This window comes from Kitasatospora sp. NPDC017646, from assembly GCF_044329365.1.
Classification (GTDB): domain Bacteria; phylum Actinomycetota; class Actinomycetes; order Streptomycetales; family Streptomycetaceae; genus Kitasatospora.
The window spans coordinates 1-57671 of record NZ_JBIRJC010000011.1 but is presented as its reverse complement, the minus strand read 5'-3'; the positions used below and the strand labels follow the sequence as shown (position 1 = coordinate 57671).

The 57671-nt window shown below is 68.1% G+C and carries 32 protein-coding genes; 15 read left to right on the top strand and 17 right to left on the bottom strand.

The window, feature by feature from the left end; all coding sequences use genetic code 11:
- Nucleotides 1-17: 17 nt before the first annotated feature.
- Nucleotides 18-1199 (bottom strand): NlpC/P60 family protein, encoded by a 1182-nt coding sequence (locus ACH4J0_RS19045; RefSeq protein WP_360260322.1) that lies wholly within the window; start codon nucleotides 1197-1199, stop codon nucleotides 18-20.
- Nucleotides 1200-1916: 717 nt separating this feature from the next.
- Nucleotides 1917-3131 (bottom strand): IS110 family transposase, encoded by a 1215-nt coding sequence (locus tag ACH4J0_RS19040; protein WP_396241488.1) that lies wholly within the window; start codon nucleotides 3129-3131, stop codon nucleotides 1917-1919.
- A gap of 206 nt (nucleotides 3132-3337) precedes the next feature.
- On the opposite strand from ACH4J0_RS19040, the gene ACH4J0_RS19035 reads away from it, so the two are divergent.
- From ACH4J0_RS19035 to ACH4J0_RS19025, 3 genes are all read left to right on the top strand, one after another.
- A complete protein-coding gene (locus ACH4J0_RS19035) occupies nucleotides 3338-4108 on the top strand; it encodes a site-specific DNA-methyltransferase (protein ID WP_360330421.1) in 771 nt (256 codons plus the stop codon).
- Between the two features lie 284 nt (nucleotides 4109-4392).
- Entirely contained in the window at nucleotides 4393-5061 is a 669-nt protein-coding gene (locus tag ACH4J0_RS19030) for a hypothetical protein (protein ID WP_396241486.1), read from the top strand.
- Complete coding sequence (locus ACH4J0_RS19025; RefSeq protein WP_396241824.1) at nucleotides 5058-7256, top strand: DUF317 domain-containing protein; 2199 nt, start codon at nucleotides 5058-5060, stop codon at nucleotides 7254-7256. Before ACH4J0_RS19030 ends, ACH4J0_RS19025 begins: the two co-directional genes overlap by 4 nt.
- Before the next feature lie 118 nt (nucleotides 7257-7374).
- On the opposite strand, the gene ACH4J0_RS19020 is transcribed toward ACH4J0_RS19025, so the two are convergent.
- The 5 genes from ACH4J0_RS19020 to ACH4J0_RS19000 form a co-directional block, all read right to left on the bottom strand.
- A complete protein-coding gene (locus tag ACH4J0_RS19020; protein WP_396241484.1) occupies nucleotides 7375-7782 on the bottom strand; it encodes a hypothetical protein in 408 nt (135 codons plus the stop codon).
- Between the two features lie 101 nt (nucleotides 7783-7883).
- Nucleotides 7884-8795, bottom strand: coding sequence for a hypothetical protein (locus ACH4J0_RS19015; protein WP_360330315.1), 912 nt, complete (start codon nucleotides 8793-8795; stop codon nucleotides 7884-7886).
- Complete coding sequence (locus ACH4J0_RS19010; protein ID WP_360330318.1) at nucleotides 8795-10300, bottom strand: AAA family ATPase; 1506 nt, start codon at nucleotides 10298-10300, stop codon at nucleotides 8795-8797. Before ACH4J0_RS19010 ends, ACH4J0_RS19015 begins: the two co-directional genes overlap by 1 nt.
- A gap of 309 nt (nucleotides 10301-10609) precedes the next feature.
- Complete coding sequence (locus ACH4J0_RS19005) at nucleotides 10610-11518, bottom strand: DUF5655 domain-containing protein (RefSeq protein ID WP_396241482.1); 909 nt, start codon at nucleotides 11516-11518, stop codon at nucleotides 10610-10612.
- 563 nt (nucleotides 11519-12081) lie between these two features.
- Complete coding sequence (locus tag ACH4J0_RS19000; RefSeq protein WP_396241480.1) at nucleotides 12082-12894, bottom strand: SGNH/GDSL hydrolase family protein; 813 nt, start codon at nucleotides 12892-12894, stop codon at nucleotides 12082-12084.
- A gap of 294 nt (nucleotides 12895-13188) precedes the next feature.
- Here ACH4J0_RS19000 and ACH4J0_RS18995 point away from each other — a divergent pair, with 294 nt between their 5' ends.
- From ACH4J0_RS18995 to ACH4J0_RS18985, 3 genes are all read left to right on the top strand, one after another.
- Nucleotides 13189-13947, top strand: coding sequence for a methyltransferase domain-containing protein (locus ACH4J0_RS18995; RefSeq protein WP_396241478.1), 759 nt, complete (start codon nucleotides 13189-13191; stop codon nucleotides 13945-13947).
- Nucleotides 13948-14274: 327 nt separating this feature from the next.
- Nucleotides 14275-15981: a proline--tRNA ligase gene (locus ACH4J0_RS18990; protein ID WP_360330330.1), complete on the top strand. Its 1707-nt coding sequence runs from the start codon at nucleotides 14275-14277 to the stop codon at nucleotides 15979-15981.
- 57 nt (nucleotides 15982-16038) lie between these two features.
- Nucleotides 16039-16905, top strand: a complete 867-nt coding sequence (locus ACH4J0_RS18985; RefSeq protein ID WP_396241476.1) for an HpcH/HpaI aldolase/citrate lyase family protein — start codon at nucleotides 16039-16041, stop codon at nucleotides 16903-16905.
- On the opposite strand, the gene ACH4J0_RS18980 is transcribed toward ACH4J0_RS18985, so the two are convergent.
- From ACH4J0_RS18980 to ACH4J0_RS18960, 5 genes are read right to left on the bottom strand one after another with little or no spacing between them, the layout of a single operon-like run.
- Nucleotides 16896-18311: a phenylacetate--CoA ligase family protein gene (locus ACH4J0_RS18980; protein WP_396241474.1), complete on the bottom strand. Its 1416-nt coding sequence runs from the start codon at nucleotides 18309-18311 to the stop codon at nucleotides 16896-16898. The two genes, ACH4J0_RS18985 and ACH4J0_RS18980, sit on opposite strands and share 10 nt — an antisense overlap.
- Nucleotides 18308-19351, bottom strand: coding sequence for an Ldh family oxidoreductase (locus tag ACH4J0_RS18975; RefSeq protein WP_396241472.1), 1044 nt, complete (start codon nucleotides 19349-19351; stop codon nucleotides 18308-18310). The genes ACH4J0_RS18980 and ACH4J0_RS18975 overlap by 4 nt, the downstream gene beginning before the upstream one ends.
- 4 nt (nucleotides 19352-19355) lie before the next feature.
- Entirely contained in the window at nucleotides 19356-20915 is a 1560-nt protein-coding gene (locus ACH4J0_RS18970) for a hypothetical protein (protein WP_396241470.1), read from the bottom strand.
- Nucleotides 20912-21601, bottom strand: a complete 690-nt coding sequence (locus tag ACH4J0_RS18965; protein ID WP_360330345.1) for a hypothetical protein — start codon at nucleotides 21599-21601, stop codon at nucleotides 20912-20914. Before ACH4J0_RS18965 ends, ACH4J0_RS18970 begins: the two co-directional genes overlap by 4 nt.
- A 12-nt stretch (nucleotides 21602-21613) precedes the next feature.
- On the bottom strand, nucleotides 21614-22075 hold the full coding sequence (locus tag ACH4J0_RS18960; protein ID WP_360330348.1) for a cupin domain-containing protein: 462 nt from the start codon (nucleotides 22073-22075) through the stop codon (nucleotides 21614-21616).
- 324 nt (nucleotides 22076-22399) lie between these two features.
- On the opposite strand from ACH4J0_RS18960, the gene ACH4J0_RS18955 reads away from it, so the two are divergent.
- A complete protein-coding gene (locus ACH4J0_RS18955) occupies nucleotides 22400-22783 on the top strand; it encodes a DUF4440 domain-containing protein (RefSeq protein WP_396241468.1) in 384 nt (127 codons plus the stop codon).
- A gap of 155 nt (nucleotides 22784-22938) precedes the next feature.
- Nucleotides 22939-24699, top strand: coding sequence for an arginine--tRNA ligase (gene argS, locus ACH4J0_RS18950; RefSeq protein WP_396241466.1), 1761 nt, complete (start codon nucleotides 22939-22941; stop codon nucleotides 24697-24699).
- Nucleotides 24700-24881: 182 nt separating this feature from the next.
- On the opposite strand, the gene ACH4J0_RS18945 is transcribed toward argS, so the two are convergent.
- Nucleotides 24882-27200: a DUF262 domain-containing protein gene (locus ACH4J0_RS18945; protein ID WP_396241464.1), complete on the bottom strand. Its 2319-nt coding sequence runs from the start codon at nucleotides 27198-27200 to the stop codon at nucleotides 24882-24884.
- 551 nt (nucleotides 27201-27751) lie between these two features.
- On the opposite strand from ACH4J0_RS18945, the gene ACH4J0_RS18940 reads away from it, so the two are divergent.
- The 5 genes from ACH4J0_RS18940 (at nucleotide 27752) to ACH4J0_RS18920 (ending at nucleotide 35250) form a co-directional block, all read left to right on the top strand.
- Nucleotides 27752-28930 carry a cysteine desulfurase family protein gene (locus tag ACH4J0_RS18940; protein WP_396241462.1) on the top strand — a complete coding sequence of 393 codons (1179 nt, stop codon included), beginning with the start codon at nucleotides 27752-27754 and terminating at the stop codon, nucleotides 28928-28930.
- Nucleotides 28931-28966: 36 nt separating this feature from the next.
- Nucleotides 28967-30097 (top strand): DUF4007 family protein, encoded by a 1131-nt coding sequence (locus ACH4J0_RS18935; RefSeq protein WP_396241460.1) that lies wholly within the window; start codon nucleotides 28967-28969, stop codon nucleotides 30095-30097.
- A 2-nt stretch (nucleotides 30098-30099) separates the two neighbouring features.
- Complete coding sequence (locus ACH4J0_RS18930; RefSeq protein WP_396241458.1) at nucleotides 30100-33711, top strand: ATP-binding protein; 3612 nt, start codon at nucleotides 30100-30102, stop codon at nucleotides 33709-33711.
- Nucleotides 33708-34541: a phosphoadenosine phosphosulfate reductase family protein gene (locus ACH4J0_RS18925; protein WP_396241456.1), complete on the top strand. Its 834-nt coding sequence runs from the start codon at nucleotides 33708-33710 to the stop codon at nucleotides 34539-34541. The genes ACH4J0_RS18930 and ACH4J0_RS18925 overlap by 4 nt, the downstream gene beginning before the upstream one ends.
- A 190-nt stretch (nucleotides 34542-34731) precedes the next feature.
- Nucleotides 34732-35250 carry a hypothetical protein gene (locus ACH4J0_RS18920; protein WP_396241454.1) on the top strand — a complete coding sequence of 173 codons (519 nt, stop codon included), beginning with the start codon at nucleotides 34732-34734 and terminating at the stop codon, nucleotides 35248-35250.
- A 37-nt stretch (nucleotides 35251-35287) separates the two neighbouring features.
- On the opposite strand, the gene ACH4J0_RS18915 is transcribed toward ACH4J0_RS18920, so the two are convergent.
- From ACH4J0_RS18915 to ACH4J0_RS18905, 3 genes are all read right to left on the bottom strand, one after another.
- On the bottom strand, nucleotides 35288-36082 hold the full coding sequence (locus tag ACH4J0_RS18915) for a phosphoadenosine phosphosulfate reductase (RefSeq protein WP_396241822.1): 795 nt from the start codon (nucleotides 36080-36082) through the stop codon (nucleotides 35288-35290).
- 475 nt (nucleotides 36083-36557) lie between these two features.
- On the bottom strand, nucleotides 36558-37385 hold the full coding sequence (locus ACH4J0_RS18910; protein ID WP_396241452.1) for a helix-turn-helix domain-containing protein: 828 nt from the start codon (nucleotides 37383-37385) through the stop codon (nucleotides 36558-36560).
- A gap of 10 nt (nucleotides 37386-37395) precedes the next feature.
- Nucleotides 37396-37641, bottom strand: a complete 246-nt coding sequence (locus ACH4J0_RS18905; protein ID WP_396241450.1) for a hypothetical protein — start codon at nucleotides 37639-37641, stop codon at nucleotides 37396-37398.
- 968 nt (nucleotides 37642-38609) lie between these two features.
- Here ACH4J0_RS18905 and ACH4J0_RS18900 point away from each other — a divergent pair.
- Complete coding sequence (locus tag ACH4J0_RS18900) at nucleotides 38610-43940, top strand: sacsin N-terminal ATP-binding-like domain-containing protein (RefSeq protein ID WP_396241448.1); 5331 nt, start codon at nucleotides 38610-38612, stop codon at nucleotides 43938-43940.
- 1511 nt (nucleotides 43941-45451) lie between these two features.
- Here ACH4J0_RS18900 and ACH4J0_RS18895 read toward each other — a convergent pair.
- The gene (locus ACH4J0_RS18895) at nucleotides 45452-49111 is read right to left on the bottom strand and encodes a ricin-type beta-trefoil lectin domain protein (protein ID WP_396241446.1); all 3660 of its coding nucleotides are present in this window, start codon (nucleotides 49109-49111) and stop codon (nucleotides 45452-45454) included.
- A 453-nt stretch (nucleotides 49112-49564) separates the two neighbouring features.
- Between ACH4J0_RS18895 and ACH4J0_RS18890 the strand changes: the two genes are divergently transcribed.
- Nucleotides 49565-56809, top strand: coding sequence for a polymorphic toxin type 28 domain-containing protein (locus ACH4J0_RS18890; RefSeq protein ID WP_396241444.1), 7245 nt, complete (start codon nucleotides 49565-49567; stop codon nucleotides 56807-56809).
- Nucleotides 56810-57671 lie beyond the last annotated feature (862 nt).

Genomic DNA, 57671 nt, shown 5'->3' with positions numbered 1-57671 from the left:
AATGGCCGCAGTTGACGTCAGTGGACGATGCGGCGGGCGGCGATGATGCCGGATTTCCAGGAGGCGAGCGTGCTGATCTTGACGACGTCTCCCGTGTGCGGCGCGTGCACGATCAGGCCCTGCCCGATGTACATGCCGACGTGACCGGGGCCCTCGGAGCCCGGCTCCGTGAACAGCAGGTCGCCCGGCTGCAGGGCGTCCACGGACACCGCGATGCCCTCGGTCACCTGCGTGTAGGTGGTGCGGGTCAGGGAGATGCCGGCCGCCTTGTACGACTGCTGCATCAGGCTGCTGCAGTCGCACCGGCCCATCGGGTCGGGCCCATGCGGTGCGGCGCACGACCCGCCCCACTGGTAGGCCGTGCCCAGCTGACCGAGGGCCCACTTGATCGCGGACTGCACCGGGACTGGCGCGGTGGTGGGGATCGCGTACCCGTCCGGCAGGGCGCCGGCGGGGATGGTGCCCCAGTCCGTTCCGCTGCCCGAGTCCGTCCCGCAGGAGCCGGACGGCGAGGCGGTCGGCGACGGCGAGCCGGACGGAGCCGGGCCCGGGGACGGGGTGGTGGGCGAAGTGCCGCCGAGCGCCTGGGCGATGGCCTGCTGAAGTGTGGTGGCCAGCGGTTCCCACTTGGCGTAGGCGTCCGGGAAGCCGCTCTTCTGGACCGCCTGCGCGGCCTGGGTGAGCGGCAGCTGCTGCCACCCCTTGACCTCCAGCAGCGCCTTGTAGAACTGGGTGGAGGCGTAGACGGGATCCTGGATCTGGGCCGGGGTGCCCCAGCCCTGCGACGGCCGTTGCTGGAACAGTCCGAGACTGTCCCGGTCGCCGTCCGGGAGGTTGCGAAGTCCGGACTCCTGCAGCGCGGTCGCCACCGCGATCACCTGTCCGCGAGCGGGGACGTTCATCGAGCGGCCGGTGGCGACGATCGCCTTCGCGTTGGGGATCTGGAGGCTCGGCGAATCGAGCCCCGAGACCGGGGCGGCCGGACCGGCGGAACCCGAGAGGATCAGCCGGACCTGGGCCGCGACGGCCGCACTGTCCACAGGCTGTGCATTCGTCCCGTTGTTGGTGCAGGACGTCGCGTCCTTGGCGGCCTTGGTCGCCTCGTCGTTCGCGGTGACCGCGAGCGCGGGGAAGCCGATGAAGAAGGGGACGAGCAGGATCCCGGCGGCACCGGCGCCCGTCACCTTCCTCCAGCTCATCGCGTCCTCGTCGGGTCGCCTCCAGCAGCCCGGCAGCGCGAATTCGGCGGACGGCAGAGGGGCACGGGAGCCCGGCAGGTGAGGGAGCGGATGGCGAAGCCTCCGATCAGATCAGGCGGCCGAGAACACACGGCCGACACCGGGCCCCGGCCGCGCACGGCGGCCGGGGCGGAGCAGACGGAAAGCGGCAGCAAGCCGCCCTCGTAATCTCGAAAAAGGCATGGGGTGCCCTTCATGGGATGGGTGGAATTCGCCGAATGGCGTTTACGACGGTAGAGAACCAGCGGCCGAAAACCTAAAACGGCTGAACCGGCGTACCGGCGGCACAGGTGCGCCCAACAGCTCGAACCCGCTCCGGCCATGAGCCATGAATGCCATTCAGGAGGCGCGGGGCGATCCGGAGTGCCGGTGCGTCACACGGTAGGAGCCGGGCGGCCGAAAACCAAAAACAGGAGTAAATGGCCTTCATGTCCGACGCCGCGCCGTGCGACGTGGAGGACGATAGGCGGAGCCCCGGCCGAAAATGAAAAAAGATCTTGACGCGGGAAGGCGGGAGCCCGTTTTAGGTTTTCGGCCGTCGGTCGCCTAGGTTGCTCCGACCGCCACCCGACCGCCGCCCTCGCCGGCGTCTGCGGGATCACCGCACGGCCGGACAAACCCCACCGGCCGGGCGGCGCGGCGCCCTGTCCCCGCACCGAAGGAATCTCAATGACCGTGTCAAGCCGTCTGCGTGGCCGGCGGGGCGGAGGTGAAGAGCCTCTTGTCACGCAGCATCGCCCACAGCACGTCGATCCGGCGTCGAGCCAGCGCGAGCAGAGCCTGGGTGTGCAGCAGCCCTTCGCCGCGCTTCTTGAGGTAGTAGTCCCGGGACGGCCCCGGCCGCATCATCGCGGTCTGGGCGGCCATGTAGAAGACGTACCGCAGGCGCCGGTTGTAGCGCTTGGGACGGTGGTAGTTGCCGGTGCGGCGTCCGGAGTCCCGGGCCACCGGGGCCAGGCCGGCGTGGGATGCCAGGCGGCCCGCGTCGAGGTAGCCGGACAGGTCACCGACGATGGCGACGAACTCGGCGCCCAGAATGGGGCCCATGCCGGGCATGGACTCGATAATCTCGGCCCGCTCGTCGGCGCGGAAGGTCTCGCGGATCTCCCGGTCGTTGTCCTTGATCCGCTCATCCAGGGCCAGGAGCTGGTGGGCCAGGTCGCAGACCAGCTTCGCGGCCCGTTTCTCGCCGGGCAATTCGGTCATCTGCGATTGCGCGGCCTCCACGGCCTTCGTGGCGACAGCATCGGCGCCGCGGACCTTGCGGCGTTCCAGCCAGGTGGTGAGCCGCTTGACGCCGGTCCGTCGCAGGGCGGCCGGAGTCTGGTACTCGGTCAGCATGACGACCGGGCCTTTGGCCGCGGAGTAGTCGAAGGCCCGTTCCAGGGCCGGGCAGATGCCGACCAGCAGGTCACGCAGCCGGTTGATCAGCCGCACCCGGTCCGCGATCAGGTCGGCCCGGTGGTTGGTCAGCAGCTGGAGCGTGCTGACCAGCTCCGGGGGCGTGTTCAGCCGGGCGAAGCCCTTCGGGCGCATGCGGGCCTGGTCGGCGATGACACGCGCGTCTTTGGCATCGGTCTTGCCCTCGCCGCCGCGGTAAGCGCCGGACATGCGGTTGACCGTGCGGCCAGGCACGTAGACGACGTGCTGCCCGTGGGCGATCAGCAGGGCCAGCAGCAGCGTGGAGGCACGGCCGGAGATGTCCACCGCCCACCGGATCTCGCCGGCCTTCTCCCGGGCGGCGTCGATGAGTTGGAGGATCTGCGACTCGTCGTTGATCACCTTCGTCGAGAACACGCTCTCGCCGTCGGCGTCTACCGCCACCGCCCAGTGGTGCCCCTTGCCGGCGTCGATGCCGACCCATATCCGCTTGTGAGACGCGCTCAAGCCCATCGCTCCGTTCCACCGTGACCAGCAGACTTCCGTGGCCCGCAGAACACTCCGCCGACAGGTCCCTAACCAGCGATGACCGCAGTTCTCAATCAGTGGTCGGAGCGTCCCGAAGGACCGGGCGGCCATTCCTTCGGAGCCACAAATCGGCAAGCACCCATCAGCCACACCCGGTCCTCCTGGACCGCCAACATTCTTAGGGAACACCCCTGAACTACACGATCCACCGCGGCGACGCCCTGCTCCGGCTCGCCGAGATCCCCACCGCCAGCGTCGACTGCGTGATCACCGACCCGCCGTACAACTCGGGCGGGCGCACCGCCAAGGAACGCACCTCCCGCAGCGCGCGGGCGAAGTACACCAGCGCCGACGCGGCGCACACCCTCGCCGACTTCCCTGGGGAGAACAAGGACCAGCGCGCGTACACCTACTGGCTGAGCCAGCTGCTCGCCGAGTCCTGCCGGGCCACCCGCGACGGCGGCATGGCCGCAGTGTTCACCGACTGGCGCCAACTGGGCTCCACCGCAGACGCGTTGCAGGCCGGAGGCTGGATCTGGCGCGGCGCGCTGGCCTGGTACAAGCCCGCAGCGAGGCCGCAGAAGGGTCGCTTCACCCAGAACTGCGAGTTCGTTCTGTGGGGGAGCAAGGGGCCCATCGACGCCGACGCCAACCCCGTCTACCTGCCCGGCCTCTACACGGCGTCCCAGCCGCGCGCCGGCCGCGTCCACATCACCCAGAAACCCGTATCGGTGATGCGCGACCTCGTCAAGATCGCTAAGCCCGGCGGCACCGTCCTCGACTTCTGCATGGGCAGCGGAACGACCGGGGTCGCCGCCCTGCTGGAAGGCCGGGACTTCGTCGGCATCGAGGTCACCGACCACTACGCGAGCATCGCCGAACAGCGCCTGGCCGAGACCGCCCGGCAGATCGCCGCCGGCACCTCCGGCACCGAACCCAACGGTGCGCAGCCGCCCGCCTGAACCCGCTCAGCCGCCGGGCCGCCCGACACGGCGGCCCGGCCCGCCGCCCAGCGCGATGCCGCAGTCGTCGCGAAGAAGCGCTGACCGGCCCGACCCGGCCGACGCAGCACAGCGAGCAAGCGCCAACCGCACCGCGGACACCGGCCGCAGACCTGGAGCCCCAGCTGTACTACGCCCCGTTCACCGACTACGTCTCCGACCTCGACCTCGACGAGCTGGACCCCGCCGACGAGCACACCTCCCGCGCCCTTGCCCGGCTGGGCGACTGGGAGGACCCGTGCATCGTGCTGGTCAGCTACGACCAGCCCCGCGACCAGCAGCCGGGCCGGTGGGACCACTTCTATGTCGCGCAGGACGAGCATATGGCCGCGCAGGGTCGGCCGTTCTTCGTCGGAGTCCACCTGGAACGCGACACCGGCGCCCGGCTGATGCGCGTCGCCGTGCGCGATGAGGCGATGCCGGCCCTGGCCGAGGCGTGGCTCATCGCCCGCGGCGCCGACCCGACACGGCTCCGGGAGTACATGCAGCGCAGCGAGTACCGCGCCGCCGACGCCGAAACCGAGGCGGCGCAGGACCTGCTGCGCCACTCCGGCACCCGCTTTGACGTCCACGACTCGGCCTCTTCACCGGGCACGCCGTACGCGACCTGGGTGATCGCCACCGACAACGAGGCACCCGACCCCGCCCGTCCGGTCGCCGTGTTCGTCGGGCACCGGCAGGCCGACAGCGAGGAGTTCACCCTCCGGCACGGGCACGTCGCCAGCATCGAGGACGCCTACACCTGGACCCGCCGCGTCCCCGGTGCACCCCTGCCGCGGCCCGGCCAGCCCGGCACGGCCCGCGCCGACGCCGCCCGCCTCGACCGCCGCCCGCCCGGCCTGACCGAGGCCAGCGGACCGGACGACCCACCCACCCCGTCGGCACACCGGTCGGGCCCCGAACACAGCCGCTGAGCCCGAAGGGAACCCCCCCGATCACCACCGACTCCAGCCCGAGCACCCCCCTCGACGTCGCCCCCCGGTACCTCGCCGGAGCCAGCAGCCGGACCAGCCCCATCGCCCGAGCCGTCCTCGCCTACGACTGGCGGCAGGACTACAACAGTGAACTCGGCCAGACCTTCGTCAGCAGCCCCGACCACCGATTCCGGATCGGGATGGGCCAACTCGACCCCGGCGCCTGGTGGCGGATCACCGCCGCCCGCGAACCGCTGGGCCCGCCCCAGTGGATGGCCGGGTTCTCCAAGGACACCCCCGAGGAGTTCGTCACCGCCGTCACCGAGTCGCTCCACGTCCCCCTGCCCCAGACCGACTGGACGGGCGAAGCCCACCCGGCACTCAAGGAAGGGACGTTCGACGGCGACGCCGTCCTCGACGCGCTCGTCGCCGCAGGCTGGCGCAACCTCGGCGAGCCCCACGGCGTCCGGCGCGTCGAGTCGCCCGACTACCTCGCCCGCGCCGAACTACGCCGAGGCGCCAACCACCTCGACCTCATGGGCAACTGCGCGCTGGCCGTATACGTCGGCCCCGAAGAGGCCGGCGACCCGTACTGGCAGGCGCTCTTCACCGCGGACACACCCGCGATGGTGACCGACGCCTTCGTAGGCGCCCTGGTCGACCCGGCTCCGCTACGGCGCGACGGCGAGTGGATGGACGAGCACCTGCTCGCCCACCTCGGCTACACCCTGACCGAGGACGGCCTCGTGCCGGTTGCGCCCGCCTACACCGACGAGGACCTCACCCGCGCAACCGCGCAGTCGCTGTCCACCCTGCTGGCCGCCGCGGACGGACACCTGACCATGGGGGAGGTCCTCGACGAACTGGAGGACCAGCCGCTGCCCAGCACCGAAGCGGGCCCAGGCCCGCACACGACATGGGGCCAACTCCCGCCCGAGCAGCAGCAGCTGGCCGCGATGCTCACCCTCGACCTCGTCACGGACTCCGCCCGGTACAGCCACCGCCTGCTGGGCCTGGACGACGACGCTACCGGGCTGGTGTGGGAGGACCTGACCCGCGGGCGGGTGCCGGCTGTGCCCTTCGAGGATCTGCGCTTCACCAACGAAGACCTCTACGCCGCAGCAGGCACGATCGCCGCGCACATGATCGCCACCACGGACGACCCGTCCGGAATCCTGGAGGGGTTCCACGGTGAGCCGATCGCCAGCCGCGCCAACGAGGACACCACGCAACGGTTCTGGGACGAACATCCGGACTACGTCACGCAGCCCGCGTACGACGAGATCTGCCGCCGGTTCACCGCCGTCCACGACGTGGCAGCCGACCTCTTCGCACCGGGCATGCCCCGGCCCCCGGCGCTGGTCGCCGCAGCACCCGCCTACCTCGCCGGGCCCGGCCACACCACGGCCAGCACCCCCGCAGTCCCGCTGCTGGCCGCCGGGTGGAACGTCGTCGAGATCCGGTCCGGCGCCGTGTACCTCAGCCCCTGCGGCCGGATCCGCACCACCGCCCTCCATACGGCAGGCGGCACGAACTGGAGCACGGCCTACACCGACCGGTCGACCGGCGACCAGCTGTGGCACTTCACCGCCGACGAGCGGACCCCCGCCGAGATCACCACCGCGGTACACGCGGCGCTCGCCGCTACCCAGGCCACCGCTCCGGCTGACCTGCGTTGCCCCGCCTTGTCTGGTGGTCTTGAGCCCCTGGCCGAGGGCGGCTGGTTCATGGACACCGTGCCTGGCCACATCGTCTGGACCGCGCCCGACGGCGAGATGGCCTCGGTCAGCCGCACCACCAGCGCTTCCGCTCTCGCCGAGGGCGCGAATCCCAACTGGGTGATCAGCGGGGGCGACCTCCGGCCCGGAGGCCAGCGCTGGTACATCGAGATGGCCGACCGAGTGCCCCGTCCGTTGCTGACCGCCGTCGCCGCCGCGCTCACCAGCACCGAGCCCGTGGCCCGACTCGCCCGGCAGATTTCACACGAGCACAGGGTGTACCTGGACATCGTCCCGCGGGATCGGCGGGCCGTCGCACCGACGGGCAACCGCACCGCCGCCGCCCGCCGACGACCCCTCGACGGTAAGGCGGCCACGGCCGACGGGCCCGTGCCCGCCGAAGCGTCCCGAACGCAGCTGCCCGCGCCCCGCCGGCGGACGCCCCGCCGGCGGACGCCCCGCCGGCGGACGCCGTGACCGGCTGATCAGAAAAGAGCACCGCCGAGGGCGCCCTGGTCCTCGGGGCTCGACCGCGACGGCATCGCTTGCGAGTGACCGTGAGCGCCCGCACGGCGCGTACTCCCGCAGAGCGTGATCACTGCGGTGCGGGTGTGCGCTGCTGGGCCGCCTGGGCGGGGACCCAGGTCTGGACCTGGGAGGGATGGACGTAGAGGACGTGGGGGTTGTGGCTGTGCGGCCCGTAGCCGCTGCTCGCGCTCACGAGGAGGTAGGCGCCGGGCGGGACATGCCAGTTCCAGAACCAGGCGTCCTGTTGCAGCCCGGTGTCGCACCAGGTGATCACGGCTTTCGAGCCGCGGCGGGCCCGCTGGTAGACCTGGGTGACGTGGAGCAGGTGGCCGGTGCCGGTCGCGCGCTGGCGCTGGAGGGTGTCCCACTGGGCGGCCAGCTGGGCGTCGCGCCTGTGGTTGGAGCGCCTGCGCACCGCCACGATGGCGAGGGCCACGAGGACGGCGACGATCACAAGGCCCGGGCTGCTGTTCATGCACCCATCTTGCACGCCGCCGTTGTCCTGGTGCGGTCAACCCCGGGGAGCGGCGGCGACCTCGCCCCGAGGGACGGCCCCGGGTAAAGGCACGGCGGGGCTCACTGGTCGTCTTCGGTGGCCGCCGGTGCCGGGTCGGCATCATCGTCGGCGGCGTCCGTCTGGGGTTCGTCTCCGGTGTGGCGCCAGCCGCCGCCGGTGTACCAGGGGTCCGTGGCCAGGGCCCGGTACAGGGCGGCCTCCCAGCTGTTGGGGCCGGTCTTCGTCCACGCCTGGGCCTGCCAGGTGAGGTACTGCTCGATGCCGGTGGAGGGCAGGAAGGACAGCATGCCGGCCAGGGTGGCCAGGTGGCTGCCCACGTGTAGGCGGAAGCGGGCGTCGAGGTCGAAGACCTTCAGGTGCGAGCGCAGCCGGTCGACGAGGTCCTGGTCCCAGTCGGCGGGGGCCTCGACGTGGAAGCGCACGCTCATGGGCCGGCGTCCGGCGGGGCGGATCAGCCGGGCGGCCAGCCACGGCACGTCGAAGAGGTCGTCGTAGTAGGGGTGGAGGGTCTGCTCGCCGGCGCTCGCCGGGGCCTGCTGGCCCTTCCCGAAGTTGCAGTCGCGGCAGGCGGGCACGAGGTTCGCCGGGACGACCGACAGCAGCGGGTAGGAGGTCTTGGGGAGCTGGTGGTCCAGGGTGGCGACCTTGCCCACCCCGCACAGCGGGCACAGCCCGCGGGCGGCGTTCTTGATCGCGTCGTATATGTGCCGCCCCGGGGTGCCCTGGCCGACCAGGTGGCTGGTGTAGACCTTGCGTAGGGCCTCGCGGTCGGCGGGCGCGGCGGGCGCCGCCGCCAGGGCGGTGAGGTCGTGAAGGGTGTGGGCCTGGGCGGCCTGGTGGAACTGTTCGCCGGCCTCGGCGACGGCGTCCTCGAACGCGGCAAGGTGCGTTCGGGTGGCGGGCCGGGCGGTGCTGATGCAGGTGAGGTAGGTGTCCCGGGGGGTGAAGGACGGCGGGTCGAGGTGGCGCATCAGGCCTCCCGGCTCTCGTCGCGCACGTTGAGCAGGGCGCTCAGCACCAGCCGGGCCTCGCTGCCCAGCCGGTCGCCGAAGTGCTCAAGGACATCGTCGTAGTCCAAGCCCTCCTCGACCAGGCGCCGCAGCTCGCGCAGGAACCCGGCCCCGGTGACCTCCAGCCCGAAGACCTCGTGGGTGAGCACGCCCACGTTCTCGCCGTAGGTCTCGATGCGGGGGCGGTCCGCGCCCAGGTGGCGGCCGTAGCGCCGCAGTTTCCACACGCAGTGCGCGGGGATCTCCTGCAGCACCACCGGTGAATGGGTGGCGACCACGGCCAGGCCGTTGCGGTCGGCCAGCAGGTCCGATAGGGCGCGCATGAACGCGGCCAGCAGCGGCGGGTGCAGGTGCGCCTCGGGCTCGTCGATGATCACCAGGGTGCGCTCGTCGACATGTTCGATGAGCCGGGTCATCGTCAGCAGCACGATCTTGTGACCGGAGCTGAGGCCGCGGAACAGCGAGCGCGCCTTGTGTCCGCGGCTGCGCGCGCTGGCGGTGACCTGGAAGTCCTCCACCCATCCCTCGTCCAGGAAGCCGCTGCCGGGGTAGTCGAGGGTGCGCAGCGCGGCGATCCAGCGCGGGGCGCGCTCGCGGGTCAGGCACGCCTCGATGCTCTCGCGGAAGTCCCTGCGCAGGGCGTGAGGGGTCTTGAACCGGGGCGAGCCGGCGGTGCGGACCCGCAGCCCGACGTAGGTGGCGGGGAACAGCTCGTCGCCCTCGACCAGCGGGAACTCGTCGAAGGCGCTGAAGGACACGGTCACGAGGTTGGCGAACGACCGTCCCTGGCGCCCGTACTCGATCACGCGGCCCAGGGCCGGATCGGGCTCGGGAGCCGCCACCGCGCGGGCCAGGTGCGAGAGCAGGAACGATTTCCCGACGCCGTTGCGGCCGGTCAGCGCGTGGACGTTGCTGGGGGGCTGGGAGCCGGCCTCCACCCGAAAGCGCAGGTGCACCGGGTCGGCCCCGGGCCGGGCCGGCGGCTCGAAGGCGATGTTGAAGGAGGCCCGCCGCACTCCGCCGCGGGCGATCCGGCGCCACTGCCCCTCCACGGTGGCCAGACGGATTCCCCGCAGCAGCGAGCTGCGGGTCACCTCGTGCGCCATCGCCGCCTCGGCGATCGCTTCGTCGAAGGCCATGTCCCGCAGCGCGACCAGGACCGTTTCCCGGTCCTCGCCGGACAGCCGGCGCAGCCGCTCGTAGTAGCTGTCGTCCTGCCCCACCGAGAAGAACCGCTCGTTCAGCATGGTGAAGCGCCCGGGCAGCGTGGTGACGGGCTCGCGCGACGAGGGGACTTGGCCGATCTTCACTGTGCCGACTTCGACTCGCGCTCCCGCGACCAGCAGGAAGAGCGTGAACAGGGTGCGGAAGCCAACATCGTCCCCGTCCTCACGTACCAGGAGCGCGTCGGCGTCGAGCGGGCCGATCCCGCTCTGGTCGGCATGATCAATGACCGCGAACCGCACGCTGCTGGCCCCCTGGTTCCCGTGGCTGTCGGACAGCCGATCCTACGGGGAGAGCCCGGCCTGCCATGATCGCTGTCGTGGGCCCGCCCTGGACGCGGGGGTAGGAGGGGCAGAGGCGCTCATCACGGAGCGTCTGGTCGTGCGCGCGGGCCGTCGTTGAAGACCCCAAGGACTGGGTGCGCAGGCACACGAGCGGGGACGGGCCGCAGGCCCGCGCTCCTCCCCGACCTGCTCCGCGCTCCTGCGGGCAGAAACGGCGGCGGGCGGTGCACCGAGAGCGGTGTACCACCCGCCGCCGTTCGCATGAGATCAGGCCGCCGCCTCGAAGCTGGCCGCCAACAGCGGCACTGCCCGGGCCAGGTCCTCGGCCGAAGCGATCCGAACCTCCAGATCCCCGGTGCCCAGATGGCCGACCTTCCGAAGGTCACGGGTCCAGCCCGGCTCCAGCTTCACCGTGGAGGGGTCCACGTTGAGTACCACGACCAGCGCCCGGGCCAGCACTCTGACGCACGCGTAGTTCCGCCGCCGCCGGTAGGCGAGGTAGTGCTGCAACTCGACGCACAGGCCGTCGCCGAGTTCGAGCAGCCGCTCGTCGAGGCTTGCATAGAGAGCACGAAGATCGGCCGACGCGTGGTCCAGCAACTCCCGGACGCCTCTCCGCACCGGAGACGCCGCACGATCGGGCTCCGCCCGTCGGGAGGCCGAGCTGCCGCAGCCACCGGCGACCGACGCTGCCAGCTCCAGCGTGACGAAGTCACCTTCGTACTGCTGGTACACCACCAGGTCGACCCGGTGGTGCGACATCCCCGCCGCGACCACGTCGTACCGGTTGAAGTCGGCGGCGATGCAGACCACCCGAGGCGAGCTCCAGTCGACCGCCGCGGCGACCTCCTCGCCGAACCGACCGGCCACCAGGCCCTCGAACTCGGCGCGGTGGTCCACCAGCCACGCCAGGTAGAACAGCCCCTGCGACAGCACGCTCTCCGAGCGCGATCGCTTGAACTCCACGATGACCGGAGACCCGTCCTCATCCATGCCCAGCGTGTCGATTCGGCCTCTGTGGATACGGCCCGTCGAGTGCTCGCTCGCCACGAAACGGATCCCCAGCATCGTCTCCATGTTCGCTTCGACCAGCGCCTGAAGGTGCCGCTCCAGCTCCACCGCACCACCCTCGACCCTGCGAACCGCGCCGTCATTGACCCGGAAGACCTGCAACAAACCCCCATGTCCACCCAGCAAGCGATGTGAGCCGGATAATATACTCTGACCGTCAGGGAAAATCTAGAGACTGTGACTCATATCATATCGGCTTACTTATGTCCGGGGCTGGACTGAGGGGCGGGTGGTGCCGACCAGCGGCACGCACGGCAGTGGGCCGCCGGCAGCGGCGAAAATGACCCGCGCGCCGTCCGTGCCGGGAGCACACTGAAGCCATGTCGCTGCGGGAAGTCCCATCACCCGTCGAGCCGTTGGCAGGTCGCCGCACTGTGCCCGCGCTCCGGTCCCTCGCGCTGAGCAGGCCGGTGCTGGTGCCGGGAAAGGCGGTGAGCGAGCAGCGCGCGCCATCGCCGGATCTGCTTGGTGGTGAGGATGCCGGGCATGACGCAGTAGCCATCACGGCGAAATGCACTGACAGTACAGAGAGTTGCCATCTGATCAGGTCATGGAAGTGCCGAAGAGCGGCCCGGGCAACGGGAACTCAGCGCGGCCCGGCTTCCTGCCCCGGAACCGCTCGTTTCTCAGGCGGTCTACTCGTGGCGGGTGTCTTGGCTGGCAAGTGGTCAGGCCAGGAGCTTCTCCACCGTCCGGTGCGCGGCAAGGAAGTGCTCAGCCTGCCGCAGGAGCACCGTGTCACCGAGTTCGCTCAGGTGGACGCCATCGCTCCACAGCCCGGCAATCTCGTGGTTGGCGGGTGCTGAGGCCAACTGCCGGGCGACCGCGATAAACGGCGCCCACACGTCGAGGAACAGCGCGCCGTGGTCAGCGGCGGCCTTAGCTGCGGCTTCGTTGTAGCGGGCCAGCTCGGCGTTCATCTTCCCGACGGTCTCCGGCTCCTCAATCGCACCGAATGGCGTCTCGGAGATCACGACGACCTGGCGGGAGTACCCGCCGAGCTGCGCCAGCATCGCGTTGGTGTGCCTGGTGTATTCCTCGATCCTGACCGCCTCGGCCGTGCGGCCCTGAAAGCAGCGCCAGACGTCATTGATGCCGCATCCCAGGAACACCAGGTCGTAGTCGACGCTATTCGTGGTGCGGTCGTCGGCGACGATCTTGGCGATGTCCCGGCTGGTGGCGCCGCCTACGCCGTGGTTGCGGATGTTGAAGGCTACGTGGGGGAAGCCGGCTCTGAGCCCGAGGGAGAGCCGGTGGACCCAGCCGCGCTGGTGCCAGCCCTCGACGGTCACCTTCGAGCCGACCTTGGGGAGGTTCGCCTGGTCGGTCAGCAGGGCGTTGTAGCCCTCCAGGTGCTCCATGATGCTCGTGCCGAAGAACCCGACGGTCAGGGCGTGCCTGTCCTCGCCGATTGTCAGGGCGCGGCCGTGCTGGGCGCACAGCTGGGCGGCGGCGCTGGTGTCCTCGCTGATGCTGGTCATCTCGGTAAGTCCCGTTCGCTGGGTGCGGATGCTGGCCGGGCCGGGGCCGAGGCACAACGTACCTGTCATTAGCGAGTGATGTCGGACAGTCAGTTGGCGGTCCTTCCTGACGAGGAACGGGCCGATCGCGAGCATGTCCAGCGGGCCGGCCCCTACGCTCGCACCCGGAAGATCGACCTCGTCGCCGAGACCTTTGAACCCCACCGCCTCTGTGCCAACCTGCACAGCCTCGCGGCGGGGTCACCATGTTCTACGGGGCAGGCGCCGATGCCCCCGGAAGCGTGAAGGAGTGAGATGTCAGGGAGTGATGAACCGATCCACATGCGACTCGCCGACCTCGTTGCGCCCTTCGGCCGTTGCCGAGCCATCGATCTCGGTTGCGGATCGGGCCCCACACTTCGGGCTGTGAGCCGTGTTTCACCCGATGCGGTCCTCCTCGGGATCGACCGGTCGGAGGGGGCTCTGCGGCAAGTGGCCGCCGCCCTCGACGACCACCGGGGACCCGTCGCCGCGATTGCCGCAGACCTGCGGGATCCGCTGCCGATCGCTGATCGATGGGCAGACGTCATCCTGTCGTACAACACGCTGGAATGCGTGCCGACCCCAGAGACGTTGCTGGCGGAAGTCGCACGGGTACTGCGCCCTGGCGGGCGGGCAGTCATTGCGCACGTCGACTTCGACTCGCTCGTTGTCGCAGGGGCGGACAGCGAGCTGGACCGAAGGATCTGCCACGCCTTCGCGGACGACGTTCAGAGCTGGATGGACCACGCCGACGGCCGGATTGGCCGAAAGCTCGGTCTACTGCTGGCCCGAAGCCCTCTGGAAGTTGTCCGCGTCGAGCCGTTCCTAGTGTGGTCGAGCGAGTTCACCGGGCACGCGCGGAGGCGCATCGAACTGATCCGAGATGTCCTGCTGTCGGCGGCTGACCATGGCCGCGGCGTAGTGGGCCCGGATGAGATCAAGGAGTGGTACGGGGCGGTAGTCAGGGTTGCTGGCCAGCATGGGTTCTTCTTCTCCGAACTGACGTTCATCGCAGTGGCGGAGCGGCGCTGATCGGGATGTTGGTCAGACTCTGGGCTGCCAGAAATCCGGTGTGCGGTGGGCCGTCGAACCGTTGCATCGTTATGGCGACTAGCTGATGGGCAGTTAGAATCGGCGTGAGTTCTCCCGGTGCGTCCCGGTCGTTGCTGTGGAGATCCTCAGCTGATCCGGTGGGTCGGGCTCGCGGAGTCGTCACGCAGTGGGCGCTGGCCGGGGCTGACCGGCAGCCGCTAATGGGCCTTCGCGCCCAGGCGCAACGCACTACAATCCGTGTCCTGCCAAGAGCCCTAGGCGACGGTCGCCCCAATCCATCGGCCGCTCGAACGAAAGTTGCTGGTCATGCGCTGGTCTCAGATGCACATCCCCACCCTGCGTGAGAACCCGGCGGAAGCCGACGCGCCAAGCCACCAGCTGCTGCTGCGCGCCGGCTTCATCCGCCAGCTCATGGCGGGCCACTACTCCTTGCTGCCGCTCGCCATCCGGGTGCGCTCGAAGGTCATTAACATCATCCGCGAGGAGATGACGGCCATCGGAGCGCAGGAGTTCACCCTGCCGGCGATGCACCCCGCCGAGATCTGGCGACGCAGCGGCCGGTGGGAGGTCATGGGCGACGAGATGTTCCGCCTCAAGGACCGCAAGGGCGCCGACCTGGCCCTGGGCATGACCCACGAGGAGATCTTCACGTCGCTGGCCACCGAGCTGAAGTCCTACCGTGAGCTCCCGCAGATGTGGTACCAGTTCCAGACGAAGTTCCGCGACGAGCCCCGTGCTAAGGGCGGCTTGATGCGGACCCGCGAGTTCACGATGAAGGACTCCTACAGCTTCGACCTCACCCAGGAGGGACTGGACCGCTCGTTCGACCTGCACCGAGAGGCGTATGTGCGGATCTTCGCGCGGCTGGGCATCCCTGCCATTCCTGTGGAGGCGTCGAGCGGCAGCATGGGCGGGTCGGCGTCGACGGAGTTCATGTGCCCGGCCGAGGTCGGCGAGGACTTCGTCGTCCACTGCCCCTCCTGCGGCTACGCGGCCAACATCGAGAAGGCCACGTCCCGGCTGGCCCCGGCCGCGGACGCCGCCGGCCCCGGCGCGCCCGAGCGGTTCGACACCCCTGATGTGCGGACCATCGACGACCTGGCCTCGCGCTTCGGCGCGCCGGCCGACCGGCAGGTAAAGACACTGGTCTACGTCCTGGACCAGCAGTTGACCCTGGTCCTGCTGCGCGGCGACCACACCCTGGCGGAGCAGAAGCTTGCCGACGCCACCGGCGCGAATGCGCTGCGGCCCGCTCGCCCGGAGGAGATCCAGGAGGCCCTTGGCGCGCTTCCGGGAAGCCTCGGCGCTGTCGGGGTCACGTCGCTCACCGTCCTCGCGGACGAGGCACTGCGCGGGCGCACGGACATGTTCACCGGCGCGAACGTGGACGGCGTCCACCTGCGGGGAGTCAACGTGGAGCGGGACATCGTCGTCTCCACCTGGGCGGACCTACGCGAGGTCGCATCCGGCGAGCCGTGCGTACAGTGCGGGGAGCCGCTGCAGGTGCAGAAGGCGATCGAGGTCGGGCACATCTTCAAGCTCGGCACGAAGTACACCGACGCCTTCGACGTGACGGTCCTGGACACAGACGGCACCCCCAAGAAGATCATCATGGGTTGCTACGGCATCGGCGTCGAGCGGAACATCGCCTCCGCCATCGAGTGCCACCACGACGACAAGGGCATCGTCTGGCCCATGTCCATTGCCCCGTTCGAGGCCGTGGTCACCGTGGCTCAGCCCGACGACGAGGCCACCGCCTCGGCCGGAGAGCAGGTCTACCAGCAACTCCTCGCCGCGGGCGTGGAGACGGTCATCGACGACCGCGCCGAGCGCGTGGGCGTGAAGTTCAAGGACGCCGAGCTCGTCGGCATCCCCCTGCGGGTGACCGTCGGCAAGCGCGGACTCGCCGACGGCATCGTGGAGCTCACCGACCGAGCCTCGGGCGAGACGCAGCGGATCCCGCTGGACGAGATCGCAGCCTGCGTGCGCAAGGGCGTCGACTCGGCCAAGTAGAAATGCCTATCAGGAAACGGGACTGACGACCGGTCACTCGCTGGTAGCGTCCGGCGGGTGACCGGTCTGTCTGCACAAAGAAACGCACCGAACGGCCTCTCAAGCCGACTGCAGCTCCTTCGCCAGCCAGGGCTGGGGGACGGGCTGGATCCAAGCCTGCTCGGTCTGTTCCTGCTCTGGAGCGAGCCCGGCATCGCCGAGCTGTGCGGCCTGCTCCCGCTTGACTTCGTCGTGATCGACATGGAGGCCGGGGCACTCGGAAGGCCCGAGGTGCTGCGGATGACGCAGGCCCTCACCGGCCGAGCGGTATCCGTCCTGGTGCGGGTCCCCTCGCACGATCAGCACGCCATCGAGCACGCCCTCGACATCGGAGCCGACGGTGTGATGGTGCCCAAGGTCAGCACTCGTGCCGAAGCCGAGGCGGTGGCGGCAGCGACGCGCTTTCCGCCGGCCGGCCGCCGCGGGGTCAACCCGGTGCGGGCATCCGGCTACTTCGGCGACCTGCCCGGCTACTTCGAGCAAGCCAACGATCGGGTGCTGTGCGTCGTGCAGATCGAGACGGCCCACGGCGTCGGGAACGCCGAGGAGATCGCCGCCGTACCGGGCGTCGACGGCCTGTTTCTCGGCATGGGGGACCTGGCCATGGCCCTTGGCCAGCCAGGGGTGACGACCGGGTCGGCGATGGACGAGGCCCGAACCCAGGTCCTGGAGGCCGCCCGCAAACACGCCAAGCTCGCCGGAGCCTTCGCCTACGGGCTCGCCACTGCCCGCCAGTACCGGGCAGAGGGATTGGACATGATCGCCGTAGGCAACGACATCAAGCTCCTGCGCGAAGGCATCGAACAGACCCTCGCGCAGGTACGCGCACCTGGCGGACCGGCGCTGCCCGGAACCTCGGGCAGCGCCGGCACCACTCAACCGTGATCGATTTGCCGCAGGGCGTTCAGCGCGCCGAAGCCGCGGTCCTGTCCGGCAGTGGGCAGGTCGCAGATGCACAGGCGAAACTTGCCCGTCGCCGAGGGCGGCATCTGCGTGAGCCGTTCGAACGTGACCTGGAAGGCGAACCCGGCCAGGTCCCGGACCAGACCGGCGATCTGCTCCGTGACGGCCTCGTCCACCGCCTTGCGGGCGACGATGCGGATCACTAGCGCGTCCTCGCGGTGCTGGACGACCTGGAACCAGTCGACGGCCGGGAACTGGCGCAGCACGTTCGAGAACAGCTGGGGATGGACCAGGCCGCCCTCCGGTGTGCACAGCAGGTCCTGGCTGCGCCCGATGACGTGCGACATGGCGGGCAGCCCGCAGTTGGCGTTGGCCGGGGCGTCCAGGGGCGTGGCGAGATCGCCGGTCTCGTAGCGCAGTAGCGGCATGGCGCGATTGTTGAGCGTGGTCACCACGACCCGCCCGGCCGTGCCGGGCGGGCAGGGCTGCCCCTGGTCATCCAGGATCTCGACGTAGCTGTGTTCGGCCTGGATTCGTAGGCCGGCGTGGTCTCGGCCCTCGTGGGCGATGATGTTGGTCTCGCGGCTGCCGTACTTGTCGAAGACCTCGCAGCCGAAGGCCTCCTCCATCTCGGCCCGCATGACCGCGTTGAGAGGTTCGGCGTTCGGCTGAACGGCCCGCAGGCCTGGAAGGCGCACGCCCTGCGTGCGGGCGAGGCGAGCCAGCAGGTAGAGGGCGGTGGTGTAGCCGCTGATGAGGGCTGGCCGATGGCGGACCAGACGGTCGAGGAGCCGGTGCAGGGACTCGTCATCGAGCTGGAAGGCGTTGAGTTCGATCCGGTTGGTCAGGGCGTTGTCGAAGCGGTCCCGGCGGCCTCGGGTCTCGAAGTAGGTGGCGGCCCCCCACACGAGGGCGAACGGCTCGCCGAGACGCCAGTTCCCGCACCACCCGTAGGTGCGCAGCTGGTGAGCCCGGCACCACCGGTCGAAGTCGCGGTCCTGCCAGAACTCCACCCGCTCGCCGGTCGAGCCGCTGCTCTGCCGGCGCTGCAGCGAACTGCTGGCCGCAGTGCTTGAGATGAGGGTGCTGCCCGCGGAGCGCAGGGCTGCCCGCGACAGGACGGGCACGCGCCGGAAGTCCTCGGCGCCGCGGATCCGGTCCGGACGCAGACCGTGCCGGTCCAGCAGGGTCCGGTAATAGGGGACAGTCTGGTAGCTGTGCGCCACCAGCGCCTGGAGCTTGCGGAATTGGAACTCGCGGAGCCGCTCCGGCTCCCAGTGCTGGCTGTCGTCAAGGAACGCGAGGCGTCGTCGTACCGCTGAGTCTCCCCCGGCAGCCTGCCTGGTCCAATACAGGAGGCGGGCCGCGCCGGGCGCAACGGTGGTCACAAAGGGTCCTTTCCGTCGGCGTGGGCGAGCAGAGTGAGCCAGCGGCGCTGGCTCAGGCGGATCGTGTCGGTCCCGCTGGTGCGTCCGGAGCCGGGCCAGTGGACGGCAGGGGAGGAGGCTTCCAGGTGGGAGCGGACGGCCCCCACCTCGCGCAGTACCTCATCGCCGGCCCGGCCGGCCAGAGCGGGTGAGATACCTATGAACAGGCCGCCGTTGCCTCGCCTGTCGGTATCGGCCCGAACGTAGCCGGCGCCGGAGATCACCCCGGCGAGGAGCTCGACGGCGACCCCGAGCGCGAAGCCCTTGTAGCCGTGGTCGCCGCCGAGCGGGGTCATGAACGCGGTCGGAGGATCGCTGTACAGCCGGTCGGGATCGGTAACCTCGGCCCCGGCCGCGTCCACGAGCCATCCACCGGGCACAGTGGTGCCGTCGAGCCAGTGCTGCCTGATCCTTCCCTCCGAGACAGTGCTCGTCGACATGTCGAGGACGAACGGGTCCGGCTCGGCGGGTACGGAGATCAACAGCGGGTTGGTGCACAGGCGTCCGTCCTCACCCTGCCACGGCACGACGCGCTGCCCGGCCCCGAGGTAGTTTACGAACCCCAGTACCGCGCCGCCGTGCCTGGCCACCGCCGTCCCGATCGCGGACAGGCGACCAAGGTGCCCGGCATTGGTCAACGCGACCGCGCACACCGGGTGACCGATCAGCAGCTCATACAGGTTCGCCGTCACCGCGTCCGCAGCCAGCACGCCGAACCCACCCTGCCCGTCGACGACCCGCACCGCGCCGCCAGGCGCGGTGACGGCGGGGCGGGCAGCGACGTCGAGCAGGCCAGCCGCGGCGTCCTGCAGGTAGTCGGTCAGCCGAAGGATGCCGTGCGAGCGCACGCCGACGATCTCGTTGGCGACGAGATCGCCCACCACCCGGTCCGCAATGTCGGCCGGTGTTCCGATCCGCAGGAACGCACGCCGCCCGACGTCCAGAACCTCGCTCGGCGGCAACTCGATCATCTCCGGCCGCTCGCCGGACTCCTCGCTCACGCGCTCACATCCGAGGAGAGACGAAAGCGACCGTGGTCACCGGCTTGCCGGTGACCACGCACGGCAGAGACCGGTCGGTGCGGCAGAACCCGAGCACCTCACCACGGCGCAGCGCCGCAAGGTTCCGCACCGCATCCTCGCTGACCGACAGCGCACTGACCGCCACCAGGCGTTGCGCCAGGACCTCAGGCAGGTCAGAGGCGGTGGCTGGCACCAGGCGGCTGCGCGCGAACTCCCATGCGCCGTTTGCGAAGGCGGCACCGAGGTCGGCGAGCAGAGCACGCAACTCCGGGGCCAGCACTGCCGGATCGGCGCAGTACACCGTGCACTCCTCCCCGGTGTCGCCGCGCACGAGCACAGCCTTCCACTGCTCGCCCGCGCTTCGCGGCTCGAACAACTGGACCGTCACGGGCACCCCGCGCGACTGCCACTCCCGCCGGGCCTTTGTCAACGCTCCCGCGCTCTCACAGCCGACCTCCCGCACAAGCACACCGCCCTCTGCCAGAGCGCGGCCCAGCGCACTCGTTGCCTGCGGCGACGAAGCCTGGCCGCGCAGCAGCACCAGCACCTGAACCGGCGCCAGGTCGGGATGAATGAACAACTGCCGCCGCCCGTGCAGACCCAGCATCAAGTGGGCCATCAGGATCCGCCGCGAGGTATACCCGGCCAGCTGCTGGCTGAGGTGGAAGTCGCCCTGTTCCCGAAAGCCGATCCGGTAGGGGCGGGAGAACCGCGTGCCCTGGTCGTAGAGGCAGGCAATCTGTCCTGTCGCCTGCAGCGGAAGCGGCGCGTCGGCCGCGACCGCCAGGTCCGCTACTTCGGCCCGGTTGGTCCACGGCGGCCGTGTGCTCCACACCACCGGGACGTGGAAGCGCCCGATCAGGTTCGCCACCATGTCCCTTAGCCGTCGCAGGTCCTGCTGCTGCGAATCGCGGTCAGCATGAGCGCAGTGGAACTCGAAGACGTCGTCGTGCTCGGTGGCGTGGAACACTCCGCGGCCACCGTGACGCCCGCCGCGGACCGGGCGGAAGTACCGGGCCCGCTGGTACATCCGGATCGGAAGATCACCGCGCCCGGAAATTGCCCGGGCCCAGTGTGAGTAGATCACCATCTCCCCGGTCGGCGTGAGCGCCAGCCGGGGCTTGCCCTGCGCCAGGTCGGTGTCCGTGCCGACCAGAAGCAGCCGGTCGTGCAAGTCCACGACCTCGCGAGTGGGCTCCGCGACGGATAAGGGCACGGTGTGGGGGTACTCGTGCTCGGCGAGGCCCGCGTCCTCGTACGCGGCCCGCACCAGCTGCCGGAACCGCTCCAACAGCGCGACCCCGTACGGCAGGACCACCGCCGCACCAGTCGCCTCCACCGCGCGGTTGTCCAGGATCTGCGCCTCGCGCAACACCCTGGTGAAGTCGCCGACGGTGAACGGCCCGTGCGGCAGCCCCTGTCGGTGGCTACTGGGCGGCTCCCGCCACTCCAGGCGACTTTGCGGAAGAGGTGACGCGCTCGGTCCCCACACGCCTGTCCATCGTGTCGCGACATCGTCCTCGCCGACCTGCGGCCCGATCACTTCGACTCCCCCAACATCACGCCCGCCCTGGCTAAGACGGCCTCGACCTCGGAGATGACCACGCCGAACACTTCCTCCCTACGCCGGGCGGCGTCGACCACCAACACTCCCTGCTCCGCCGACGTGCAGGACAGGTACAGCTCGCGGTACTCGGCCAGGTCTGCAACGTTCTCGTCCCGCCCCGGCCTGCCACGCTGCGCAACCCGCTCGACCGCCAGCTCGGCCGGCAGGTCAAGGAGCACGGTGAGGTCCGGTGCCGGCGCATGGCTCAAGATCACGTCGATATCAGCGCGGGGGCAACCGGCCCGGTAGGCGTTGACCCGCCGGTCGAGGACGTGCCGGTCATGGATCAGCACCGCGCCGGGTTCACATGCTTCGACGGCCGCACGGTCGAGCCGCACCTCTTCCAGCGCCATCACGTAGTCGACGTGCCGGGCGTCGAAGGCGAATCGGGCACTTCCTGGGTCGCCGTGATGCTCGGCCGCGTAGTTGAAGAAGAAGGACGACAGGAACGGATCGCCGGGGTCGACGGTGCCGTTGTTCTTCTGCCGGTAAGCACGCGGAAGATTCCCGACGATTCGCGTAGGCACGCCCCGCGCATCGAGTTCCGTCTGCAGCGCCTGGCACAACGTGGACTTGCCGCCTCCGTCGATCCCGCACACCGCGATGCGCACGTGTTCGGTCATGTCGCCCGGCTCCTATCGCTGCGCGTCCGGGCGACCCGCCGACTCGCGGATCTCGTTGTTGCCGACCAGCGTCATCCGATGGGGAGAGTCCAGGGGCGCGTGCGGAACGCCGAACGCGAGGATTTCCAGGGGCTGTTCGATCGCAGGGTCCGTCTTGACGCCGTGCGGGTACTTCGCCGGCACATACACGGTGTCGCCCGCGCGCATACGAAAGTCCGTCCCATCCACATGGATGAAGCCCTCCGAGGCGAGGACATACAGGATGTGGTCACCCTCATGGGTGTGGAGCTCGAACTCGCTGCCGGGCTCCAGGACGATCCGGTCGACTCCAATGCGCATCCCGGCGAGGGCTTCCTCGCCGGCACCGGGCCGACCGCTGATGCCCTCCAGGACAGTGCCGTCCGACTGGGTCAATACGGTACTGGCCTCGGCGAGCACGTTCCGAATGTGCCGCGTGGGGTCAAAGTTGACCATGATGCCACTCCTTCGCTCTGTCGTAGCGCACGTAGTGGCCTCACTGGTGGTGCCGTGAGGCAGACCGCTGCCGGGCCTGGGCGGGCAAGGCAGCAAGGTATGCCACCGTAGCCGGTCGGTGACCCTGCGTTCGAGGCAATTAGCGAATTGCCCGACCCACAGCGGACCGACCAGTCGGCCGCCCGCCACTGGTGCCGGCAGGACGGAGTCCACCCTCCCTGCCGACCCGCTTCCCCGACGGGCATCGATCGCGAGCAGCCCGCTGACGCCGACGCTCCAAGACCGGCACTGCCCAGCGGGCGTCACCCATGCGACCATGCCCGCATGAACAACGCCGCGGATGATGTGAACGAGGCAATCCGCTCAGAGCTGCGCCTGATCGATCCACAAGTACGCCTGTCGAGCGAGCAGGCGGCAGAGCTGCTGGACCCGGACTTCGTGGAAGTCGGCTCGTCCGGGCGGCGTTGGAGCCGCACTGACATGCTCGCGGCCCTACCCGATCTACCGGGCGCTGACGACGAGCCCTACCTGGCCACGGAGATGTCCGGTGTGCTGCTTGCGCCGGGGCTTGTGCACCTGACCTACCAGACAACCAGACCGGGGCGCCGCGCGCGCCGCAGCTCCCTCTGGCGTCGCAGTGCAGACGGGCGCCAGTGGAGGCTGTACTACCACCAGGCAACTCCCGTGCCGCCATCCGAACAAGGCTGACATCGCCGACAGCTCCCACAGGTGAGCAATATTCAGGAGCTCAGCCGTGTACGAACATGGGATGCTCGACTGCAGCCCGGTCGCCGCGTAGGCGCGATGCAGCTCGGCGACCGACACGCGGCCCCAACACGTCTCAGGAAGCGGTCCTTCGATCTATGGCTACGGTCCTCTCCATCGCCGACGCGCTGCGCGAGCGCTTCGCACGGGCGATCTCCACTGCGTTCCCCGACGCCGCGGACAGCGACCCCCAGCTGCGACGAAGCGACCGTGCCGACTTCCAGGCCAACGGTGTGATGAGCCTGGCCAAGCCGCTGCGGGCCAACCCCCGCGAGGTGGCCGGACACGTGCTCGAGAACCTCGGCGCCGACGAGGTGATCGCGAACCTGGAGGTCTCCGGGCCCGGCTTCATCAACGTGACCGTCACTGACGCCGCTATCCTCGAGCGGCTGGCCGCCCGCGCTGCCGATGCCCGGCTCGGTGTCGGCAGCAACGCCGAGGCCGGCGTCATGGTGATCGACTACAGCCAGCCGAACATCGCCAAGGAGATGCACGTCGGCCACCTGCGCTCCACGATCATCGGGGACGCGCTCGTGCGCGCCCTCGAGTTCACCGGCGAGAAGGTCATCCGACGCAACCACCTCGGGGACTGGGGCACCCAGTTCGGCATGCTCATCCAGTACCTCGTCGAGCACCGCGCCGAGCTCGATGAAGGCACCGAGCCGGACGACTCCGGTCCGTCGATGTCCCGCCTCAACCGCCTGTACAAGGCATCGCGCGCCAAGTTCGACAGCGACACCGACTTCGCCGACCGGGCCCGCCGGCGCGTCGTCGAGCTGCAGGCCGGCCACGCCGAGACCGTCGCGTCCTGGCAGGGCATGGTCGACGAGTCGAAGGTCTACTTCGAAGCCGTCTACGCCCGCCTCGGCGTCCTCCTCGAGGACGCCGACGCCATCGGCGAGAGCTACTACAACCCGATGCTCGCCGACGTGTGCGCCGACCTCGAAGCCTCCGGCGTCGCCGTCCGCTCCGACGGAGCCCTGTGCGTCTTCTTCGACGACATCAAGGGCCCCAACGGCGAACCGACCCCGCTCATCGTCCAGAAGAGCGACGGCGGCTACGGCTACGCCACCACCGACCTCGCCGCCATCCGCGACCGCGTCGGCATGCTCGGCGCCAACCAGCTCCTCTACGTCGTCGACAGCCGCCAGGCCCTGCACTTCCAGATGGTCTTCGAGACCGCCCGCCGCGCCGGCTGGCTCCCCGACAACGTCCGCGCCCTGCACCTCGGCTTCGGCACCGTCCTCGGCAAGGACGGCAAGCCCTTCAAGACCCGCTCCGGCGAGACCGTCCGCCTCATGGACCTCCTCGACGAAGCCGTCGACCGGGCCCGAACCGTCGTCGCCGAGAAGAGCCCCCAGCTCGCCACCGAGGAACTCGAAGACCGGGCCAAGCAGGTCGGCATCGGCGCGGTCAAGTACGCCGACCTGTCGACCTCCCGCACCCGCGACTACATCTTCGACGCCGACCGCATGGTCTCCCTCAACGGCGACACCGGCACCTACCTCCAGTACGCCTACGCCCGCATCCAGTCCATCCTGCGCAAGGCCCCCGAAGGCGTCACCCCGACCGCCCACCAGGACCTCGCCCTGGAGCCGGCCGAACGTCCCCTCGGACTCCTCCTCGACGAATTCGGCAGCACCATCGACCTCGTCGCCGAGACCTTCGAACCCCACCGCCTCTGCGCCTACCTGCACAGCCTCGCGGCGGCGTACACCACGTTCTACGAGCACTGCCCCGTCCTCAAGGCCCCCAGCCGCGAGGTCATGGAGACCCGGCTGCTGCTCTGCCAGCTCACCGGCCAGACCCTCCGCCAGGGCATGGACCTCCTCGGCATTGGAACTCCCGAGCGCCTGTAAGACAGACAAACCTTCGGGGCGGGCAGGTATCACCTGCCCGCCCCGAAGGTGCGCTCGCGCCTGCGGCCGGTTACCCCACTGCCCTTGGGATTCGGGAAGTCCCGGAACCCCAAGGGCAGGTGACTGTGGTGTCTATCGACCCAGGCTGAGGGCTATCGGCAGCCCACAGCCGCGCCCCCGGCTTAGAGCCCGATCCAGGGCGCGAGCGAGTCCCAAGCCATGCCGCACAGCCGCTTGGAGCGCTCGCGTACGAACTCCACGGTCCAGTCATCCTCGCGGTCCGCCAGGGCTGCAACCAGAGGCAGATAGCGCGCTCGGCGGATGATGGCCTCCGCGCCTTCGCCGATTTCGATACCTTCGTGGGCTGCCTGGGCCAGCGTCTTCTCGGCCTCCTCGACGGTCGTGGCGGAGAGGGCCCGGAACATCAGCCGCTTGATCGGCCACGAGCGCTGATGGGCGGAGGAATTCTCGACCCTGGGGAGCAGCGTCAGGTTCCCGAGCACGTGGACGGTGCTCGACTCGTCATAGAGCCTTCCCTCCCACCCGCTCGCACCGGGCCCCTTCGGGGCTACATGCTCGATCGTGGAGAACGCCTCGTCATGCCAGCGCTCCAGATTGAGGGTGCTCAGGACTCCCTGCCTGCCGACCGTGACCAGACCGGGCCGCTCCCTGTCGGGAGTCGAGTCGTTGGAGGCTGCGAGGAGCAAGAGCTTGGTGAGCTGCCGCGAGCTCGAGTAGACAGGGGTCTCGGCCGCGCGTGCCACCCAGCGGTCCTTCTCGCCGAGTCCCTCCTCCTGGAGCTGTTGGCGGAAGTACGCCAACATCTCCTCGATAGGGGGAACCTCGGTGAGCTGCCGGCCGAACCGCATGAATCGCGGCGCACCTTCGTCGGATGCCGGGAGGGCCATGAGCTTGCGGTACTTGTTGTCGATTCCGTTGGTGCTGCCGAAAGCCCCTCGCCAGAGGCCGTAGAAGGCGCCGCAGGCTCGGACGGCGGTCAGGAACTGACGGGCCCGCTCGTCGATGTTGTCCTGCGCCAGCCGGTGCGAAGCGTAGTACCGGGTGAGCGGCGCGACCACGATTTCGTGCTTGGCCTCGCTAAGCACCTGGGCACACAATGCGGCCTGCTTTCGCAGCGCGTCATCCGTGCAGTCCGGCAACTTGTCCGGCTGAGCCCACGGGCCGGAGACGAACTTGGTGACCTGGGCCAGCGCCTGCAGGAAGACCCGCCGCTCCGGCTGGCCGGCCTCTTTGTCGAACGCGGTGCGCAGGTAGTGACGCTGCTCGCTGAGGCGCTTGCTGAGCCGGGTTCCGTCATTGAGCAGCGCGAACGGGATGAGGATGTTGTCCGTTGCGGTCTGCCGCTTGTCAGCGGATGACGCACCCTGTGCATCGAGGTACTTCTCGATGGTGTCGAAGTGGTTGTAAGACTCCGATTCGTGCCACTCCTTGAGCGGCTCGTTCTTGATGGCCTTCGGCTTGAACGTCTCGATCGCGGTGAGCGGCTGCCCAGTGGTGTTCAGCGCTTCGAACATGTCGAAGCCGTAGTCCTCGTGCTTGGACGTCACGACGGCCACGGTCACGCGGTTGAGCAGGTAGTTGGCGAAGACGATCAGCCGGAGAAGAGCCCCCAGGCGGTCGTCTTCCCGAGCCGCGTCGATCACGTAGTCGGGGAAAGGACTGTTGAACAGGCCCTCCTGGAGGACCTTGGAGTCCACCATGGCCTGAGCGGAGGGGAGCTCGGCCTCGTCCTCCCGAGCCTGCCGCGACAGCGAGACGGCCTGGCGCAGCGTGCGACGGATGAGGACGCGCGTGAGCTCGAGATGCCTGTGCGCCTGGGCGTTGGCGTCCTCGGCTTCGCCCTCGACGAAGGGAACGTGCTTGTAGTCCTGGGAGATCGGCTCGTCGCGGCGGAACTTCCCGTACTGGTGCAGGTAGTACCCGATCGGGGATTCGTACTGCGCTTCGTGCTTATTGCGGGACCACACGTCGTGGAACGAGCGGATCATGCGAGGGTAGAAGCGGAAGCTGCCCTCGCCGTAGCGCATATCCTCCTCGAAGGTGTCGGTGAGACGGACCGTCACATCAACTGCCTGGTTGAAACACCAGTCCCGGGCCTCACCTCCGTTCTTGGGGAGCCGATTCGCGCGAAGGCTGATCTCTTCGTGCAGGACTGTGGTCAGCAGGAGAAGGGTGGTCATCCGCTGCTGGCCGTCGATGATGCTCATAACCTTCGCGGGCACCATCGGTCGATGGATCGGGTCCACGGTGCTGTACTGAAGGTCGCGCAGCGCGATTACCGAGCCGATGAAGCAGATCGATTCCGGGAACTTGGTGATCTGCTCCACGCCGTGGGCGACGTCGGCAATGAGGCGCTTGACCTTGTTGGCTTCCCAGCTGTATGCACGCTGGTACGGCGGGATATAGAGTCCCTGCCCGGTTTCGCTGAGGTACTGCGCCACGGTGTAGGGGGCGGCGTCAAAGATTTCTCGGGTTTCCAAATGAAGCTCCCGTGCATTTCGCGGTTCCGTTTGCCGGCCAGGCTCTCTTCGCGCGGTGATCGCGGCTTCTCGATTCCTCGGCTAACGCCGGGCGGCCTGCAGCCCGGCGTCGCTGGAACAGTTCACAGCTGCTGCGGTTCCTGCCGGCCCCCTCGCCATGTGTCCCCGGATAGGGACACTTCTGCTTCCAACCGTCCCCCTCGGCGTACCCAACCCTGACGATCGCGGCCTGCCGCTAAATGGGTAGTCCACGACCAGCGATCACCCTAGACCGAGCGACTGACACGCATGGGTTCCTTTCGGAAAATCGCATACAAAAAACCGGCATATCTGACATATGCCTCAAAATTTCGATGACTGGGTCACGGTGTGCAGTCAGGGCGCTCGAGAGATGAGTGACGCACCGTGTTCGGCCGGGCGGTTTGGGTGAGCGCGCGTCGGCAGTCGCTCCGGTTGGATAGGATCTCAGTGCACTCCTGGCGGAACAGATCGGCCCGCCGAGAGGAGCCGCCAGGAGTGAGAGTCGGAACGCGCCGGAACGAGGGGGCAACATGGTCGAGGGCCGTGCCGCAGAAGCAAAGATCGTGTACCTCGACTACAACGCCACAGCTCCACTGCGCCCGGAAGCCCTTGAGGCAACGCTGGCCGCGCTCAAGAGCGTCGGCAACGCTTCAAGCATGCACCACTTCGGCAGAGACGCCGCCGCCAGGGTCGATGGCGCGCGCCGCCAACTTGCCGACCTGCTCAACTGCTCCCCCGGAGAGATCGTCTTCACCTCGGGAGCAACCGAGGCGAACAACCTCGCTCTGCGGGCCGCGCTGGCCCGCGGCGGTGCTCTGGTGACCACTGCGGTCGAACACCCTGCCGTGCTTGAAGCGGGGCGTGCGATCACTGAAGGGGAACCCGATGATCTTGTCGTACTCCCCGTGGACGACGATGGCGTCCTCGACCTGGAGCCACTCCACGACGCCCTCAACCAGCGGAACGTCGCTCTGGTGTCGGTCATGCTCGCAAACAACGAGACCGGAGTCCTGACCGACCTGCTCCCCATCGCCAAGGCCGCGCACGAAGTCGGCGCCCTGGTCCACACCGACGCGACGCAGTACGTCGGGCGGCTGCCCCTGGACCTTGCCGAGCTGGACATCGATCTGCTGTCGCTCTCCGCTCACAAGTTCGGCGGCCCGCAAGGAGCGGGGGCACTGTTCGTCCGCCGCGGCACCAACCTTCCACACCGCCCCCTCCTGATCGGAGGTGGCCATGAACGCGGGTGGCGAGCAGGAACCCTCAACGTGGCCGGCATCGCCGCGCTCGGCGCCGCAGCAGAGGCTGCCCGACGCAACCTACCCTCGGAAGCCGCCCGAGTGTCCGAGCTGCGCGACAAGCTGGAAGCCGGCCTGACCGCCCGCGTCTCGGACTGCCGGATCAATGCGGCGCAGGTGCCTCGCCTTCCTGGCGTGACCAGTGTCACCTTCCGGGGAGTGCCGGCCGACGCGGTGCTCGCCGCCATGCCACACGTAGCGGCATCGGACGGCAGCGCCTGCTCGTCGGGAGCGCCGGGCCCGAGCCACGTCCTGCTGGCAATGGGCCGCAGCCGTGAGGACGCGGACTCCACTGTGCGCTTCTCCCTGGGATACGCCACCACCGCGGAGGACGTCGACCGCGCAATCGACGCCGCTGCTGCCGCGGTGGAGCAAACCCGATTGCTGATGGCCGCTACCGCCGAACAGTGACCGACGTTATCCCCTACTAGCCCTCCTTTCCTGTGAATGACCACCGAGAGGCATCCCCGAATGTCAGACAGCCGGCTCGCTGAGGCCGTCGAGCTCAATTTCAACCGCCACGAGACCTTCGCGCCGCGGTTCGGTTGGATGCACAAGGCTTACACGCAGGTCAAGGACCACCCCGACATCTTCTACCGCGAGGACGCCCCCGTCCTGCTCGGCGTCGGTCGGAACATGGTCAACGCGATGCGCTACTGGTCGAAGGCGTTCAAGCTGACCCAGGAGCACGCTCACACCGACCCGTCCAAGAAGGCGCGCCAGTCCGCACCGACATGGCGCGCCCGCTGGCTGCTCGACGAATACGGCGCGGACCCGTACCTCGAGGACACCGGCAGCCTCTGGCTGCTGCACTGGTGGCTGCTTTCCGCCGAACCAGACTCCAAGTGCCAAGCACCCAGCTGGTACGTGATGTTCAACCTGGCACCCCGCTCCCGAGTCACGACCGCAGAGATGACGAGCGTCATCACGCGCTTTGTGCATGAGAACTTCGATGAAGAGAAGTGGCGGGCTGCGGAGTCGGTCAATCGTGACGTGGACTGCCTGGTCAAGATGTACGCCCTGGACCAGGAGTTCAACCCGCTGTCTCCGGGAAGCTTCGAGGACCTGCTCATGTCCCCGTTCAGGGAGCTCGGACTGCTGGAGGGGCAGGGCAAGGGCAAGCAGCGGACCTGGCGCTTCACCAGCGGATCACGGTCGAACCTGCCCGCGCCGGTACTCGCCTACGCCTGCCTGGACTACGCCTCTCGGCTCGCCCCGAACGCCGGCTCGATCACGCTGGCACGGCTGGCCGCAGAAGAAGGGTCACCGGGCCGCGTATTCCGCATGCGGGAGCCCGAGTTGACAAAGGCCATCGAGTCCCTGATCAATGACCACCCTGACCTCCAGCTGGTCGAGGCCCTCGGCCAGCGGAGCCTCGCCTACCGCAAGCCCCCACAGGCACTCGCGTGGGACATCTTGGACGAGTATTACGGCCGCGTCCGGGATCGGGACGGATTCCCCAGCCCGGACCAATGGACCGAGATGTACCCCGGGCTTGCCAAAACCGCGGTGAGCAGTCCGCGCAAGAAGACTTCACAGCAGGCCGAGGAGCTGGTGTTCGGCGAGGAGAACTCCTGATCATGACGACGAAGACCAAGCAGCGCTCCCGCCAGAGCGCGGACAGCTTCCAGCTCCCGAAGGGCATCGCCCTGGTCGGATCGGAGCTGCGGTCCACCAACCTCGAACGTGACGTCCGCGAGCGCCACCTGAACTCGCCCTACGTCGGCGCGCGCGCCCTCGATGTCCTCGAGCGTGTCACCAACGCAGTCGGCGAGCTCGGACGCACCCGCGCATGGTCTTTCACCGGCCCCTACGGCTCCGGTAAGTCCACGCTCTCCAACCTCTTCGACGCCTTCCTCGGACACGACAAGGCTCGCCGTGCCGAGGCAGAAGCGGCCGTTGCGGCAACCAGCCCCGGGTACGCCGCCCGGCTATCCCGCGTCCGGGACGAGCTGACCGCGGACGGCTTCCTCGGCGCTGTTGCCACGGCCCGTCGTGAACCGCTTGCCGCAACGATTCACCGAGCCCTGCAGACCGCCGTCGAGCGCAGGTGGAAGAAGCGGCCCCCGAAGGCCGTCGCCCAGGCCCTCGCCGCGTGCGCCGAACGGGAGGTCCCGACTGCGCAGAGCCTGTTGGACGCCGTCACCGTGCTGTGTGACGCTGCCCCTGTCCTGCTGATCCTCGACGAGTTCGGCAAGACACTCGAGTACCTCGCCGCGGCCGGCGACACCGGAGACGCCGACAGCGACGTCTTCCTGCTCCAGATGCTGGCAGAAAAGGGGGCAGGCCGTTCGGGCCTCCCGCTGTTCATCTTCACGCTCCAGCACCTGGCGTTCACCGACTACGCAGCGCGATCCAGCTCCGTCCAGACCCAGGAATGGGCGAAGATCCAGGGCCGGTTCGAGGACATCACCTTCGCGCCGAACCTCGGCGACGCCGTCCACCTCATGCGCCGCCGCCTCGACCTGTCCGCCGTGGCCGAGCCGGGCCGCGCTCTTATCGAGGCCCAGGCAGAAGCTGCCGCGAAGGCGTGGAGGGAGGGGCACGCACTCAATTCCGTTGTCGACATCTCGGCCGAGATGTTCGCCGGCCTCTACCCCCTGCACCCGCTGACCGCTGTCGCGGCCCCGCTGCTCGCCTCCCAGATCGGCCAGCATGACCGCAGCCTCACCGGCTTCCTCGCCAGCGACGAGCCCCACACGGTCCGGCGGACCATGGAGACGCTGTCCTCGGACACGCCCGAGCGCGCCTCGACGGTTCGCCTCCCGCAGCTGTACGACTACTTCTTCGCATCCGGCCGCACCACCATCCTGGCCTCGGCCAACGCCAGCCGCTGGCTCGAGGTCGACACGCGGCTCAACGAGGCCCACGGCCTGCCCAACGAGGACCAGGAAGTCCTCAAGGTCATCGGCATCCTGAACCTCATCGACGCCGACGGTCTCCTGCGCGCAACGCCCGGCATGATCCAGTTCGCGCTCAACGACCCGCTCGACGCCAACGACCCGGACCGCTTCGCAGCCCTGCAGAAGAAGCTGGACAAGCTCGTCCAAGACGGCTTCGTGGTTCACCGCGCCTACAGCAACGAGTACCGCGTTTGGCAGGGCACCGACGTCGACATCGAAGCCCGGGTCCGCGAAGTCGCCACCCGGATCCAGCCCGCGGACGTCGTCGACTACGTCAGCAAGCATCTCGGCACCGTCCTTCCCGCCGCCGTGGTGGCCGGTAAGCACAGCCAGCAGACCGGAATGCTGCGCTACTTCGTCACAGCGGTCAGCCACGAAGGCGAGAAGATCGACGGCCCCGAGGTGGTCAAGGACGCCGCAGACGGCCTCATCGTCTACCACCTCGGCACCCTCGACACCCGGCCTGACGTCAACTCGCCCCTTCCGGTGCTGATCGGCGTCACCAAGAACCCCGAGCGGGTCCTTCAAGCCGGAATCGACCTCGTCGCACTCGAGGAACTCCTCGACGACGACACCATCGACCATGTCGCATCCCGGGAGATCGCCGAACGCGCAGCAGAGATCTCCCAGCTCATCGGAGCGCAGCTCGACGAGGCGTTCAACCCCCTTAGCCCGCAGGCCACCTGGCATCTCTGGAGCACCGCTGCCGATGTCGGCAACGCGCCCGACGCGGCTCTCGAAGCGCGCAGCTACGCCAGCCTCGCCTCTCAGGCGTGCGAGCTCGTCTACCCGCACACTCCGCGTATCCGCAATGAGATGGCCGGCCGTCACCAGCTCACCAGCAACGGCTCGCGAGCCCGCCGCGAGGTGCTCACCGGCATGATCCAGCGATCGGGCGTGCACCTCCTGGGCTTTGACCCCGACAACTACTCCGCGGAACGCGCGATGTACCACGGAGTCGTCGAGTACCTCGGCCTCCATCGCGTCGCGGGGGAGAGCGGCAACGCTGTCGACTCCGACACCATCCTCACGCACGGAATCTCCAGGCCCAGCAAGGAGGCCAACGGCGAGGCCAATGTCACCGAGGTCTGGGACGCCCTCGAGGCAGCGCTGACCAAGGCCACCCGGCCGACCCCTCTGGGCGATATCTACGAGCAGCTCATGGCGCCGCCCTACGGCGTCAAGGCCGGCGTCGTCCCGATCCTCGTGGTCACCGCCCTGATCCTTCGAAGCGATGACATCGCGCTGTTCGAGGACGGCAACTACTGCCAGCGGCTGACCCCGGAGATCATCGAGCGGCTCAACGTCAACCCGGACCGCTTCATGGTCAAGGCCGCACCCGTCGGCGGCGGTCAGCGCCGCCTCGTGGTCGAAGGACTCGCTAAGGCCCTGAACATCACCGCGCCGCGGTCACGCTCCGCCCGCAACCCCATGCTCCTGGCCGTCACCCGGACAATCCTTGGCCGCTACATGGCCCTTGACGACTTCGCCAAGGCCACCAAGCGTCTGAGCGCGCCGGCGCTGGAGCTCCGGGACGTCCTGAAGGAAGCCACCGACCCCGACGAGCTGATCTTCACCGCCCTGCCCCTCACTCAGGGAGTAGAGCCCGTCCTGGCCGAGACCGCCAAAGACGAACAGGCAGCCAAGACGTACGTCGCGGGGCTCGTCGCCACCCTCGACGAGCTGTCCGGCGCGAGCGCTGCCTTGCGCCAGCAGCTCGTCGCGGCCCTCGCAAAGGAATTCCGTCTTCCTGCCGAGATCGGCGAACTCCGCGCTGGTCTCGCCGAACGGCTTCGCGGGTTCGCCCACGCACCCCTTGAACTCAGCCTGCAGGGCTTCGTCTCGCGCGTCCTCGACGAGAACCTGCCGGACGAGGACTGGCTCGAGCCGATCACCATCCGTCTCCTCAACAAGGCCCTCGTCAACTGGACCGACCGCGACACGGATGCCTTCCCGGCCAAGGTGAAGGAGGTCGCCCGCGCCCTCGACCGAGTCAGCCACCTCTACGAGACAAACGACGCGCCGGAGGCCGTTCGGAAGCCTGCCGCGCGTCGGCAGATCGACACCAGCCTTCTCACGCTCACCACCCCCCAGGGCACCGAGGAACGCACCCTCATCCACGTGCCGAAGCAGTCACGCAAGGCAGCCGACAAGCTCGTTGTCAGTGTCATCAGGCAGGCTGAAGAGGCGCTCGGCCCGGACGGAGCCCGCATCCTGCTCGCTGCCCTCGCCGAACGCCTGGCCGCCGCCGGCACCGACGCGGCCCCCGAGACGAAGGAGAAGCTGTGAGCGACACCAGCTCCGGCACCAAGACGCGCCACGTACTCGGCCTGTCCGGGGGCAAGGACTCCTCGGCCCTCGCCATCCACATGCGCGACCGGGTACCCGACATGGAGTACTTCTTCTGCGACACCGGCGCCGAGCTGCCCGAGACGTACGAATACCTCAACCGCCTTGAAGCCGCGGTCGGCAAGCCGATCGTCCGGCTGAACGCCAGCCGCGACTTCGACCACTGGCTTGAGGTCTACCAGGGCACCCTGCCCAGCCCCCAGATGCGCTGGTGCACCAAGAACCTGAAGATCAAGCCGCTGGAGGAGTGGGTCGGCGACGACGAGGTGATCTCCTACGTCGCCATCCGGGCAGACGAGAACCGCCTGGGCTACGTCAGCACCAAGCCGAACATCACCGCGGTATTCCCGTTCCGCGAAGATGGCATCGACCGCGCCGGCGTAGACAGGATCCTCGACGAGGCCGGCATCGGCCTGCCGGCGTACTACGAGTGGCGCACCCGCTCGGGCTGCTACTTCTGCTTCTTCCAGCGCAAGCACGAGTGGGTCGGACTCAAGGACCGCCACCCGGACCTCTTCGAGAAGGCGATAGCTTACGAGGAGAAGGTCAACTACCGGCACACTGCGATGCAGGGCCGGCAGTACACCTGGTCCCAGGGCGAGTCCCTGCACGACCTGATCGAGCGCCGCGAGGAGATCGAAGCCAAGCACCAAGCAGCTCTGGAGAGGGCGGCCACCCGCATAAGGCCGAACCGACCGCTGCTCGAGATCCTCGCCGATGCCCACGACGAGGACGACGACGAGGCAGGCTGCTCCGTCTGCCACCTCTGAGCGAAACACCCGAGCCCCGTTGCGACCGGCGACAGCCGTCCGCAACGGGGCTCAGGTACAGCCGACGCTGCTCGCAGCAACTCAGCCGCGCCGCCAAGATCCAGTACGGCACGCCGGAGAGCGCTATCGTTTGGGAGCCCGCACGTGAGCCGGGCCTGAGTAGACGATGCTCCCCGGAGAAACACTGGTCATGGCCGCACAGCTGCCCTACCTGGTCGGCCACACCGAGATCGCCGCCCTGTTTGGCATCGAGCGCCAGACGTCTCAAAAGTGGCGGACCGACGGCATCCTTGGCGAGCCCGACCTCATCGCGTCCGGGAACCCCTACTGGCTACTCGCCACGGTACTTCAGCTCGACGGGCACAGTGGTCGGGAGATCACCGAAGAGCGGCTGGCGCAGTACAAGGCGACGATCCCGGGTGGATACAGTCTCGTGGACCCGAAGGATCTTCCGGTGATCGTAGGGATCAAGGAGGCGGCTCTCGTCCTGACGGTCGACGAACGAGCCATCGCTCGATGGCGGAACCGGCGGACGATTGCGGACGAGGATCTCAAGCTGTCGGGGTCACCGCTCTGGCTTCTCGACACGCTCATCGCTGATGCCCAAGCCCGCGGCCGAGCGGTTGATGCAGAAGCACATGCAAGGCTGCTCGCCGGTGAGCGGCTGAGTCAGAAGCCGCGAGGCCGGAAGGCGGCCCTGGAAAGGTAGTCAGGCTGGATGCCGCAGCCCAGGGACGGCGATGACGCTACGTCATGCACCATCCGGAGTCGCACAATCCGTCGTCGTCGTCGACGACGATGGGAGGTTCCCCCGATATGGCCTCGGTCAGCGGACGGCCGTAGCGAGTCAGGTACACCGGGTCTCGTCCGAGAGCCTTCCGCCGGCGATTGACCAGTTCCTCGATGTTCACCGACTGAGCGAAGAGCTCGGGCTCCAGCGACCGTTGACGGCGCCAATCCCCAACTGTGCGAAATGGGCAGAAGAAGCACGAACTCTTCGGAGGGACGGGAAGCCCCGCTTCCTCAATGAGGCGCACACAGTCCGTCCTCCGAAGTCCGAGGTCCAAGAGCGGATACTCGATCAGTTCATACGGTTCGCTACGCCTGCGGTTCGCACGATGGACCTCGTCGACGGAAATTCCGATGCCCACGCGCGCCGGCGCACCGGGCGTGGCGCCGTGTGCGCGAAGCCATCGTCCGATCACCTTGATCTTGAAATCGGCTGTGCAGGACCTTCTCCCCGGCGCCCCGTTCGCCATGCGAACGGGGATCGGGATGGAGCGAGTGTCGGGTCTGCTGAGGCGTTGCACAAGCGTTTCGGACTCGCCATCGCGCCGCAGCCGTCGGAGCTGCCTGAGATCGATCCCGGCGCTGGCAGCGAACGGAACTGCGACATCTCGCACGTACGTGAGCGTGGCCGGGTGCTCGCTATCGTCACCGACGTTCGCGAACAAGAACGTCGGGTAGTCGATTTCACGGCGTGCTGCGAGGACGAGCAGCGCAGTGGACTGTACGCCGCCCCCGTACGACACCGCTCTCAACCGGCCGGCCGGCCGCTCTCTACGCCCGGACATCGCATCTACTGAAGGTTGACCCATGGAGGCTCCCAGGTTGATCAGTCGGACCTGAGATATTCTATGGATGATGATCAAACGAATCAAGTGTTTATCTCGCAGGCTCGATGTCCGCACCGCCGATCCCTTGGATGGCGTAGCGGGACATCGAGTGGACCTGCGAGTGCGGCAAGGCGCCTGCTTGGCTGCACTGCCGGCGGACTGCCTCAATGTCGACGCGATGTCGGGGCCAGCCGCCAGCTTGCCAGTACCAGCGTTCGGGGGCCGGTGGCCGGGCCGGGCCCGTAAGCCGGTCAGGGAGTCTCAGTCGGGCGGGGTGTGTCGTCATCGACCACAGGTCATGCCCTGCGAATCTGCCCGACTGGACTGCGGCCGGCCCCTTGATGGAGTGGCGTGCCCGCTTGATCAGATACTGCTCCGGAGGTATTAGTATTTGCGGCGACTATTCGGCCTCGCTCATAGTGGAGCCTGCAGACGAGGCTGACTCATGTGTATGACCGGGAATTCGCAACTCGCCCAGCTCGATGTCTCGGCGGCGAGTCTCTTCCACGTGTCGAATGAGGATTTCCTCCATGAGATCGAGATGAAGGCCAGCCTTTCGGTATTTCTCCAGGAGGCGTTGCACGTCATATCGAAATGACCGAGCGGTGTTTCCCTCTGTAAACGTCAGTGGCTTATCTGCCATGGCCTGCAAGGAACGTCTGCGCTCCGCACGGTCCCAGCTGGCGAGCCACACGGCAGCTGTGCTCTCAGGGATCCCGCACGCTCTCACGAAGGAGCCTACGAATCTCCTGGTCGGCACGCGGCGACCCTTAAGAACGCCGTGGATCGTGGCGCGAGAGAGCTTATCGCCAGAGCCGTGAGCGCGGCGTTCCAGCTCTCGCAGCGATAGTTCTCCCATCGCTTGATGAAGTTCGATTAAGGCGAGGCGAAGCGTGGCGTGATCTCTGATGTACTCGGGCCGCATTGGCTGAGGCGAGTTGACCCCTCGCCCGGCTGCCCGCGCCCTCTCATGTCGTGCCCGCTTCCACAATTCGCGGCCAGGTGTGGGGTCAACTCTGCATACCGCTGCGAATGCTTCCACGATCTCCAGCGTGGGCACGATCCGCCCCGAGGCTGCGCGAGAGAAAACGGTTGCAGAAAACCGGGCCTGCTGGGCCATCTCGCGATATGTCAGTCCGGACCGTTGCTTGCGTTCGCGGAGCCAGAGTGCCAGCTGAGCCCTGTGGTGCCATGCGCCTCTGTCGAGCTTTCTCTGGGGTCGGCCCATCTTGGCTGCCTCAGCGACGACGACCAGGAGCCAGGGTCACCATCTCCCTGGCCGCCGGCATCGCAATGGCAACCGCACCGGCCAGCAGCTCGAGGATGCTGGCGGTCGGGGTGCCGGCGAGAGCCAGAACCGCGGCGAGGAGCACGATCACAAGCACGATGACGACTGGAGCTGGCGGGAGCATCCTTCGATTGCGCCAACGGGGCGTCCCGGTGGAGCACCGGAGCCCGGTCAGGTTCTGGCGGTTGTTCTTCATCATTTCCTCCCTGGCGGCGGGGCGGGCTGGAGTGAACGACGGACGTCAGAATGTCGGTCCGTCAGGCCGCTTGTGTGCCTCCGATCCTGCTGCCGGGGAGGCTGCTCCAGCAATGATGATCATGGTCCGAGTGTTGCGTTGATGTGGATGCGTCCTAAAAGAGGGTCGGCGCCCAGGTTTTTTGGAAGCATGATCGAAAAGGGGGTCGCTGATGCATCTGCCCAGGTCGGCAGATTTGATCTTGCCGAGTCGGGCGGAGTTGATGCACATCTGTCCGCAGCATCGGGCAAGGCCCTCACTGGGACAGGAGTCTGGGCATCGGTGCGGTCCACAGACGCCGTCGCGTTCAGCGGGTCGGGCCGGCCGGTGCCCGGTTGACGGCAGGGAAGAGACCTCGGGCCGCGCTCGAACGGAGAGCGAGAGCCTTACGCAGCGCAGCCCGCGGTGGCCGGACGGCCAGCCGTGCGCTGGGTCTCGGTCTGGTCGAGGCTGCTGCCGTGTACGGCGTCCGTCCTCCTTCGGGCCGGCGTTGGCTCAGGCAGCCGGCGTGCGGCTGGACCGGCGCCGATGGAGGAGACTCCGCAGTGGGCATCCGCACGGTCAAGCGCAGCGGCCAGGGTGACGACGGCTTCGGGAGTGGTGGGTGTGGCGGCAGAGCGTGCGGGGCGGGGCGTGGAGCACAGGCAAGATCGATTGGCCGGGACACGCGCTGGCGCCACGCCGCGAGGGTGATCACGGTGTGCGGCTGATGGGTAGGGCAGTTTGATCGCGTGGCATCAGCCCGCACGGGGTCGCTGCTTGGAGGAGTGGCCGCGGACGGGGAGGGGGCAGTCGGTGCATGCCGATGTTGAGCCAAGACGGCCGTAGCCATGGCCGCGAGGGAGCTGGTCGGCTAACTCGCAGCTCACGCCGCCCGTTGTCGCCAGCGTGCGATAGCTTTCGGGTGGATTCTGAGTCGAGGGGGTTCGGTGACCGACGGTGCGTATGCGGCCGAGTTGCGAGAGTACTCGCTGGACGTACTCGGGGACTCGCTGGGGATGAAGCGCTGGCGGGGGCCGGAGCAGTTGCGAGCAGCCTCGTTCAGCACCGCGCGGGACTACGCCGGTCGCTTCCTGCTGGAGCTGCTGCAGAACGGGCACGACGCGCACCCGAGGCAGCGGCACGACGGTCGGGTGCACGTTCTCCTCGACGAGGACGACGGCGAGTTTGGCACTCTGCTGGTCGGCAACGGTGGCACCCCCTTCACCTGGGCCAGGGTCGAGTCAGTGTGCAACCTGGCGATCAGCGAGAAGGTGATCGGCGAGGGCATAGGCAACAAGGGGGTGGGGTTCCGGAGCGTCCTGCAGATCACGGACGCACCGGAGATCTACAGCGCCCGCAGCGAGGGGCCCAGCCCGGCAGTGCTGGACGGCTACTGCTTCCGGTTCGCCTTGGAGGAGGAGCTGGCGGCTCTGCTGGGGGACCGGGAGGCCGCCCGGCGAGCGGTGAAGAAGCTGCCACCGTTCCAGATTCCCTACCCGGTGACCGAGGTGCCGGAGGCCTGTGCGCAGCTGGCCGAAGCCGGGAGCGTGACGGTGGTCCGGCTCCCGCTGCGCCATAGGGCCGCGCTCGATGAAGTCCGGCGCCGCATGCAGGAGTTGGCTTCTGCCAAGGCTCCGGTGATGCTGTTCCTGGACAGGTTGTCCAGTCTGGTGCTGGAGCGGCGCGTCGCCGGTGCGGTGGAGACCGTCAGCGAGCTGACCCGCGTCGAGCGGTCACTGGAGCCGGCTGCCCCCTCCTCGGTCGTCGGCACGGCGGCCCTTGCCGTCTCGCTCGCCGAGGTCGATCTCGGCCCGGCCGGGCGCTTCGTGATCGCGCGTCATACCGTGGACGACGAGCGCCTCCGGTCCATCGTCGAGGAGGCAGTCGAGGAGGGCCGGCTGGACGAGTCCTGGCGGGAATGGGCCGAGCCGGCAGTGGTGGAGGTGGCTCTGCCGGTGGCAGCCGCCAGGCCGAGGCGTGGCCAGACCTTCACCTTCCTGCCGTTGGGGGAAGAAGTCCTTGCACCCTTTCCGGGCCACCTCAACGCCCCCTTCTACACGAAGATGGACCGCACCGACCTGGACCACGAACATCCCCTGAACAGGCTGCTGTTCGAAGTGGCGGCCGAGACCTGTCTGGCAGCGTCCGAGCAGCTACGAGGGCTGCCAGGACCGCGGATGCGGCAGATGGCGGTGGACCTGGTGAGCTGGGAGTCGACCGGCCCGACCGCGAGACTGCTGCCGGCGGCGGCCCGGCGCGTGCACGACCGCGACCTGAGCGAGGTGGCCATCGTTCCGGCGGTGCGGATCGACGGGGCTCCACAGGAGGCCAGCTGGACGACACCGCGGAGTGCCACTCTCTGGCCGGAAGACGAACTCGCCCTGCTCACAGCGGAGAAGGCACACGCGACCGGGATCGCCGTGGTGGATCCGGAGGTCGGCGCCGAGCGGGTCAGGCGACTGGCGGCGATGTGCCGAGCGCTGAAGTACCCGCTGGATCCCCCGCGGTCGGTGCTGGCGGACCTGGTGGAACGGATTGTGGCCACGATGCCGCTGCCCGGGGTTGGGGAGTCTGTCCGGGATTGGGACGCCATGTACGCGGACCTCGCCACGCTATTCGAGTACGACGGGGAGGTGCTGCGCGGCCGGATGATCCTGCTGGCCGAGGACGGAACGCTCCGGCGCGCGAACGGCGGTGGCGACAACGGAAAGCCGGGGCAGCGGGAGAAGCGGCGGCAGGCGTTCTTCCAGCCCGGTTACGGTGCGCGGGGTGACGACGGGGCGCTCGTGGTGCCTGCCGTGCTCGGCAAGCGGCTCTTCTGCCTGCACCCGGACCTGAGCTGGGCCGAGAACGATGACGGTGGGCGCCGGCAGCGGGTCCAGTTCTTCCTGCAGTCGGCCGGTCTCGTCCGGCCGTTCGACGCCAAGGGTCTGCTGGAGCATGTCCGGCTGGCCCTGGCCGACAGCGCGGACCAGAAATTGCGTCTCCAGGCCCTCCGGTTCGTCTTCCGGCTTTGGCGCTCAAGGCAGTTCGCAGGAGAGCTGGCACTGTCCTCGGTGGGGCTCTACGTACCCTCGGCTGACGGGGCGCTGATCCGGGCTTCGGGGGCTGCCTTCGGCGCAGGATGGACGGGCACGACAGGGGACGACCTGGCGACGGTGGTGGCGGACGGGCGTGAGCTGTCGTCCGCGCTCCGATGGATCGCGAAGCGCCTGATCGCGCCGCCGGACACGCTGGTGAAGCGGGGCGAGACCCTGGATGAATGGCGCGACTTCCTGACCGCTGTGGGGGTCACCGACGGACTGATACCCGTCGTCACGGAGGGGGCCAGGCGGCGGGCCAACGGTGGCGCTCTGACGACGGCCAACCTTCTCAGAATGGCGAACCTCCCGAAGGGGGTCGACGAGCAGTGGGAGCAGCACCTGGAGCGACGATGGTCCTCCGCGTCGTACCCCCAGACGCCCTATAACGGTGGCCACGCCTATCGGCTGCCGGGCCAGGAGGTCGTGGGCCGGCTCGGCGAGGCGGCCCGATGGGCGTACGCCCGGCTCGTGCTGCGAGGGCTGGCGACGTGGACACCGGAACACTTCAGGACGGTCTGGACGAGTGAGAGCAGCCGCAAGACGGACCGTGAGTACGTGCGGACGCCGCTGGAGGCATTCGTCCACCGGCAGCCTTGGCTGCCGGTACGGGGCGCCGACCGCGCGGTTCGCTGGGTGCGCCCAGCCGAGGCATGGTACTGCCCGCCCGGGCTGGAGGAGGAGCCCGCCTTCGCGCCGACGGTCGACCGGCGGCTGCGCCAACTGCTCGAGCCGAAGCCGGTCCGCGACCGCCTGGGCGAGGCGGGCCTGCCTAGCTGGGGCGAACCGGAGGACTGCGCACGCCTGGTCGCAGCACTCGGCCGGTTCCTCGAGGACGGTGCGGTCCGAGGTGACGACTGGCCGTTGGCTCAGCGTGCAAACGAGCGTGCCTGGAACGAGCTCGTCGCACAGCCCGACCCCGAACTCCCGGAGGACGGCGTCCTGCTTGCCGAAGTCGGCGACCGGATGGTGGCTGTAGCCCTCGCCGACCTCGTCGACGACAGCGCGGTGTTGTACGTCACTGGTGACCGGGACAGTCTGGCCGCCCGCCTGATTCGCGAGATGGAACAGCCATTGCTCGTGCTTCCCGGCATCGCCCGGCAGGTCTGCGACTTGCTCGAGAAGATCTGCCCCGGTGCGGTCCGGGCCGTGGACTCCCTGGAGTTCGCGGCGACCGTCGATGGCGAGTTGGTGGATCCTGCGGTCATGGGCGAGCCGCTGGTCGACGAGTTCCCCTGGCTTCCCCTGGCGGTGGCCGCACTGGCCGACCACGATCCGCACGCGCCCCGGCCGAGCGATGCCGCCCTCACCGAGCTGACGGGTGCACTCCGAGAGGTTCGACTGCACCGCTACACCGACTGGGAGGTCACCCTGGACGAGGAGCCGGTCACCGTGCCGGACCGGCTGGACGGAGTGTTGCCGCTGCCCGATGCCAAGCACCCGCTACTGCTGACGCGGGAGGGCGACCGAGGCTGGCGCGAGGTCGCCCGGTTCGCGGTCGCGATGGCCGACCTGCTCGGGCACCGCAGCTTCGGCGACCGGGTGCAGCTGGCCGCCCTGAAACTCGGGGACGCTCACGCCGACCTGCGGGCACCGGCGCAGGAGGAACTCGCCAGAGCCCTCGGCCTCTCCATCCACCAGCTCGAACAGACCGGCCGCCGGATCGACGGAGCCGTCGGTGGTGTCTTGCAGCGGGGCTACCCGCTGCTCGTGCACCTGCTTGGCCGGCCGAAGGCCGACGAGCTGACCGAGCCGACGCCCCGGGACACCCAGGACCTCACGACCGCGCTGCGCTCCTGTGCGAGCGAACTTCCGGTGACGGCGGAGCAATTCGTCGACGAGGCCCGCGCGGCCCGGTCGACCGACGAACTCAGGGCGGCACTCGGGATCGATTTCGGCGCGCTGAACCACACCCTGGCCGCCCTGGCTCCGCGCTACCGGCCGATCAGTCACGGCGAGGCCCACGAGGAGGCGCTCCGGGCGTTCGTGGACCTGCACCGGAAGGAGCTGCTGAACCGGCTCCGCTGGTCGGCCCTGGGAGAGTTCGACGCCAGGCGACCGCTGGCCGACTGGCCGGAGCTCCGTACCCTCGACTGGATCACGGCGCCTTCGGTCTGGGCCCTCACCGTCGACGTCGCGGATACCGGACTGCTGCGGGCGCAGGTCGAGGAAGCACTCGTCGCACGGCTGGGAGGGCCGGTCCCGGACGAGGGGCACCCGCTGCCGCCGATTGATCACGTGCGCGGCCGGAACAAGAGCGTGATCGCGGGCAAGGCGGAGGACCTCGCCGCCCTGGTGACGGCGTCCGGTCGGACGCTGCCCGACGCGCTGTCGGCCCTCGACCCGGGAGAGGAAGTCACCGCTCGGCTGGAGACGGCGGGTGCGCTCGACTTCCGACTGCTGGGCCCGGACGATGTGGTCGCCTGGCTGGCCGCGCTCGGGCAGTGGCCGGGTGACCTGCCCTGCACGGCGGACCTCGACCGCCATGGGCTGACTCCGGAGGACCTGAACGAGGTACGGAACGAGGCGAACCGGGCCCGTGCAGCGAGGGAGCGCGCCCGACGGCTCATCTCGGTGGGGAGCCGGGAGCTCGATGTGCACTCCGGCGACTTCACCGAACTGACTGCGGTGCTGCGCGAAAACCTGGACGCCCGGCCCGAGCTGGTCGGCGGTCGTCACCACTTCGCCCAGCTCACCCCGGTCGCGCCGCGGAGCGGGGGGAGCGGCGCGAGGCACCGTCCGGGCGGCGGCCGTGGCCGGGCGGACAGCGGACTCTCCCAGGCTCAGCGAACAGCGATCGGCTACGCGGGCGAGTGGTATGCCTACCAGTGGCTGTGCCGACAGTACCCCGGTACCGACGAGAGCAGCTGGGTCTCCACCAACCGTCGCGGTGCGTTCCCGGGGACACCGGGGGACGACGGTCTGGGCTTCGACTTCCGGGTCGGCTCCGGCAAGCAGCCCCTGATGTTCGAGGTCAAGGCGACGCAGGGGCAGGGCGGACAGATCGAACTCGGGGAGAGCGAGGTTCGGGCGGCCCAGCAGCATGCCAGCCACGACCGTTGGCGGCTGCTGGTGATCACCTCGGTCCTCGACTCCGAAGAGCTCCAGGTGTACATGCTCCCCAACCCCTTCGGCGCGCGGGGACGCGGGTACTACCGCGAGGAGGGCGGCGCTTTGCGCTTCACCTACCACTTGTGATCCGGGCAGGAGAGGCTCGCGATCGACTGGGACGCGCGCTGGCGACACGCCGCGAGGGTGATCACGGAGCACGTTCGGTGGGTAGGGCAGCTTGATCGCGCAGCAGCGGCCCGCACCGGGTCGCGGCCGGGAGGAGTGGCCGTGGGCCGGGACAAGGCGTCTGCCAGTCGGCCGTGGGTTGTTGGGCTCGTACAACCCGGAGCACGCGCGGTGCGTGGCGCCGGGCCTCGGACCGGTCTTCGGAGTGAGCGCTGGCGGGCGCCGGGAATTCCAGCGAGGCCACATGGAATTGGCGAGTGTGGGATTTCTGGAGACCATTCTCTGGCTGTAGTTCGGCCTGGGCCAGATTGATTTCTCCCGGGACCCCTTGGCTTCTGTCCGGTGGCTCTCTGGGCGATCTGCCGGAATCACTGGATTGACGGCCGGAGTGGCGTTACCCTGGAGGCATGAACGCCACCCGGACTCTCCGTCAAGCCCCTGACCTAGGGACCAGCTGGGGACCACACGTCATGCGCGCTGCCGCGCGAGGTGCGCGAAACATGCTCGTCTGCACGCGCACGGCGTGTGCGTGGGCGGATTTTGAGGGGTAATAGGATATCCCTACTAAACTGGGGGTCAAGGGGTCGCAGGTTCAAATCCTGTCGTCCCGACTGGAGTTCAACTCCATTGTCGCAGGTCAGAGGCCGTTTTCTCCTTCGGGAGGAAACGGCCTTTGGCGTGCTCAGGGTCCTGCCTCTCACATCCGTCTCACGGTTTCACTGTCCTGCGCTGAGGCCTGATGCTGCCTGGGATTGTGCACCCGTGACCTTATGCGCGCATCCTTCCTGTATGTCCGATCTGTCTATCGCCAAAAATGGGATTGACGGTTGCCCATTGTGATCGCCGATTCCGGCCAGGGCGTTTGCACTTGACACTCCAATCCGTCGATCAAGTGCGCGCCGACAGGCGCAGCGGCTGCCCCAGCGTTGGATTCGGGCGAGGTGATGTGGCTGCGGACGCCTTCGTCGAAGGCGTGGCGCGATCTGTTTCCTGAGGTCCCCGCTTGATCTTGGCCAGCGGGTTTCTGCGCGGTGTGGTGAAGCCGCGCTGCAGTCTGACCCGCGTCTCAAGCGGGTCGGCGAGTGCGCAGGCCAATAGTCATGGAGGGATGGCGCGGGAGGCACGTTGCGGCGTGCCGACGAGTGGGGGAGGCGTACAGGGCTGGATGCGATTCCAGGCGAGGTTCCCATCCATCACGAGGCGACGGTGCACCTGCGGGTGGTCGGAGGGCTCAGGCTAGGTCGTGCGCGGAGTTCCCTGGCGCATGGGGAGAGTTCGGGCTTCCCGGATCAGGTCGGGTTCTCCGTGGGCAGCCGGCAGGAGAGCAGCTGAGCAGGGTCCGACGCGACGAGGGTGTGTTTGAGCGCATGGCGATCACGGACGGACTATGTTATACGCGGGGCGGGCCACGGGTTGTTTCGGAGCCCGCCCCACGTTTACTGGATCAGCTCTTCCTCTCGCTCTGGGCCACGTTACGGGGTGCGTTCGGGCTGGAGGCTCCAGCGCAGGTTTTCCTGGAGGTTGGGGCAGTCCCAGATGTCGAGGCGGGTGCCCTGGTCGGTTGCCCAGCCGTGGAGTTCGGCGCAGCGGCCGGTGTTGGGGTCGCCGTTGGTGATGGTGGCGTTGTTGACGATGCGGCCGTCCGTGCGGGTGGTCCATTTCTGGGTGGGCTTGTCCGCGCAACGGGCGAGGACGAGCTGGGTGCCGTTGGTGGTGGCATCGCCGGTGGTGGAGACGCAGTAGGCGCCGGCCCGGATGGTGCCGTCAGCGCCGAGGTTGTAGCGCTGGTTCGGGGTGTTCCAGCAGGAGTAGATGGCCAGCGGTGCTCCGTCGCGTGGTCCGCCTTCGGCGTCCATGCACTGCCAGGGGACCAGGCTGGGGTGGATCGAGGTGCTGGCGTCGGCGTAGCCGATCATGCTGGGGGTGCCGAAGCCGTCGACCTTGCCTGTCGTTCCGGTGCTGCTCTGGCCGGAGTAGATGGTGATGGCGTTGTTGTTGTCGACGGTCCAGAGGTCGGGGTAGCCGTCCGCGTTGATGTCCCCGGCGCCGATGTGCGGGTAGTTGGCGGCGGTCAGTGCGACGCCGGTGGTGAGCTTGATGCCGGCGTCGGGCTTGGTGAGCGCGGTGTAGTCGACGGTGCCGTTCGTGTTCCAGCCGAGCGGGTAGGCGAAGACGTCGCCGGTGGTGCGGTTGCGGGCCCACAGGGTGGTCTGGTTGACCTGGCCCGGGTTGGTCTTGTCGGTGCTTGTGGTGGTGCCGTTGGCGGGGCCGGGGCTGAGCAGTTCCAGGTCGGCCCAGCTGCCGGAGGCGGTGGGGATGAGGGTGGCGCTGTCGAGGTCGTCGAACGTGCCGTTGGGCTGGAAGAGGTAGAGGTTGTTGTTCTCGACGGTGAGGATGGAGGCTTGGCTGTTGATGATCTTGTGGTTCGGGTCCTTTGGGTCGCCGGCGACTGCCTCGCCTTCGGGGGTGCCGAACGCGATCGCCTGGGAGACGTTGCTCCAGACCTTGGGGGTGTAGTCGGGGCAGGGCTTGCCGGTTCCGTAGGTCGTGCAGGTGGACGGGCGGGTCAGCGGGATGGGCTTGAGGGCGTCGAAGCGGCCGGTACCCCTGTTCGGGATCAGATAGAGCGGTTCTCGGAGCTTCGAGGTGGTGTCCTTGTTGTAGTGGGCGACGATCTCGTCGACGGCCTGCCCGATGGCGAGGGTGCCGTGGTGGCTGATCTGGAAGTCGGCCCAGGAGGAGCCGTCCGGCGCGGCTGAAGCGGGGGCGGCCAGCGAGGTTGACGGTTCGGCGGTGCCGCCAATGACCCGCAGGTCGCCGGTCTTGTCGGTGAGGACGATGTCGGGTTTCTGGTCGTTGTCGACGTCACCGAACAGCGGCTGGGTGTGGGGCCTCCAGGGGACGTAGAAGTTGTAGACCGCGGCCTGGCTGTAGTTGCCCGCGACGTCCATCGCCCAGGCGTACAGGGTGTTGGTGCCCCACTGGCGCGGCTGGTAGGTGTACGACTGGCCAGGCCTGATGGTGTCGGACGGGTTGCACCCCCAGCCGACGACCGGGGTCGGGTCGGGGGTGACGCGGATGCAGGCGACGCCGGAGGCCCACAGGTTCGGGCCGGGGGCCGGGTCGTCGGCGTTGATGGTGAACGTCGCCATGTCGCCGACGTACTTGGCCGGGTTCGGGTTCGGGGTGCCGGACGGAGGAAAGTCGGTCGAGCTGATGCTCACGCGCGGCGCGGTTTTGTCGACGCGGAAGTAGCACCAGGCGCTGTTGGGTGAGGTGAGCAGGGTGTCGGTGGAGCGGGCCAGCCAGCCGTACTGGTGGCCGTCGGTCAGCGAGCCGACCGAGGTCGACGGAGCCGGGTTGTTGTAGGAGCCGCCCCACCCACCCTGTTCGAGACGGAAGTTGGGGTCCTGGTCGTCCCACATGATGTAGCCGGTGTAGAGCGGCTGGCCGGCGGGGGAGTAGCTGTTGGCGGTCAGGTAGATGTTCTGGTTGTTGCCGACCCAGCCGGAGTTGTCCCAGGGGTGGGCGCCGCCGCTGGTGCACTCGGCCTTCGCTCCGGTGTCGGCGAAGCCGGGGGCGGGGCTTGTTCGCGGGTACCAGATGGTGGGGGTGATGTCGTAGTTGGTGGTGATGCTGGGGTTGCTCGCGATCTGGTGGCGGAACTCCTTCTTCCATTCGGAGTCGCTGGGAGCGATGCCGAGGGTCCACCAGGGCCAGTGGCCGGCGGCCGCCTGGTTGATCATGCCGGAGACGTCGACGGACATCGGGCCGGTGCCCGTGATTTGCTGGCCGCCGACGTAGCTGCAGCCGTCCATGACCACGTTGCCGTTGTCGCCGCACGGCTGCTGGTACCAGTTGGTGTTGCCGTCGATCGGGCGCGGGGCCGAGTAGACGCCGAGGTTGGTGGCGGTGCCCATGCTGGACGCGCCGGAGACTTGGGCGTTGAGGACGGAGGAGTAGAGAGTGGGCGGGACTTCGGCGCCGCCCGGGACGGTGTAGATCGCCGGGTTGATGGTGAACTGGAAGTAGGCCCGCTGGCGGCCCTCACTGCCGCAGTCCTGGTTCGGGTCCGAGCTGTGGAAGCCGCAGTAGCCCGTCGCCAGGTCGGACTTGAGGTTGAAGTTCTTGGCGTCCTTGTGGTTCTCCTGGACCTCGACCGAACTCTGGACCGAGTTGCTGACGGCGATCAGGGTCGGGTCCAGGAACCACGGGCCAGTGCCGGAGCCGAGAGCGGCCGGGTCCGGGGTCAGCTCGATGGCCTCGCTGGTGGCCTTGGTGCCAATCAGGGCGACCTTCGCGCCGTCGCCTGGCGCCTCGGCCGTCGAGGGGGCGCCCTGGGCGCCGGCGTCTTCGGCGGCCGGCGCGGCGACCGCCTTGCCGGCCTTGGGCGGGGTGGCGGAGGCGGGTTTCGAGGAGTCCCACTGCATCGGGGCGGGCGCCTGGAAGCGCACCTTCCCGCTCTTGTCGTCCTTGACGCTGATGGCGCCCTTGTCGTCAGCGGCGACGGTGAGTCCGTTCGCCGTGACGGGGAAGCGCAGGGTCTTCAGCGCTGGGTTGGCCGCTGCCTCGGGAGTCCGCACGACGATCACGTCGCGCCAGCCTCCGGCCGTCAGCGCGGTCAGTTGCAGGTTGACGCCGGGCAGCACGTCCGCATAGGTGGCGGTGGCGCCGTTGAGCGTCGGCTTCGGCAGCGCAAACGGTGCGCCGACGGCCAGCTTGTTGCCGTCCTCGGTCGTGGCGGTGGCCATCGGGCCGGTGCCGCCGCCGGAGAACGACACGGCGGTGCCGAGCACCGCGGGGGTGACCGTGCCGTCGGGTCCGGTCTTCAATGTCGGGTCGAGGTCGGCCCACTTGCCGTCGCGCTTGACACGCACCGGCTGAGCGTTGTCAGTGGTGCTCAGCGTCCCGTTCGGGTTGGCCACGGTCTTCGAAGCCACGTCGGTCATCGCATCGACAACGACCGGCTTGCCCGTCGACTTCGCCTTGGCGATCGCATCGAGCATCGCCTGCTGCAACGGGGTGCGCGGCGGTGCCGGCGTGGACGGAACGACGGGCCCCACCCCGCCGACCGGCCCGTGCGTCGACGCGGCAGTGGGTTCGGCGGCGAGTGCGGTCGGAGCGGCGAGCAAGCCGAGACTCAGGACGATGCTCGCCCCGAGCGCAGCCGCTCGGGCGGTTCGTCGTCGCAAAGACGGTGTGGGTGATGTGTTCCTGAATGTCCATTGAATGGCGGACATGCCTTTTCTGTGTCCCCTCCCCATTGGCGGCCTCCTGCGCGAGGTCGCGTTCGAGTGGGAACGATGCTTCGTTTCCAGCGGGTTGGTCAAACCGATTGACGACCGTGCATGGACATGTCCGGAAACGTTCCCGATCGATAGTCAATGGTTGGCAAAGTCGGCATGCCTTGCGGTCGAACGAGCTGCGGCGTGTCCGAGGCCTCACCTATCGTCACAACGATGATGGCACTCGCTGCGTCTGCGTGACGCTGTGCCTACAACACGTGAGGAGATTTCACGGTGGGGGTTTGGCCTGCCCGGAAACGGGCTGGGATACCAACAAGGGGGAGATGGCGGTCACCCGTTGTGGCAACGGTGATCGCCATGGCAATGACCGGGATTACGGTGCCACCAGCTGTGGCATGGACGTACCCCGAGCCGGAAGGGAAGGTGTGGACGCCGCCGAACACGCCCCTGGGCGGATCTTCGGTCCCCGTCAAGGGACAGAACGCGAAGCCGGTGGCGTCCCAGCCCGTTGCCAAGGCACCAGACTGGAAGCCCGAGCCGGTGGCACCTCTGGTGACCGGAACCGCGACGGTCAGGGTAGGAGCGGACAGTGCCGAAGCCGCGGCCGCCAGACGCGCGACCGGTGGTGCGTCGCCTGCATCCGGCGGCCAGACGGGAACGAAGGCTGGCGCGTTGGCGGTCCGGGTCGTTCCTGGTACCGGCAAGGAGGAAAGCGCGCACACGGTCACGGTCGAGGTGACCGGACAGGAGAAGGGCAAGGCTGCGGGTGTCGGCGGGCCGCTCATCGCTCTGACTGATGCGGAGGCACCCGCCACTGGCGGCGGCCGAGGGGCAGCCGTCACCTTGGACCTGAAGTCCCTGCAGGCAGCCGGATGGTCGGACCGGGCGGCGCTCGTCGAACTGCCCTCCTGCGCGCTGACCACGCCGGACCTGCCCGAGTGCCGTACCCAGACACCGGTTTCGGCCAAGGCCGACGGGCTGGGCAAGATCACCGCCGATATCGTCCTGCCGCCCAAAGCAGCGCCCCAACAGGGGCAGGGCGGTGCTGTGAAGGCGTCCTTCTCCGGGGCGCCGCCCGGCCAAGCGCTGGCCGTGGCCGACTCGGGTGGCACGGGCAGTTCGGTGGTCCTCTCTGCGGCACCCCCTCCGTCCGGCGCCATGGGCGACTACAAGGCCACGTCCCTCACCTCGTCGTCATCCTGGACCTCCGGGTCCAACACCGGTGGCTTCACCTATAGCTATCCCATCTCGGTTCCGCCTGCTCTCGGAGGAGCCGCACCCGCTGTGGCGCTGGGCTACAACTCGGCGGACGTGGACGGTAAGACCTCCGCCTCGAACGCGCAGCCGTCGTGGATCGGTGACGGCTGGGGCTATGAGCCCGGCTACATCGAGCGCTCTTACAAGTCCTGCGACAAGGACGGGATCACCGGCTCCGGCGACGAGTGCTGGGGCGGGCAGAACGCCAGCCTCTCCCTTTCCGGCCGCTCCGGTGAGATCGTGCGCGACGACGGCACCGGCAGCTGGCACCTTGCGGGCGACGACGGGACGAAGGTCGAGCAGCTGACCGGGGCGCCGAAGGGCGCGGGCGACGTCGACTACCAGGGCCGAGAGTACTGGCGGATCACCACGCCCGAGGGTGTCCAGTACTACTTCGGTCTCAACCACCTGCCCGGCGGTGACGGCACCGACCAGGCCGCGAACTCAGTGTTCACCGTGCCGGTGTACTCGCCCAACAGCGGCGACCCGTGCTACGACGCCGGCAAGGGCAACAGTTCCTGGTGCCAGATGGCCTGGCGCTGGCAGCTGGACTATGTCGTCGATCCGCATGGCAACCTGACCACGTACAAGTACGCCACCGAGGGCAACAAGTACCAGCGCGGCCGCATCCAGGGAGGCAGCGCCGGCACCCTCACCGACTACCAGCGTGGCGGATACCTCCAGGAGATCGGCTACGGTCAGCGTCTGAGCGAGCAGCAGGCCGCCAAGGGTGCGTTGAGCCCCGCGGCCAAGGTGCTCTTCACCACTGCTGAACGCTGCCTGCCTGACGCGACGAACGACTGCTCCGAGGGCAAGCGCACCTCCAATGCCAACGCGTGGCCGGACACCCCCGTCGACCAGATCTGCACCGACAACACCTGCACCAACTCGTCTCCGACGTTCTTCACCACCAAACGCCTGACGGCGATCAGCACTCAGGTACTGGTGAACTCCGCGTACCGCACGGTCGACACCTGGAAGCTCAACCAGGAGCTGGCCGACCCCGGTGACGGCACCGCGCACCTGCTCCAGCTCGACTCGATCCAGCGGGTACCGAGCAACGGCCAAGCGGAGATCACTGACCTGCCGCCGGTGCAGTTCCAGTACAAGATGCGGGCCAACCGCGTCGACGGGCTCGTCCCGGCCTCGCCGCAGTTCATGCGCCCCCGTATCCAGGGCATCACCACCGAGATGGGCGGTCGGATCGACGTCATCTACACCGATCCCGAGTGCTCCCGGGTCAACAACCACATGCCGTCCTCCGAGGACGGCAACACGATGGCCTGCATACCCGTCCACTGGTACCTACCCGGGCAGTCCGGCAAGGACCCGGTCAGCGACTGGTTCGACAAGCCGCTGGTGAAGACCGTCGTCGAGCAGGACCTGGTCAGCACCCCTGCCGTCGCGAAGACCACCGAGTACACCTACAACGGTGGCGCCGCCTGGCACCGCAACGACGCCGAGTTCGTCGATCCCAAGGTCCGTACCTGGGACCAGTTCCGCGGTTACCAGACCGTGACCATCACCACGGGCAACGCCAACCCCGGTGAGGCTCCGAAGACCCAGCAGCGAGTCACCTACCTGCGCGGCATGGTCGGCGACTATCTCGCAGACGGCAAGACCCTGCGCACAGTCCCGGACGTCGCCAGCCCGCTCGGAGGCAGCGTCACCGACAGCGCTCAGTTGGCCGGTCGCATCGTCGCCACTGAGACCTTCGATCAGGCGGGTGGCAGCGTCACCGCGGTATCCGGAGCGACCTTCAGCGGGCAGCAATCCTCCGCGACCCATGCTCAGAGCGCCGGTGCGCCAAAGATCTACGCCTGGCGGCCGGATGCCGAGACTACTGCCGTCAGCAAGGCCAAACTCGCGGACGGCAGTTGGCGAACCACCTCGACGGTGACAACAACCGAGCCAGCCAACGGCAACCGTGTGGTCAAGGTCGACGACAAGGGCGACGGCACCGCCGCCACCCCGGAGCTCTGCACCACGATCTCCTACGCGACCAGCGACAACCCCCAGATACTGACTCTGGCCGCGGAGAAGACCACCTTCCAAGGATCCTGCTCCGACAAGGCTACGGCCGCCAACACCCTGTCCAGCGGCCGCACACTCTATGACGGCAAGGCCTTGGGGAGGGCCGGCGCCATCGGTGACCCGACCAGCACCCAAGTCCTCGACCACTTCGATCAGTCCGGGAATCCGATCTACGCGCACACCGGCAGTGGCACGTTCGATGCCTATGGGCGTGCTATGACGACGGCCACCACCGATGGCTCGACCTACGATCGCAACGGCGTCCAGTCGAGCGCTCCCTCGGTGACGCCCGCCGTCACATCTGTTGCCGTCACCCCGGCTTCTGGTGAGCTGCCTTCGCAGGTGCAGACGACTGGCCCGATGGGCGCTGGGTGGACCACAACGGCGACCCGGGACCAGGCTCGTGGCTCAGTGTTGACCAAGACCGATGAGAACGGCCGGGTGATCACTGCGCAATACGACGCCGCGGGGAGGCTCACCGCGGTCTGGGCGCCGGACCGCCCGACGACGGAGAACCCGACGCGGAAGTTCACCTACGCACTCAGGGGATCCGCCGGCCCTTCCACCGCCAAGACCGAGACTCTCAACGACGACGGTGTCACATTCTCTACGAGCATCGACATCTATGACGGTCTCGGCCGGCCTCGTCAGACCCAACGCACCAGTGACGCCAAGCCCACCGGACGCCTGATCACCGACACCGTGTACGACACGCACGGCTGGGTGATCAAGACCTCTGCTCCCTACTACGAGGAGACCTCCTTCCCCACCGAGGCAATCTTCCTCCCGGCTGCGGACGGGCAGGTCCCCGGCCAGACCTGGAACACCTATGACGGCAACGGGCGCATAGTTCGCGCGGAGTTCCGCTCCAACGGCAACCTCCAGTGGGCGACCAACACCGCCTACCCCGGCGCCGACCGTACCGACGTCACCCCGCCCTCCGGCGGCACCCCGACCTCGACTGTCACGGACGCTCGCGGCCGCGCCACCGCGATCTGGCAGTACAAGACACCCACCCCGAGTGGTAACCCGGCCGACGCGGACGTCACCAGCTACGGCTACAGCCCAGCCGGCCTCGCCACCTCACGGACCGACAGCAGCGGCAACACCTGGACTGAGAGCTACGACCTGCGCGGCCGCCAGATCTCGTCGTCCGACCCGGACACCGGCAGCGGTCAGACGTTCTACGACACCCAGTCGAGGATCGACCACACCGTAGACGCGAAGGGCAACACCCTTGCTTACACCTACGACGTACTCGACCGTAAGACTGGCAAATACAACGGGAGTGTGGCACCGGCCAACCAGTTGGCGTCCTGGACCTATGACACTCTCGCCAAGGGCATGGCCACTTCCTCTACCCGGTATGTGGGCGGAGCATCCGGCGCGGCATACACCACAGCCATCACGGGCTATGACACCGCCTATCGGCCGCTCGGCAGCTCCATCACCATCCCGTCCGACGAGGGCGCCCTCGCCGGTACCTACACGACTACCAACACCTACAGCCCGGTCATCGGCTCGCTGAAGAAGGTCGACATTCCCGCCGCAGGCGGACTGCCCGCCGAAACGGTCAGCTACGGCCGCACCGTCACGGGCCTGCTGACCGGTGCCGCCAGCCTGAAAAAGGCTGTCATCGCCCAGGTCGAATACGACGCGCTGGCCCGCCCGGTCCGCACGACCGTGGGCCCATACGGCACCCAGGTCGTCGCCACCCAGCAGTACGACTGGGCGACCGGACGGATCATCAATAGCTTCATCGACCGGCAGAACGGCACCGTCTCTGCCGACCAGACCAGCTACACCTACACCCCGTCAGGCCGGCTCACCTCCGTCACGGACGTCCAGGACGCGTCGGCGACCGACACCCAGTGCTTCACGTATGACTACCTCAGCCGGCTCACCAGAGCCTGGACGGACACCGGCGGCACCAGCACCACCGCCGACTGGACCGACTCCTCCGGCCTCAAGCACGGCACCGGCAGCTCCACCACCGTCCCCGGCATCGGCACCTGCAACAACGCCACCGGCCCCGCGACGGTCAACCCCGGCGGACGCACCGTCGGCGGCCCCGCACCGTACTGGAACACCTACAGTTACGACGCCACCGGCAACCGCACCGGCCTCGTCCAGCACGACATCACCGGCAACAGCCTCAACGACACCACCGTCACCCAGACCTTCGGAGCCGCCAAAACCACCAACACCCCCACCACCAGCGGAGGCACCGGCGGCCCGCACGCCCTGTTCACCTCCACCAGCACCGGCCCGTCGGGCACCAAGGCCGTCAGCTACCAGTACGACGCCAAGGGCAACACCACCGCCATCACCGACACCGGCGGCACCACCACCCTGACCTGGAACGGCGAGGACAAACTCGACTCGCTCACCAAGACCGGCCAGGCCGGCGTAACCAGATACCTCTACGACGCGGACGGCAACCAGCTCATCCGCCGCGACCCCGGCAAGACCACGCTCAACCTGCCCACCGACGAGCTCACCCTCGACACTTCCGTTCCCAACGGCTCGCTGAGCAACGTCCGATCCATCGCCGCCCCTGGCGGCCTGACCTTCACGCGCGTCACCGCGCCCATCGGCGGCGGCACCGTCCTCATCCAGGCCGCCGACCCCCACGGCACCAACGGCGTCCAGATCAACACCGACGCCAACATGACCGTCACCCGACGACTCACCGACCCCTTCGGCAACCCCCGCGGCACCCAACCCGCAGCCGGCCAGTGGGCCGGGACCAAGGGCTTCGTCGGCGGCACCAAGGACGACGCCACCAGCCTCACCAACCTCGGCGCGCGAGAGTACGACCCAACCGCCGGCCGCTTCATCAGCGCCGACCCCATCCTCGACGCAGCCGACCCCCAACAGTGGAACGGTTACGCCTACAGCAACAACAACCCTGTCAACCTCTCCGACCCCAGCGGTCTTCGCCCCGACGGCACCTGCGGCGGCTTTGGCTCATGCACGGTCGATAACAGTCCCGTCACCGAGACCTGGACTTCGGACCATGGCGCCTGGTCCGTGGACGTTAAGAAGATTCCTTTCACTGGAACCAAGGGATACAGCTCCACCGACTGCCGCCACGACAATTCCTGCGCAACAACCCTGGAACAACGCACCATGAGTGCCTTCCTCCGCACGGCGGAGATGGCCCAGCACCAAGAACCTGTCAGGAATGACATCAGCGATGCAGAACTGCACCGCATCATGACCAAGTACGACTCCGGATCGAGCGCCATCAATTGGGCCGCACTGCAAATGTGGGAATATGGCGCCTCCGAGGAGGAAGCCGACTATTTCAAAGCCAACTACTGCCTGTACATCGTTTGCCGCACCGACGCGATGATCGCTAACGGCATAACTGCTGGCGATCCCATCGTCACTCCATTCGGCCTTTCTCCCATGGAGAAGAGCGCGATGAACGTCGGCGGCTCCATGGCGGCACTGGCGGCTAGGGGTGGAGTTGGAGAGGTGGCGCCTGGCCGGCTCCCCGGCCTCTCCGCAAGGGCTCGCGCAGCCCTGTGCGACAGCTTCGTCGCCGGAACCATGGTCGTCATGGCAAACGGTCAGCAGAAGCCAATCGAGCAGATCAAAATCGGTGACGACATCCTCGCCACCGACCCCCAGACCGGGGAAACCGACCACAGGGCCGTAACAGCGGTCACTGAGACGCCGAATGACGAGGACTTCACTGACCTGTCGCTCCAGGAGGCGCCGGACCAAGGATCATCACAGTCGGCTCAACGCCCGACGCTGACTACCACCTGGCACCACCCCTTCTGGAGCCTTACCAACCAACGCTGGACTGAAGCCAGCGAGCTCCGAGCAGGCGAGGAACTCCGCAAGCCGGACGGGACCGCAGCCGCCGTAGCGGGCGTGCGAAACTACCACCAGAAAGTCTTCACCTATAACCTCACAGTCGCAGACCTCCACACGTACTATGTACTGGCCGGTGCCACGCCAGTGCTTGTGCACAATTCGAGCTGTGGCATTCCGACAAAGACAGACAGGATCGCTGAGCATCTCACCTTCAGGGATTTGGATGCCGCTCAACGCGAACTCGGCGGTGAGGTTGTTGCACGAAAGGCTGATGGAACTCCTTGGGATCATGTTGGTGAGGTTCGAGATGCTCAACAGGGTCTCCTGAATCGCATTCACCAGATCAAGGTGCAGATGTCGAAAGCGGGGGTTGATGATCCGATCTTCCCGTCGCTTCAGGACGAACTTAGCCAGGCAAGCAAGCTGCTGGACTACTCAGAGAAATATGTCCCGAGGCATTGATGACAGAATTTAGAGACATGCTCAGTAGGGCGAAATCTGGGACGCTGAGTGCTCAAGAACTCGGCGTTGCCGTGGAGGCAATTTCTGAAGGCCGCACAAGCCAAGGAGACTTGTATACGGCATTGCATGTGGTTGGGCTGGGGGGCTCCCCCGCCCAGGCGGAGGTCGTCAGGCAGTATCTCCGCATGCCTGTGGACCCAATGCTGTCCCGCCTCGCTGTGCAGATTCTTGGGGACTACTGGGGGATGTCCTCTGAGCTCCTTCCTGAGCTCCGTGAATTCCTGGTTGGAGTCGATTGGGATGTTGATGGCGATGTTCGAGATATTGCCATTTCCATCACTGGCAGGCACCTTCGAAAGGCAGGCGGACCGGCCGACTTGGCGAAAATGTTGATGGATATCGCCGATGACGAGAGCGAGTTTGGTCTTGTGCGAGAAGCCGCCTTGCGGGCTTTGGCTGCCGGACTTGGGGATTCGCTTCGCGAAACGTCGTCTCCTGCCGTCCGAGTGCGCGTTGGATCTGCACAGGCCGTCGACGTCCTAGCTCGTGCCAGAAAAAGGTATGCCCGGCAGTAGCTAGCATCAGGGAATGTAATCCCATGATTTGAGCGCCAAGAAGCCCCGTCAGGACCGTGGAGGTCCTGGCGGGGCTTCTTGCCGTCCTGACGGCAGTAGTTGACGGCTGAATCGCTGCGGGTTTGACCGAGACTCCTTCTCTTGGAAGGATCGAGTCCGTTATGAGGAAGCCATACCCCAGTGAGGTCCGGAAGCGGGCGGTGCGCCTGGTGCTGGAGACCCGTGATCAGTACGAGACCGAGTACCAGTGCATCCGGTCGATCGGCGCCAAGCTCGACGTGGGCCCG

Excerpts from the sequence above, each read along its gene's own strand:
- ACH4J0_RS19045 (WP_360260322.1), bottom strand. The coding sequence starts at position 1,199 with ATGAGCTGGAGGAAGGTGACGGGCGCCGGTGCCGCCGGGATCCTGCTC.
- ACH4J0_RS19040 (WP_396241488.1), bottom strand. The coding sequence starts at position 3,131 with ATGGGCTTGAGCGCGTCTCACAAGCGGATATGGGTCGGCATCGACGCC.
- ACH4J0_RS19020 (WP_396241484.1), bottom strand. The coding sequence starts at position 7,782 with ATGAACAGCAGCCCGGGCCTTGTGATCGTCGCCGTCCTCGTGGCCCTC.
- ACH4J0_RS19015 (WP_360330315.1), bottom strand. The coding sequence starts at position 8,795 with ATGCGCCACCTCGACCCGCCGTCCTTCACCCCCCGGGACACCTACCTC.
- ACH4J0_RS19000 (WP_396241480.1), bottom strand. The coding sequence starts at position 12,894 with ATGACCAGCATCAGCGAGGACACCAGCGCCGCCGCCCAGCTGTGCGCC.
- ACH4J0_RS18995 (WP_396241478.1), top strand. The coding sequence starts at position 13,189 with ATGTCAGGGAGTGATGAACCGATCCACATGCGACTCGCCGACCTCGTT.
- ACH4J0_RS18990 (WP_360330330.1), top strand. The coding sequence starts at position 14,275 with ATGCGCTGGTCTCAGATGCACATCCCCACCCTGCGTGAGAACCCGGCG.
- ACH4J0_RS18965 (WP_360330345.1), bottom strand. The coding sequence starts at position 21,601 with ATGACCGAACACGTGCGCATCGCGGTGTGCGGGATCGACGGAGGCGGC.
- ACH4J0_RS18960 (WP_360330348.1), bottom strand. The coding sequence starts at position 22,075 with ATGGTCAACTTTGACCCCACGCGGCACATTCGGAACGTGCTCGCCGAG.
- ACH4J0_RS18955 (WP_396241468.1), top strand. The coding sequence starts at position 22,400 with ATGAACAACGCCGCGGATGATGTGAACGAGGCAATCCGCTCAGAGCTG.
- argS (WP_396241466.1), top strand. The coding sequence starts at position 22,939 with ATGGCTACGGTCCTCTCCATCGCCGACGCGCTGCGCGAGCGCTTCGCA.
- ACH4J0_RS18940 (WP_396241462.1), top strand. The coding sequence starts at position 27,752 with ATGGTCGAGGGCCGTGCCGCAGAAGCAAAGATCGTGTACCTCGACTAC.
- ACH4J0_RS18935 (WP_396241460.1), top strand. The coding sequence starts at position 28,967 with ATGACCACCGAGAGGCATCCCCGAATGTCAGACAGCCGGCTCGCTGAG.
- ACH4J0_RS18930 (WP_396241458.1), top strand. The coding sequence starts at position 30,100 with ATGACGACGAAGACCAAGCAGCGCTCCCGCCAGAGCGCGGACAGCTTC.
- ACH4J0_RS18920 (WP_396241454.1), top strand. The coding sequence starts at position 34,732 with ATGGCCGCACAGCTGCCCTACCTGGTCGGCCACACCGAGATCGCCGCC.
- ACH4J0_RS18910 (WP_396241452.1), bottom strand. The coding sequence starts at position 37,385 with ATGGGCCGACCCCAGAGAAAGCTCGACAGAGGCGCATGGCACCACAGG.
- ACH4J0_RS18905 (WP_396241450.1), bottom strand. The coding sequence starts at position 37,641 with ATGAAGAACAACCGCCAGAACCTGACCGGGCTCCGGTGCTCCACCGGG.